Below are 57,671 nucleotides of genomic sequence, written 5' to 3' on the forward strand. Positions count from 1 at the left end.
TGCTTACTACCGTTAGTTACTTACTCCCTCCTACCATCATTAAGTTCAATAAGCTTTATCCAAATATTGAACTTGCTGTACATGGCTTACGCACTGGTGATATTCGTAAAGGACTCCTAGAAAACACGCTCGATTTAGGGGTTATGTTTTTGCCTGTAAAGGATGAAGAGCTTGAATCAGTTCCTTTGTTCAACGAAGAACTTTCTCTTGCTGTCCCCGTCGATTTACAAGTCGGAAATAATGATTCTATTAATTTAGCTGAATTATTAAACATGCGCACGATTTTACTTCCTAAAAACTATTACTTGAGAACATTGATTGATCATTATTGTAAAAATCTAGGTTTTTCTCTAAAGCCTGTTTTGGAATTAACCACAATGGAATCGATTATCCATATGGTATCCGAAGGGATAGGAGTAACGATTTTGCCAAGGCCATATTTAGAAGGCCTATATCATCATAAAATTAAAATAATCTCGATTAAAAATCCAACTCCTAATAGGGAAATCGGGATTATCTATAGAAAAGATAAATATATGTGTGCCTCAACAAGACAATTTATTGCTCAACTAACAGAAATTAGTACCATGATTAAAAGTAGTTAATATGCATTAATGCGTAAAATTCTTGCTGAATTCAATATTAAAAGCTCCGGAAGTATTTTTTTACTTTTTGAAGGACTTGAATAAAAACATCGATTTCCTCTTCAGTGTTATAAAGATAGAAACTAGCTCTTGCAGTAGCACTAACATTAAATCGTCTCATTAAAGGTTGACAACAATGATGTCCAGCCCTAATTGCTATGCCATCAACATCTAGAACAGTTGCTAAATCATGTGGATGGACATCTTGTAGGTTAAATGTAATCATCCCAACTCTGTCTTCGGTTGGCCCATAAATCGCTAATTCTTCTATTTCTTTCATTCGTGAAAGTGCATAATTTGTTAACTGCTTATCGTGTTTGGCGATTACTTCTACATCCATCTCATTTAAAAAATCGATTGCAGCACCTAAGCCAATTACACCCGCTATATTCGGTGTACCGGCTTCGAACTTCCATGGTGCTTCTTTCCACGTAGAATTATTTATGCCAACATAATTATTCATTTCGCCACCGAATTCAGTCGGCTCCATTTCTTCTAATAAATCCAGCTTCCCATATAAAAAACCAATTCCTGTAGGACCTAACATCTTGTGGCCAGAGCATACGAAAAAATCACAATTTAACTCTTGAACATCTATTTTCAAATGTGCTGCACTTTGAGCTCCATCTACTAATATTTTTGCTCCATATTGATGAGCGTGTTCGGAAATTTCCTTTATTGGATTTATTTTACCTAATACATTTGAAATATGAGATATGGCTAAAAGTTTTGTTTTAGACGAAATTGTTTGTTTTATATCATTAATCTCCATTGTTCCATCACTTTGAAGAGGGATATATTTAATGACAGCACCTGTGCTTTTAGCTACTTGTTGCCAAGGGATAAAATTGCTGTGATGCTCTGCTTCTGAAATAACAATCTCATCTCCTTCTTGACAAACTTTCATAGCATAGCTTTGAGCAACAAGATTGATACCTGAAGTAGTCCCTCTCGTAAAAATAATTTCTCGCTCTGAATTAGCATGAATAAAGTTGGCAATTTTTATCCGAGATCGCTCATACGCTTCAGTCGCTCTAACTCCCAAAGTATGAACGCCTCTATGAACATTAGCATTATAATTTGTATAGAAGTTTTGGATGGCTTCAATGACTGTAACGGGTTTTTGAGATGTGGCGGCACTATCAAAATAAATTAAAGGCTTACCATTTATTTGTTGTTCTAGTATTGGAAAATAGGATCTAACCTCTTTCATGATCATAACCACCTTTTTTATTTATCTTCATATTCAATTGCTCCTTAAATTTATGAATTAGCATCAAAATTAAGTGTAAGAGATCTTACAATTTTATCAATTCCAAATATCAAATGATAACAATAACTAATTACTATCGTTTTTACTGTGAAAGCACACTATTTAGTCATAGGAAAAACCTATCATTTACATAGTAAATATTAAATTGATCAATTCATTATTGTAGGTAAACTGACAATGTATGCTTTGTTCATTAAGGTTATAAAATGTTCTAGCTAACTAGGGGGTTAAAATGTTGCGTCAGAATAATTCAAAATATGCCTATCAAAAAGCAAAAGCGCTTCTCCCAGGCGGTGTTAATAGTCCAGTAAGATCTTTTAACGCAATTGGTATTTCACCTATTTTTATTGAAAGAGGAAAAGGTTCTAAAATTTATGATATAGATGGAAATGAATATATTGACTATATCCTTTCTTGGGGACCACTAATTCATGGACATTCAGATAACGATGTCAACCATGGATTGAAGGAAATGATTGAATGTGGAACAAGCTTTGGTCTATCTACTTTACAGGAGATCCAATTAGCAGAATTAGTTATGGAGCGAATCCCTTCAATTGAAAAAGTAAGAATGGTAAACTCGGGCACAGAGGCAACAATGAGTGCACTTCGTTTAGCACGTGGCTATACCGGTCGAAAATTAATCGTTAAATTTGAAGGCTGTTATCATGGACATAGTGATCACTTACTCGTCAAAGCTGGTTCTGGCGTCGCTACTTTAGGTCTTCCTGATAGTCCTGGAGTTCCAAAAGAAATCACACAAAACACAATATCTATCCCATACAATGATTTTGAGCTGCTTCGAGAAACATTCCATATCCATGGACAATCCATCGCAGCGGTCATTATTGAGCCATTTGCAGGAAATATGGCAGGCATTCCTGCCGAACGAGATTTTTTATTAGAATTACGATTATTAACAAATCAATATGGCGCTTTGCTCATATTTGATGAAGTAATGACAGGATTTAGACTAGACTACCATTCTGCTCAAGGCTATTATGGAATTTTGCCTGATTTAACATGTCTTGGGAAAATTATAGGTGGTGGACTTCCTGTAGGAGGATATGGTGGAAAGAAAGAAATCATGAATTTGATTGCCCCAGAAGGGCCAATATATCAAGCAGGTACATTATCTGGTAATCCATTAGCTATGTTAGCTGGGTATATTACAATTAATAAACTAAACAGTTCAAGCTATGAATATTTAAAGGTCATTGCTAGTAAATTGCTGTTAGGTTTATCGAAAGCAGCAAATAAATATCATATTCCTCACACCATTAATCAAGTAGGCACAATGATTGGTTTTTCATTTACTAACAATCCTTTGAAAAATTTCAATGATGCTAAAAACATTCATATAGACCTATTTAAAAGGTTTTATATTGAAATGCTAAATCAAGGCATTCTTCTTCCCCCATCACAGTATGAATGTTTTTTTGTTAGTACAGCCCACACAAATGAAGATATTGATCAAACGATTCATGCTGCTGAAAAAGCATTTGAAATAATTTCAAATGCTATGAACTAGTAAGAATAAGGCACAATAATAAAAAAAATGTATACAACTTTAGTTTACTTTCCTAAAGTTGTATACATAAAATAACTAATCTTGCTTGTACAGGCAAACATTATGTTACTTTTTTAATTAGTTTACATAATATTATTATCTTAAACTGAATTTAAATATTCTTCTCTTCATTTTCCATACGATTAAATTTTTTATTATTTAAGGAAACTACACATATTCTTATTCAGCAGCCTTTACTCCATTGCTTCTATGTTCCAACCGTTTCACTCATTCTATTTAAAAATTGTCGTGGTGTTCCATAGTAAATCATTTTATTGTATTCTTCATAATCTGATTGAAAATGAATATATATGGGTGAATCTAGCAGCCACGGATAGTGGGAAAAAAATGCTCGATCACCAAGCATCATGGCTACTAAAGCATTCTTAACTTCACGCTGAAAAATTAAAAAGCGTAATCTTGCATGTTGCTCATCGTATTCCCCATCACTAATATGCATTTTCCCACTTAAAACATATTGACCCATTTGTGGAATCCATTCAGCTAGTACTTCATCACGAACATTATTTTGAACCCCACTTTTGTCAAACTTGTAGCCGATAGATAATAGCATTTCTCCCGAGCTATTTGATTGTGAAAAAGTATATTTTCGATGATCAACTGGTCTAAATTCAGTTGTAGGAGGAATGTAAATTACATTTAGCTTCGAAGGATTAAATTTGTCCATTCAGAATAACCCCCTTCTCTAAAAGATATCAGTATTCCGATACCCTATTTTATGACTAGAACGAAAAAACGTGACAAACGTCTATTTTTTCTTTTTTTGCTTTTTTGACTTCATTTCTAATATTTTTGTATTCTTAAGGTTCCATTTCCCTTTTTCATATAACCATGTAGATTCAACTAATGCTATTCTATCTGCATGATATGCCCCGCTAATTGCTTGAATCCCCATTAATCCGAACTGTTTATTTGCATTTACTTGTATAGGTTTTAATATTGAATATGGATCAATCATTAATTCAGTTGGTTCACTTAACATCCCATCTTGATATAATCCTAACTTTTCATAGTCTGCCGCTCTATTTCTTAAATCAAACGTATATGATTGACCCGTATCCTCAATCGTTATACTTGCTTTATAATCATTTTGGAGCTGCCCATTAATGACTAGTGGATCTGGTACACCTAATTGTAATAACGTAAAATCTTTTAATGTATAAAGATGATGATTTGTAATCCCCCCACTACCACCAGTTTCGATTGAGATAAACATATCTACTACTCCATCATGATTTAAATCGATAAATTGAATTTTAGGGCTGTATCCATCATCTAACTCTACTTTATATAATTGACCGTTTGAAGCTTTTATTTCTAAATAAATTTCTTCTAGAAATTGTGTTCCTTCCTCATAAGGTACTCCTTTTATTGTAATAATATCTTCCTTTCCATCTCCTGTAACATCAAATTTATCTTCTGAAATTGTAATTAATTTCTTACTTTCCTCAACTGCATAAACATAAGTAATAGCTGATAAAGTTATAAAAATAAAGGTTGCTATCGCAAAAGGAATTTCTTTTTTCATTCATTATTGCCTCCTTAGATTTAACTACCGTTTTTTAGTTTACTACTTCAATTATGTCCAATTAAAAGGGAATTAATGTATATACAGAGCAATAATGGATATTAGAAAGTAAGCCCGAATTATAAAAAACAAGCGTACCGGAAATGTACGCATCACGAATAGCCGTGTTTGTAATGTAACGGAGACGATGGTTAATTATTGTTCCGGCATAGAAAAACACCTCCATTTATTTGGTACCAAAGAGGTGCTGTTAATTTATATGCGTTGTTTGAATGGGGGCTTACTACTAAAGTAACAAAACGCGACAACTGTATTGACAAACACCGTCCATATTACCTTTCCAAATGAACCAAACGGTGGACAATCGAATATATATATTAATAGAGTTAAGACAATATCTGTTTTGACAGTCGACGATGTATAAAATAGATCTGTATTTAACTCTAATACTTCTATTTAAATCGGAAACGCGATTACGAGAGGAGCGGGTTTGATTACAATCAATAGATTATATGCAGTTATTTAACCGAGTTTTATCATCAGAAGAAATTGCAAAGAACTACACAGTTGGTTCTGGATTTGTTTAGTCTCAATGAGTTTAGGAAGATAGAATAAGAAGAGAAAAAATAATCTTCTTATATCATGTAAATGGAGGACTCAAATGAATAATGTAGTTTCATTAAAGGACTATAATGTTATCCCTAATTCACAGGCAGAAGCCTCAAATAATCAAAAAAAAATTAATACAGCTATTGTAAACCTTGACGCAAAAGGTGGCGGAGTGTTAGTTGTCCCCGAAGGAACGTATTTTGTAAGCATCCCTAATCGTAGTGAAGCCATTATCATTATGCACAATATTACGTTAAGAGGGGAATCTAAACAAAAGTCAGTTATTCAATTTTTAGGACGAAACAGTCGATATTGGGCGGCTATTGTAATGGGAAATGATTCAAGGTTGGAAAATTTGACCCTTAAAGATGATAAAACAAATAATCAACAACCTTCTACGACTGGTACCACACATCAAGATAATCCTCAAGCTTTGATTGAAATTGCTGGTCTTCATAGTACAGTGGATGGGTGTGACTTATATAATAGTTCAACATGGTGCATCTATTCAGACGATAGTGCAAAAAATCCAAAGTCACGTCGTGATGATGTAACCATTCGGAATTGTAGGAACTATTGGGAAAAACGCTCCTATTATTCCACTCCATTTGATATTTCACAATTTTATATTAAAGTGGATGTCATGACGCTTGAAAAGAATGAGTTCTATACAGATGAACCTCTTTTAAGCCATACAGTATTTGACGTTAACGGTACTGTAATTACCATCCAAAACAACAAAGTATACAACTATGTACAAGCTGTTCTAATCGGTAGCTCGGATTGGGTGAACGACAAACCAACGCTTGAAAAAAACATTATTATCCGTGATAACATATTTGAAAAAATTAAAACAGGGATTATGATGTATCCTGATCTGAATGTCTCTTTGGAAAATATTTTAATCAATAACAACAAAATCATCCTAGACATCAACAAAAATAACGATGTGTGGGATAGTGCCGCAACCCTTACAGCAGGGATTACCGTATATCCAGAAAGTCATGGGAAAATTAATAATTTACGTATCGAAGGAAATCACATTGAATGGATAAGCAAGCCTGTGATACTAACGGAAATGGGTTTAATCGGAGGTATCAGCTTCTTTAATGGGATTGCGGGCGGTTTTGATTTAGAAGATTGCACTATTAGTAACAATACTATTAAAAACTTTCCATCCATGGGTATTTCAATTGGATCATATACAGTAGCAGTGGGCGTTTATAATACGAAAAATGTTAAAATCCTGAATAACACTTTGGTGGATAATGGTATTCATAAAGATATGAAAAACGGTAAAAATCCGGTAGACATGAAATATACTAATTACTATTTTACACATATTTTCGTGTTGCCATTGAATTTATCTAATATAGAAATTGCAAAAAACACATTTACAGACACAGGAAAGAACAATTTAAATGGAGTGCACTGGCTAACTCTTATGAATGACATACCACTTTATACGGTTAAAAAGTTACTCATTCAAGACAATATTTTAAAATCCTTTTCTAAAGAATTAGCATCAAATATATGGAATAAGATTAATTCTGAAATAGTCTTAAAAAACACAGAAAGTATAATAGGCGTTCCATCCATAGATCCTTTAGAATATGAGATGGTTTTTAAAAACTTTGAGGTAAGAACCGATGACCCAACAAGTCCACCTGTAGGAAAAGTGTGGTTAAGGAGCGACCTTGAGGATACAAAATACCCACTTAGGCTGATGACATCAAAAGGAATACGAGGAATTGAATATAAAATATTATAATTCAAGAATGCTTTGAGTCCATTTGCCCTGTTCAATGTGCTGGACCTTCTTCATTTTTGCCGGAATAAATGCTGTTTCTTCACGTACGATTGTACTGCCAATTTCAATCATTTGTCCTCGGCCACAATCACATTGTGTATTTTTCGGATGATAGTGAAATGCTTCCCTTCGATATCAACTCGTAAAGAATCATTTCGCTTTTTCTTTTGAATAATTCGAACAACAGTATAAGATATAGTCTGTTGGCTTTGTTCTTCTGTATGCTCAGATTCGTTAAAAGACGGGTCATCTTCAAATAATGAACCTTGCCCGTCTGGTACGTTATATTTCGTCTTTTCAGTTTTTGAACCGAATAATTTCTTAGTTAAATGACGCACTTGTTCGGTTAACGCTTCAACCTGCTTTAATAATTTTTTGTTTTGTTGGTTCGAATGAGCAAGTTGTTCTTCAATAATTTTAAACTTTCCTACTAGCCAAAAAAAGGCTCCCATTATAAAAATGAGAAACCTTTTAATCGTTATTCTTCAGACAAGCTATCCTCTTGTTTTTCTTCAATTTTCCAAACAGATGTTACTTTTCCACTTTCAGACTCATCAATGACAAAGGAACCATTTGAATAACGATCATTAAACCTAATGGTTGCCACGTTTGTTGAACTGATAACACCTTTTTCCGTCTCATAGTAAATGGTATCACTTTCACTAACAACAATTGTACCGACAACACGATGAGGATTAGCCTTCAATTCTCTTAACAATACGACTCCTCGTTTTGCACGCGTTGCTTTCTCAAATTCACTAAATTTCATTTTTTTAATCGCTCCACGCTGAGTCAAAATGACGACAGATTGTTCAAACTGATTTTCAATTACTTGTCCACCTGTAACAAAATCGCCATCTTTTAAATTTATTCCTTTAACACCAGCTGCCCTAATACCGACTATGCTTACTTCCTCTTCATGAAACCATAAAGCATAACCATAGTAGGTTGCTAAAAACAGCTCCTTTGACCCATTCGTTTCATGCACATCAATAACGTCATCGCCATCTTTAAGATTTACCGCAACAAGTGGCTTTGAGTAACGCTGTGCCTGATAATGTTTTAACTCTGTTTTCTTAACCATTCCAAACTTAGTGACAAACAATAAAAAGGACTCTTGTTCAAAATTTTTAACTGGAAGTGCTTTAATGATTGTTTCGTCTCCGTCAATTGGAATGATATTTGCAACATGCTGTCCAAGATCTTTCCAACGAATGTCTGGAAGCGTATGCACAGGACAATATAAATAGTTCCCTTTGTTTGTGAACAAGAGGAGAATATCTGTTGTATTCATATGTAACAATGAAAGGATACGATCAGAATCCTTCATACCGAAATCTTGACCGTTCGAGGCAGCATACGAACGAGGGCTTGTCCGCTTCACATAGCCTTCTTTCGTTACAGTTACGATTACATCTTCGCTAGCAACAAGTACTTCCAGATTAATTTTTATCTCTTCAATCTCATCTTCTATCTTTGTTCGACGTTCATCTAAGTATCTCTTCTTAACATCTTTCAATTCTTTTTGAATGACACTACGAAGCTTTTTCTCACTTGCTAGAATAGCCGTTAGGTCGGCAATTTTAGCTGCCAACTCCTCAGCCTCAGCGCGTAGTGCAGTAATATCTGTATTCGTTAAACGGTATAGCTGTAAAGATACAATTGCTTCAGCCTGGGGCTCAGTGAAGGAAAATTTCTTTATTAAATTATCCTTCGCATCTCGTTTATCTTTCGAAGCTCGAATCGCAGCAATCACTTCATCTAGAATCGAGAGGGCTTTCATTAATCCTTCAACAATATGTTGGCGGGCCTCTGCCTTTTCTAACTCGAAAGTAGATCTTTTTGTCACAACCTCTTTGCGATGATGGATATAAGCATCTAATAATTCGCGTAAGCCCATCAGCATGGGGTGTCGATTATGAATGGCCACCATATTAAAATTATATGTAACTTGTAAGTCGCTATTTTTATATAAATAATTGAGGACTCCATCCGGATCCGCGTCTTTTTTTAATTCAATAACAATTCGTAAACCTGTCCGATCTGTTTCATCTCTTACCTCTGAAATCCCTTCAAGTTTTCGATCTAAGCGAAATTCATCCATTTTTTTCACAAGATTTGCCTTATTTACTTCATAAGGAATTTCGGTGATGACAATTTGCTTTTTACCGCCGCGAACGGTTTCTACTTCAGCCTTCCCGCGAACGATGATTCTTCCTTTTCCTGTTTCATATGCTTTTTTAATCCCTTCGATCCCTTGAATAATCCCACCTGTTGGGAAATCAGGTCCCTTCACATAAGCCATTAAATCATCTACAGTACAAGTAGGGTTATCCATTCGGTGAATCACACCGTCAATCACTTCTCCTAGATGATGAGGCGGGATTTCAGTCGCATAACCTGCAGAAATTCCTGTTGAACCATTCACAAGCAAATTTGGGTACATAGCTGGAAGGACTGTCGGTTCATTTGATGTATCATCAAAGTTCGGAACGAAATCTACCGTTCTTTTCTCAATATCCTTTAAAAGCTCAGAAGATATTGCCGAAAGCCTTGCTTCAGTATAACGCATGGCAGCCGGAGGGTCACCATCAACACTACCGTTATTCCCATGCATTTCAACAAGAAGTTTACGAACCTTCCAATCCTGACTCATCCGTACCATCGCATCATAAACCGACGTATCTCCATGAGGATGATAGTTACCAATAACATTCCCGACTGTTTTCGCAGATTTTCTAAAGCCTTTATCATGGGTATTTCCTTCGACATGCATAGCGTATAGAATTCTGCGTTGAACTGGTTTCAATCCATCACGAGCATCAGGCAAGGCACGCTCTTGAATAATATATTTACTATAACGGCCAAATCGATCACCAAGAACATCTTCAAGAGGAAGATCGCGAAATTTTTCTGTTGGAGCCATCAATCAATCTCCTCCTCTAATACGGATAAATTTTCGTTTTCAAGTATACTGCTGTCTTCTTCTAGTCCGAATGCGACATTTGCCTCTATCCATTTTCTTCGTGGTTCAACCTTGTCACCCATCAAAGTAGTCACTCGGCGCTCTGCTCTTGCAGCATCATCAATTCGAACACGAATCAACGTTCGTGTTTCTGGGTCCATCGTTGTTTCCCAGAGCTGATCAGCATTCATTTCACCAAGACCTTTATATCGTTGAAGCATATACCCTTTACCTACTTTTTTCATCGCATCTTGTAGATCATCATCACTCCATGCATATTCAATAACTTCTTTTTTGCCAGAACCTCTGCTCACTTTGTATAGAGGTGGTAGTGCGATGAATACTTTTCCAGCATCAAGGAGTGGCTTCATATATCGATAGAAAAACGTAAGAAGGAGTACTTGAATATGTGCTCCATCAGTATCTGCATCTGTCATAATAATGACTTTATCATAATTAACGTCATCAAGATTAAAGTCTGAGCCTACACCAGCTCCGACAGCATGTATAATCGTATTTATCTCTTCATTCTTAAAAATATCTGCAAGCTTGGCTTTTTCAGTATTAATGACTTTACCTCGTAGTGGAAGTACAGCCTGGAAGCGGCGATCTCTTCCTTGCTTAGCAGAACCGCCGGCAGAGTCACCCTCGACAAGATATAATTCATTTTTCTGAGGATTTCTAGATTGAGCAGGTGTCAGCTTACCTGAAAGAACTGCTTCAGAGCGCTTTCTTTTCTTTCCGCTCCTCGCATCTTCACGTGCTTTTCGAGCAGCCTCTCTCGCTTGATAGGCTTTTATGGCCTTTTTTATTAAGAGCGAACTTGTATTCGGATTCTCTTCAAGAAAATAAGATAAATGCTCCGATACTACAGCATCAACTGCTGAGCGTGCTTCACTTGTACCTAGCTTTCCTTTTGTTTGTCCTTCAAACTGAAGAAGGTCCTCAGGAACACGTACAGACACGATGGCTGTAAAGCCTTCACGAATATCAGCTCCATCTAAATTTTTTTCTTTTTCTTTAAGAAGATTCACTTTACGAGCGTATTCATTAAAAACACGAGTAACCGCCGTCTTAGAACCGGCTTCATGTGTACCTCCGTCTTTTGTCCGAACATTATTTACAAATGAGAGCACATTTTCTGAATAACCATCATTAAATTGGAAGGCAAAATCAACTTCAATTTCATTGTTCTTTCCTTCAAAGCTAACGACAGGATGAAGGACATCTTTTTCCTCATTTAAATATTCAACAAATGCTTCTATTCCATTTTCATAATGAAAAATTTCTTGATTTCCACTTCGCTCATCAATGATTTCAATTTTCATTCCTTTTAAGAGGAATGCAGACTCCCGTAAACGTTCACAAAGAGTATCATAGTTATATGTAATCGTCGAAAAAATTGTTGTATCCGGCTTAAAATGAATCGTCGTGCCAGTCTGATTTGTTTTTCCGACTTTTTCTAAAGTTGTAACAGGTTTTCCACCTTTTTCAAATCGTTGTTCGAATATGATACCATCACGTTTAATTTTGACAACAAGCCATTCAGATAATGCATTAACAACTGAAGCACCAACACCATGGAGACCTCCACTCGTTTTGTATCCACCTTGACCAAACTTTCCACCTGCGTGTAGGACTGTAAAAATGACTTCAGGGGTTGGTTTGCCAATGCGGTGCATTCCTGTTGGCATGCCACGTCCTTTATCGATCACACTTATTGAATTATCTTTATGTATTTTGACAATGATATGTTCTCCGTAACCTGCTAATGCTTCATCAACAGCATTATCAACAATTTCATAAACAAGATGGTGGAGACCTCTTGCATCCGTACTGCCAATGTACATTCCCGGGCGTTTTCTAACTGCGTCTAACCCTTCAAGTACTTGTATGGCATCATCATTATAATCAAAAGCTTCTTGATTTCTTGCCACGAAAATTCCCCTTTCAATTACTACAGAAGACATTGCATTTATGTATAAGACACAAACATTCGTTCGTTATTCAATTAAAGAGAACGAGTGTTCTGTATAAATAGTTTACCATAACTTTCAATAACTTCTATGCTTTATTGTATCTATTTATTTCATTTTGGCAAATGAGTTTTTTAAGAAAAAAACATGAGACCCTATGTAGATCTCATGTCACATACTTATTTAGTTAAAGCATGCTCTACTTTTATACAACGATCCATTACGACAGTATAGCCCTTATCCTTTAAGTATTGATAGGCTTCCTCATTACTTAGTCCAAGCTGGGCCCAAAAAATATCCGCATCAATTTCAGCAAACTCTTTTGCTACTGCCAGTAGATGCTCTGAACGGCGAAATACATTAACGATATCGACATGACCTTCTATATCCTTTAAAGTGGCAACTGCTTTAACCCCTAGCACTTCATCTACAGTAGGATTGACGGGAATGATCTCATATCCTGCATCTTGCATAGCTTTCGATACCATATAAGAAGTTTTCTCAGGGTTGCCACTGAGTCCGACTACTGCTATTCGTTTTGCATTTTTTAAGATGATGCCTAATTCCTCTCTGCTTGGAATTTCAATTGACACATTTGCTCCTCCTTATATTCATGTTTTAGATAACGATATCCTTCATGTTCATATTACCGAAAATCTACTTTCATTTCTAATCATAAAGGATAAATAATTATCTACTGTTACTTAATTCTAATTACTAATTCATTTGAAATAAAAGTAGTGTACTTATATCTTGAAGCAAGTATTTAAGTTCGATTCATTTTTTTACTCTACTAAAGCTCCATACTGGAATAAGAGACCAAATTCATTGGATTATGTATATAATTAGTGTAGCATATTTTTATAGATTTTTAATGGAAGGGCAAAAAAATACCATTTATTAGAGAAATAAGATTTGTTATGACTATTTCGATAACTGATTTTTAATGAAAGCGAGGAAACATTTTTGAAACATGCTAAAGAACGATTAATAAAGAGGATAGATGTCGCTGCGAAAAGAATCCCTGCTGACCTTGTTATAAAAAATGGAAAGATTGTAAACGTTTTTACGAGAGAATTATTAACAGACAATATCGCAATTGTTGATGGTTATATTGCAGGAATTGGAGATTATGATGGATTAGAAACGGTTGACGCAGCAGGAAAATATATCGTTCCCGGTTTCATCGATGGTCATGTTCATATTGAGTCAGCAATGGTCACACCAGCGGAATTCTCTAATGTCGTTCTCCCACATGGCGTCACAACCATTATCGCTGATCCACATGAAATAGCTAATGTAAGTGGTGTGGATGGCATTGAATTTATGTTGAACGGTTCAGATGGAATCCCGCTAGATGTTCATTTAATGCTCCCATCATGTGTTCCTGCGACACCATTTGAGAACGCTGGAGCTCATTTAACTTATGAGCAGCTTGAACCTTTTTACGATCATCCACGAGTGCGCGGTTTAGGAGAAGTAATGGATTATCCCTCCGTTTTTCAATGTGAGGAGACTATGATAAATAAGCTGGTAAGTGCGAGTATGAAAGAAAAGCGGATTGACGGACATGCTTCAGGTTTAGATGAAGATGGGATTAACGTATATATGGCTGCTGGCATTCGGACTGACCATGAATGTGTGACTGCCAAAGAAGCACTTGAGCGAATGCGTAAAGGGATGTATGTCATGCTGCGTGAAGGTTCAGCTGCAAAAGATTTAGTTGAACTTTTACAGGCAATCAATGAAAACAATGCAAGACGCTGCCTTTTCGTAACAGATGATAAGCATCTTGATGAGCTAATAAATGAAGGAAGCATTGATTTCAATGTGAGAGTGGCCATCGAACAAGGCTTAGATCCACTTCTTGCTATCCAAATTGCCACATTAAATGCTGCGGAGTGCTTTGGGTTAAAGGAAAAGGGAGCGATTGCTCCTGGATATGAAGCAGATCTATTAATTTTAAATGATCTTCACACCGTCGACATTGCAAAAGTATATAAAAAAGGGATGTTAGTTGCAAATAACGGAAAAATTTTGCATTCATCTCATTCTGCTTACGCACCCGATCCAAAAATTGTTGATAGTGTTTCCCTAAAACCTGTTTCTCTGGAGCATTTGCAAATCAAAATGAAAGAAAACTGCATGGCTAATATAATCGGGATTAAACCGAATATGATCGTAACGAATCATCTGATCGAAGAAGTAAATATAGTAAATGGCTTTTTTCAACCAAATGTTGAAACAGACCAATTAAAGCTTGTTGTCGCGGAACGACATAAAAATACCGGAAATATTGGACTAGGGATTATTAAAGGGATTGGAATTAATAATGGAGCAATTGCCTCAACCGTTGCTCATGATTCTCATAATATTGTCGCAACTGGTACATCAGACGAAGATATTGTTGAAGCTATTCGTATTATTGCTGAAATGAAAGGCGGACTCGTAGTCGTGCAAGATGGTGCTATGGTTGCCTCCCTTCCACTACCAATTGCAGGGCTTATTTCTGATAGGCCAGCAGAAAGCGTGAATGAAAGGATTGAGCTACTCAATAAAGCGTTAAAAATGATTGGTTGTACGATGAAGTTTAATCCCTTTGTTACGCTTTCATTTTTAGCTCTTCCCGTTATTCCTGAGCTTAAATTAACAGATATTGGCCTATTTAATGTGAAACAATTTAAGCATATCGGAATCGAAGTGTAAAGCGTATCATTACATCGAAAAAAACCTGTGGGTAATGAAAGGATTCATTCTCCCACAGGTTCTTTTATCGAGATTAGTTCACTTTATTTTTGGGTTAATTGACCTTCTCCTAAAGAAAGTGCCGCCCATGCAGATTCATCGGCAAAATATCTTGACCAGCTTGCTACACCAGCTAAATTATATTTTTTTGCTAAATCTGCTCGTTTTGCTAATGACAGCTCATCCTCCAGCCATATTTTATACGTTGCTTGTTCTTTTTCTAAATATAGTTCAGCATAGTTTTGACCACTTGCTTCGTCGTATATTGGTGTTAACTTATTTTCAGTTAACCAATCCGTTACTTTCCCCATCGAAAGTGCCTTTGATGAGACTTCTCCTGAGTCTTTAACCTCCCAAAGCCTTGCATACAAAGGAACACCCAAAATTAATCGCTCGTTCGGAACTACCTCTAATAAGCGTTTTAAATTCCCTTCAACCCAAGGAAGACTTGCTACACTTCCCGCTTTCGGTGAACTCCCCCAATGTTCGTCATAAGCCATGACAACTAAATAATCGACTAGTTCTGCCAATTTTTCTCGCTCATAAAAAACAGACCAATAGCCACTGTCTGATATAAACGTGATATCCATTGATACGATGAGACCTGCTTCATGAAAATACGGAACAGCTTCACGAACAAATTGTGTAATTAGCGGACCATCAGCTGGATTAACGTTTTCAATATCTAGATTAATACCATTTAAATGATAGATTTGACTAAAATGAAGGAGCTGACGAATCATCTTTTGGCGAGTTTCAAAGTTCTTAAATGCTTCATGAGTTAAATCTGGATCAAAAGCATTTGAGAATAACCCCCAAACTTGGTAACCTTGTCTTTTTGCCCAGTTAATAAAATCAAGGGAACCTAAGTTTTTAATTCCACCATTTACGTCTGCTAGTTCGAACCATGTTGGTGAAATGACGTTCACACCGGGCATATTCGGGAGCTTTGACGTATCAGGATTTTTTGTATAGACAGCCTCCCATGTTAGCTGAATGGGTCCATCTATTTTCGGAACGTTAACTACTTCAGGTTCTTGATTAATGACGATTTGTTCATTGGTTCCTTTCATAATATAATCCTTTTTTAAATACCCTGCTGAACCATTCTCCTTTCTCACATAATAGTAATCTTCCTTTTCTCCTTCGATAATAAGCTTTTCATCTTGATTAACTTGATCAGTATATGGTGAGCGCAAATTCGTATCTGTTCGCAATCTTAGCTTTTCTTCGTGAATTTTCTTTTTTACAACTGTTGCATGTTGGATTTCTTCCCCATTCTGCTTAATTTGGATCGCTTTTGAACCAGGCAAAATAGAGTACTCAATCGGATAATAAGCTAAAAGTGGCTCGATTGCTAAATACATTTCATTATCCTTCACCTTAAAAATTGAAAAATGTAATTGAACAGGCTCTTCATTTACAAAGTAAGTGAGAGACTCAGACGGCATTTGCACAACTTTGTTTTTCGTTGTCAAAATAATTGAATTTGATTTCTCATCAAATGTAAGAGAATCATCAATATGCTCTTTCATGAAGGAAATTGGTAAGTAGATGCTATCTCCTTCAACAATCGCATTTCCTTCCTGCTTCCCTCCAAATAAAATTGGATTATCTCCATGAAAATAAACTACTTTTTCAGAAGAGGCAAAAGGATATAAAAATAGTATAATACTAGAAAAAATCAATAAAAACGCAAGGACCAATCCAGAAACGATCCATACCTTCCCAGATGATTTTGATTTATGATATTCAACACGTGCCATTTTTCATTCCTCCCTTGACTATCGTACAGAAAAAAAACTGAATTGGGAAGGTATATTATGAATATCATTCATTCGCATTTAGCGGCCTTTCCCAATCATATTAACGAAAAATAAAACAAAAAGTTTCAAAATCACTGGGTATTTGAATTTCTATTTTGTGAAATCATTAAGCCATTTCCGTTTCCTTTATCGCATGGTACAATATAGACACTGTAGACATAGTTTGAAGGAGAATTTTTATGGTAATATACGGAGTTATTATTGTTTTAGCGTATTTACTCGGATCAATCCCCTCAGGTTTAATTGTCGGGAAGGTATTTTATGGTGTGGATATTCGTGAACATGGAAGTGGAAATCTAGGAGGAACGAATACGTTTCGAACATTAGGGAAGAAAGCTGGTTTAATTGTTACAATCGCTGATATTTTAAAAGGTACAGTTGCTGTATCCCTTCCGTTGTTTTTTAGCTCAGATATGCATCAATTAATTGCCGGCATTATTGCTGTTGTTGGCCACATGTATCCAATTTTTGCAGGTTTTAAAGGTGGAAAAGCTGTTGCAACATCTGGTGGTGTTCTATTAGGCTATGCCTATCCAATGTTTATGATTATGTTTCTCATTTTTTTTATTTGCCTGTACATAACGAAATACGTTTCTTTATCATCTATCATTGCCGCAATTGTTTCAGTAATTTATGCACTTATTATATGGGATATTCCCCTTATAATCGTAGTATCACTGATGGCAGCATTTGTCATTTATCGACATCGTTCGAACATTAAAAGGATTATAAATAAAACTGAACCAAAAATTAAATGGCTTTAATAGGAAAAGGCAGCAGATCATTCAAGATTTCTGCTGCTTTTTCTGTTAAATTTGCAATCAACTTTACAACAATTGTTCTATTAAAGAAATTTTATGTTCGTTATTGATAACCAACTATTTTCTGTTATGATAGATAGTAAATAAATGTAGTAATAAAGACTCATCATTATATAGGTTCAATTTTCAACAATAGCTTTACATAACTTAACATAATCCGCTTTTTTTCATCATAGATTAATATCAACACTATGTTTTTATTAATTGCCAAAAAAGAATAAATAATAAGGATGGTTTCGTTATGCAGTTAATTGAAAAAGTATTATCCAATTTACCTTTTCCCTATTTTTGCATTGATAAGCAATTTCAAATAGTATCGACTTCAGTTCAGCAAGAGAATGTTCAATGCCTTTCATTTATCGAATTATTAGATAAGCAAAGCATCGATAAATTTATGGGCAACTTTTTAAAGAGTAGTATGCTAGATATAAATTTAACGATAAAAGGAAAGCAAGCACTTCATCGAATTTATAAAATGAATGATGAAAATAATGAGCACTATCATCTTTTTTGTTACCCCGCCATTGAAGCTGAATGTAAAAAAAGTGATGGTGATACCGATCATATTTTGAGCTTATCGAACGTAAGCAAGCTCGCAGCCGGAATTGCACATGAAATTAGAAACCCCCTAACGACGGTAAAAGGCTTTATTCAATTATTAAAACCATATTTAAATGAAATTGGGAAAGGTCAATATGCTGATATTGCTCTTGATGAGCTTAATCGGGCAAATGATCTAATCTATGAATTTCTTGATGCAACAAAGCCACATGTAAAGAAAAAAGAGATCGTATCGTTAAACAAAATAGTAAAAGACATCGTTATCCTATATGAAGGGGAAACATCATTAAAAAATGTGCAATTAATCTTTGAGCCGGCAGATGAAAACCCTACTGTTTTTGGTGATGTTAAGCAGTTAAAACAAGTGCTTATGAATATGATAAAAAATGCAATTGAAGCAACTACTCTCAATAAATTAGAATATGGAAAGATTCATATTTCAATTGAAGCAAAAGAGAGAATGGCTAATCTCATCGTAAAAGATAATGGCTGTGGCATGACGAAGGAAACACTAGAAAAAATCTTTATTCCGTTTTATTCCACAAAGCAAGCAGGAACAGGCATCGGATTGTCAATCTGCAAAAAAATTATCGAAGACCATAACGGCTTTTTAAATATATGTAGCATCCCTGAGAAAGGCACGATCATAACGATCAGCCTCCCACTTCTTGACAATAGGTAGAACGTGAAAAAAGCGACAGATATTGTCGCTTTTTTGTTGTAAAACCGTTAATTGCTTTTATAACATCTATAAATACAGATTACCATTAGAGCCCATTTTTTTGACACATTAGTAATCAATGATGAAAATGTTAGTTTATATTTTCAACAGCTGAAAGTTTCCAATCCCGAAAATATTTTTGACATAATCAAGTTTTGTATGATCAAAGTAAACATACTCTCTATCACTTACTAGCAATGGAATACCCTCGATTTCAAATGTTCTATCTCCATTTAATGGCTGCTCTTCCAGAGACAGCTTCAATTGCGGACCACCTCAGCCAATTCCCATCGACAAACGAATGTAAAGCTTCTCTGTCTCATCTTTCTTTTCCTTTTGAATAGCTTCTGCAAGCACTTTTGCAGCACTCTCTGTTAGTTTAAACAATGATAACACCCCTTCAAATTTTCTTTAAGCATAATGAGAATAGCCATTTCACTTCTGCTTTTTTATTATACCCCTATACCTATATAGATGACGAGTAAAACAACTTATAATTATTATTTTATAAAGCAAATTTCCAGCATTTTACGATATAGTAGATTAAAAACATTTGTTAAGGAGAACATTATGAATAAAAAAGTATCATTGTATTTCTCTATTTTTTTCTGTTTAGCTCTAATTATACTTTCATCCTTCTTATTAATTCGTATGTATAATGAAAACCAAGCAAAAGAAATACGAACAATGGCTGTTGATACGCATGTTACAAAAACAGCTTCTTTTAATTCGAAAACACTATCTACCTCAATCACACTTGGTGCTATTGGCGATATTCTCATTCACGACTGGGTTTATAATGATGCAAAAACAGAAACTGGCTACGATTTTACACCAATGTTCCAACATGTTGCCTCGATCCTACATGAGCCAGATCTTCTAATTGCCAATCAAGAAACTATTTTGGGTGGGACGGAAATTGGAATCTCAAGCTACCCATTATTCAATAGTCCTCAAGAAGTCGGTGATGCCTTAATTGCTTCTGGAGTTGATATTGTGTCGACTGCTAACAACCATTCTCTCGATAAAGGTGAACGAGGCTTAATTGCTTCCTTGAATTATATGGATAAAATCAAGCTTTCCCATGTTGGGACATATCGCAGCTCTAACGAACAACAAACCGTTAAAATCTTAACTAAAAATGGAATTAAGGTTGCCTATTTATCTTACACATATGGCACAAATGGAATTCCAATTCCTAAAGGAAAAAACTACCTTGTCAATTTAATTGATAAGAATCAAATGCAGAATGAAATTCAGCAAGCTAAGCTTATAGCTGATGTGATTGTCATGAGCATTCATTGGGGAAATGAATATGAGCGATTTCCAACAGCTACTCAAAAGGAATTAGCACAGTTTTTAGCGGATGAAGGAGTCGATATTATTTTTGGACACCATCCACATGTTTTACAGCCGATGGAATGGATTAAATCCGAGAACAAGCGTCAATGTTTAGTTGTCTATTCTTTAGGAAACTTCTTATCTGGGCAAAATAAAGATTATAAAGACATTGGCGGGATGGCGACAATCAAAGTGACAAAAAACGTTGACAATAATGGGGTGAGAATAAGTTTAACCAACCCTAACTTTTATCCTACATTCGTTTCTAAACGAAATTGGGTAAAAAATTATCGCATTGTCCCCTTGCAAGATGCTGATAACTACGGACTTTCCAATGCAAAAGAAAAATTCGAAGAAATTCAAAATCATATGCTAGGAAGTCTTTAACAAGTTTAAGAAAATGATATAATAATAGAGTGAGTAGGAAAAATGTAACATATTCTTCATACTTTATACTCAGCACTTATTACTCGCAAGATATGATTAAGAGAAGAATAAGGAGTTGAATGGTTTTCCAGCTTAGAAATTGTTTTTCATAACAGGGGGTTTAAGGGGGCTTTTTCATGTCATTAAAGACCAAACTAATCGTAGGCGTGCTGTCAACGATGATTTTGATCATTGTTGTTAGCGGTGGATTTACTTTTATCTCGTTTAATCTTTTTTCTAAAAACAGCAAAGATTTAACAAATGGTCTCTCTTCTGATGTACAAAGAGATGTAAGCGGTTTTTCGGAGCATTATGCAGGAACGCTTACTTATCATGAAACCGTAAATGTGAAACAAACAATTCAAGACATTCTTAATCGTGCTAAAAGTGATTTAACAACAATTGCCAGTTTTGATGAAATATATAGCGCTCAACCTGCTGAACTTCCGGTATTGTTAAAAAAAATCGCTGAACAAAATGATCTAATTACAAATATTTATTTAGGAAAAGAAAATAAAGACTTTATTATTTATCCAACTGACTACTCTTTACCGCAAGGCTATGATCCTACATCAAGACCTTGGTACACACCAGCAAAAAGTGGAGGAAATAATCAATACTTTGTTACAGGTGCTTATTTGGATGCAGGAACGGATAATTACATGATTACAATAAGCTTGCCAATTTACCGTAATAATGAATTATTCGGTGTGCTCGGAGCAGATTTAACACTTGAAAATATGACCTCCGCTATTGCGAATACGAAGGTCGGAAATACAGGGTACATTATTTTAACTGATAAAGAGGGCTCCCTTCTTGCTTATAAAGATAAAGAGCTTGTATTAAAAAATGAAAACATTTCTTCACTGCCCATTTTTAAAGAGAAAAATGACGGAAATATATATTTAGACATTGATCAAGTTACATATGTAAGTGATAAAGTAGCGGAAACAGGCTGGCAAATCTTCGCTGTCATGTCACAGGAGGAGGTTAAGTCATTTTCCGAGCAAATTTCTCAAAACATGAACAAGCGCATTAAAGACGCTGATAGTGAATTAAGTGCGATTTTCAATAAAATGCTCACTACTCAAATCATTATTGCAAGCGCTTTACTTTTTATCTCGATAGTCATAAGCTTCTTTTTTGCCAAATATTTCATTGGTCCAATTAAGAAGTTAGCACACTTTTTAAAAGATGTTGCTCATGGTAATTTAACAAGAAAAATGGATATTAGGTCAAAAGATGAAATCGGAATTTTATTTACAGCTGTCAATGATATGGTTGATAGTTTAAGAGGTATGGCAAATAAAATGGATCATTTAATTCATGAAGCCGAAATAGATTCAAAAATATTAAATGACCAAGCCAACATCTCCTCTCATGTTAGCGAAACAGTAAGCTCTGCTATGAGTGAGGTTGCAAGTGGTTCAGAACAGCTTGCCGCAAACATGGTTAATATTTCAACTCATGTTGAAAGCAATAATAGTGCAGTTATTTCCATGTCAGAACGAATAAATACAATTGTTAAGCACGCACAAGAAACGAGATCCATCACTTCTGAAGGTCAAATCGCAATGACTAATATGAACAACAAAATGACTCGCATTGTTTCGCAATCAATTGAATCTACTTCAATTATGAAAGAATTGGATCGCAAGCTCCAAGCGATAAATGATATTACAACACTAATTCATGATATTTCTGAGCAAACGAATCTCCTTTCTCTCAATGCCTCCATTGAAGCAGCTCGTGCAGGAGAACAAGGTAGAGGTTTTGCTGTTGTCGCACAAGAAGTGAAGAAGCTTGCGGAACAAAGCAGTGCTTCAGTTGATAAAATAGCGAGCTTAATTTCAGAAATTCAGGATGACTCTACGAGAGCATTAAAAAACATTGATCTTGGTAGACTATCAGCTGAAGAAGGTGCGGAAATGGTTAATCATACAGCCATGAGCTATAAAAACATGTTTGGTTTTATTAAAAATCTTGCTAAAGATATTGATGAAATTGCTGCGGCAAGCGATACTTTATCAGATAGCAGCCAATCCATTTCCCATTCTGTTGATAGTGTCGTCGCCATTTCGCAACAAACATCAGCAGGCGTTGAGGAAGTAACAAGTATTACGGAAGAACAACAACAATCTGTTCAGCAAGTTAAGCAGATTTCTACTAATATAAGAAGGCTTACAGAAAACTTACGAGAAATAATTAAACATTTTAAGGTTTAAATTCCTTACGAAAATGAGAAAGAGCTTGGCAGTGACCATGCTCTTTTTTTGATACATACGTTGCAGACCAAGGAGCTTGCTCATTTCTTATAAGGGCAAGATTAAATTCGCCACATGAGAATAACTATGTGATATAGTGTATCTACAGACTTTAGTAAAGTATGGACTGTTTAATCTAGGGGTGGGATTTATTGGACTTTGCAAGAAAACAGACACAAAGTCTGTCATATTTTCAACTCGTTTTATTCATTAGCATGTTAATTTTAGCGCAATATAAATTTTTTATGTTTGCTTTTACCATTCTTATTTGTTTTATTTTGTATATGGCTATTTTCACAACGAAAAATCGTTTGTTTTCGTGGGTGATGCTTGCCTATTTAGTTGGAAATTTATTGTTTTTATATGGAGACCGTTTCATTGATGAATTACCTTTTCATACAAGCACGCTCATGATCTTGAGCCGAGGTTTACTTCTGATTCCGATCGGATTTATCATGTATATCACACGAAAGTTTAATGGGGAAGTAATGAACTACAGGTTCCAAAGTGATTGGAATGCCAAAATTTATTTTCCATTTGTTTGGAGCGGATTTCATCCTCTCTCAATAAAAGCATTTTTACTAGTGGCAGTCAGCATTAATTTAGTCGTTTTCTCCCCTTTTATATTTAAAGCAAATATCAGTTTAAACCTATCTTTTTTAAATTTCCTTATCTTATTTTCTCTAATAAATGCGGTATTAGAGGAAATTCTATGGAGAGGGATTTTATTAACTAGAATGGTCGAATTAGCTGGTGAAAAAGCTGCCGTTCTTTTTTCGGGAATTGCCTTTGGATTATCCCACTTAGCATTCGGTTATTCATGGCTCATTTGTTTAGGATTTGCTTTTGGAGGATTTTTTTATGCAGCAATCGTCGTGCGATCTGGCAGCATCATTCCGGCAATTATTTGGCATGTAGTGTTTAATATATTGATGATCTTAAGTGGTGTAATTCCGTATTACGGGTAAGGAGGATTTTGATGAAAATACATATTAGTGATGAAGCAGCTGAATGGTATATGGAAGAAATGGATTTGCATGAAGGAGATTTCCTTCGCTTTTTCGTCCGCTATGGTGGCCACAGTACAGTCCAGCAAGGTTTTTCACTAGGACTTTCCATTGAAGAGCCAACACATATTGGCGTAGAAACTATAAAAAATGGTATTACGTATTATATTGAGGAAAAAGATTTATGGTATTTTGATGGACATGATTTTCATATTGCATTCAATGAAAAGTTTCATGAGCCTGAATATCAATTTCCAAATTAAATAGAGCAAGTAGACAATTCCTGTCTGCTTGCTCTTATTTCTTTTATCTTTAAACGTTTATTTATTTTTTCTTAGCTTTCTCATATACTTCATGCCATTCAGGATAGTGCTTTTTAAAAGAAATGGGGCGGAAACTTTCTTTTCTCACACAAACATGTTTCGATATGCCAGTTACAGCAAGCTCCCCATCTTCATTTAAGATTTCATAGCCATAGCTAACTCGAAAACCATCATATTCTTCAATCCATGTTTTAACTAATGCATGCTGTCCGTAACGAAGTGGTTTCTTATAAGAGACTTGAATATCAAGAACGGGTGATAGCACACCTTCTTTTTCCAATTCCGCATAATTGAAGCCTAAATCTTTTACTAAATGAGTTCTCCCTAACTCCATCCATACTAAATAATTGGCGTGATAAACGACGCCCATTTGATCAGTCTCTGCGTATCTTACTTCAATTTCATTTGTAGATATTAACATTCTAATTCTCCTCTAATGTTATTTTAATATTTTATGTAGGCGGCGGCTTAATGAATTTTTAATTCTATTCATTCTTTATTTTACCATACAGCAACCATTTTTCATGTAAAAAGGACCTGTCGCATAGCGAATCAGATCCTTTTGGATTTATCCTAAAAAAGTATTTACAAAAGTTACATTTGAGCTATTATTCTACATAAGCAGTCAAAATCATTGCTATTTATATCCATTTTGCCGTGCTTCTGTTTCATCTTCAATTTCCGCACGCATCGCTTTTATACTTTCCTGACGGCGCTCGTTTTTTGTAGCAATTCTTTCCCGCTCTTCCTTGTTTTCGGTGAAATTCATTGTTTCTTCAGCTTCATTCATATTTTCGATTGTATTCCCAATCATTGTTTGTAGTCTTTCTACATTATTGCTACGGTCATCTGGCTTTGGTTTGTTATGAAAATCCATATTCCATTCCTCCTTTGGTGCAATGATAAATGACTCTTATTCACCTTTTGTTTGGATTACTTGTGGAGTTGGACTCGTTTGGTCTTGCATTTTCTTTCCTTTATTTCCGCCAAAGCTTCGTGATTTTGTTCCAATATGATTCGGGTTATATTTTCCGACATGTCCTTTTGGATTACTCATAAAAAATCCCTCCTCAATATAAGTATGTACATTTGAGGAGGGAATCATTTATGGAAATAATCGTTATTCTGCACGATTAAGTCGATTTTTTTCTAAGCGTTCTTCAATTTTATTCATAGCATCTTGATCCTTTAAAATTTGACGCTTATTTTCTAATACAAGTTCAGCGAATGAGCGTTTTCTAGGTTTTCTCATTGTGATTTCACTTCCTTTAATATGATAGTAACAATTATTATCACCAAAATCCGGATAAATTATTACAACTTTTTGAAAATTTATAGAATCATTAATATTAAATCTTCAACATACTTTCGTAAAAATCACGATGAACAAAAAAGCATCAGCCATCTCGGCTGATGCGAAAATTTTATATGTCCATATTTTTTTTCATCGTTTCAATATCCATAGCCCCAATATGTTTATTCCGAATAATCCCCTTTTCATCAATAAAATAGCTAGTAGGAATCGAAATAATTTGGTATATTTTATTCACACGATTATTAGTATCAAGCAGAATAGGAAATGTAACCCCCATTTTCTTAACAAATCCTGCAACATCATTATTTGTATCAATATTTACAGCAAGAATGACAATATCATCCCCTGAATCATGATAAAACTCTTCCATATCTGGCATTTCCGCTTTGCAAGGCGGACACCAAGTAGCCCAGAAATTTAACATTACCTTTTTGCCTTCATAATCTGACAGCTTTACTGATTCACCTGCAAGATTTTTCAATTCAAAATCAGGTGCTTTTAAACCTATGCCTAAGCCAGGATGCTTTTCTGTGTTTTTCACTTTCTGCTCTTCTTTCCCCATAGCTTGTACGATCATGACTGTCATCAAAACCATAATGAATACTGACACAGCGATTTTCTTAATCATGCTGTCATCCTTCCTTTTTCTTTATACCGTATTTTAACCTAAAAAATGAGAAAAAATAAGGTTCTCAAAAGCCAAAAAATGATCATAAATGTGACAATCCCGTAAACAAGCGTACTCAACCAACTTTTAAGTGACCAAGTTCCTTTTTTATAATGCCATAATAAATAAACGATGGCGAATATAAGTCCTAAAACAGAGCCTTTCAAGCCACCAGTAAAATATAAAATTGAGGTAGGATTGTTCATAATGTTAGTGGGCTGAAATATGATAGAACTAAATTTAAAAATGATAAACCAAATAAAAACTGCATTGACAAACACATTTAAAAATACTTTTTGAAAAGCAGGTTCTTCTCTTGTTTTCCATTTCATCATTAAGTACGCAGTTATGGCTGCTAAAAGAATAATTATGTAAATATGTTTAATCATAAATGGACCTAATAAAAATGCGCCCATAGCTTCCCCCTGTTATACAAAAAATTTCAAGTCGTTTAATGATAAAATTCACTCAATATTAACTATACATGGATTGTGCTAGCTAGAGAAAGAATCTGCTTACAAATTTAAAAAGCGTTTAACTTCATAAATGAAATTAAACGCTTTTGCTTTAATGCTTAAAACATGCAAAACAAACATATAAAAAGCATAGTAATCACATACTGTTCTTCTTATGCTAATTTTTCACGAAGAACCATTTGAAGAATTCCACCATGACGGTAGTAGTCAATTTCTACTTCTGAATCGAAACGAACAATTACTTCAAATTCTTTCTTATTGCCGTCTTCATCTGTTGCAGTAACTTTTACAAGGTCATGTGGTCTTACATCTTCACCAATTTGAACATCAATTGTTTCTTTACCAGTCAAACCAAGGGACTCTGCACCTTCACCATCTTTAAATTGAAGTGGTAGCACACCCATTAACACGAGGTTTGAACGGTGAATACGTTCATAGCTTTGAGCAATGACCGTTTTAATTCCTAAAAGATTTGTACCTTTTGCCGCCCAGTCACGAGAAGAGCCCATACCATAATCATTGCCTGCTAGTACAACAAGACCTGTTCCATCCTCTTTATACTTCATGCAAGCATCATAAATGGACATGACTTCACCTGTTGGCCAATAAGTTGTGTAACCACCTTCAGTACCAGGTGCAACTTGATTACGGATGCGAATATTAGCAAATGTACCGCGCATCATAACTTCGTGATTTCCTCGGCGTGAACCATAAGAGTTAAAGTCACGAACCTCAACACCATTATCAAGGAGATATTTTCCAGCAGGTGTATTCTTACCAATTGCACCAGCAGGAGAAATATGGTCAGTTGTAACAGAATCACCGAACTTCCCAACAACACGTAAGCCATTCAATGGTTTTACTTCGTCCGGATCAGGAGATAAACCTTCAAAGAATGGTGGATTTTGAATGTATGTTGATTTTTCATCAAATGAATATAATGGTTCATCACTTGTTTCAATTTTATTCCATAGTGCATTATCACCAAATACATTTTCATATTCTTTACGGAATAGCTCAGGTGTAACAGTTTTCTTGACAACTTCTTTTATTTCAGCTGATGATGGCCAAATATCATTAAAGAAAACATTATTGCCATCTTTATCTTTTCCAATTGCCTCGTTTTTAAGGTCGATATCAACAGTTCCAGCTAGAGCATATGCAACAACTAGCGGTGGAGAAGCTAAATAGTTTGCTTTCACTAACGGATGAATACGTCCTTCAAAGTTACGGTTTCCTGAAAGAACAGATGTCACAAGAAGATCGTTTTCCGCAATTGTTTTTTCAATTTCTGGAAGCAATGGTCCTGAGTTACCAATACATGTCGTACAACCATAACCAACAATATTAAAACCAAGTTGATCTAGGTATGGTTGAAGACCAGAATCACGTAAATAACCAGTAACAACCTTTGAGCCTGGTGCTAATGAAGTTTTTACGAACTCAGGCACTTTCATGCCAAGCTCAACTGCTTTTTTCGCAACTAAACCTGCACCAACTAATACATATGGATTAGAAGTATTTGTACAGCTCGTAATCGCAGCTATTGCTACAGCACCTGTCTTCATTTTTGCTGTGTCGCCGTTTGTAAACTGAACTTCAGCTTCTTTATCCATTTCCTTCTCATCTAAGCCAAAACCTTGGTTGCCTTGAGGAGCAGAAATCGCTTTATTGAATTCCTTTTTCATTTCTGAAAGTGGAATTAAATCTTGTGGACGCTTCGGACCTGAAAGATTTGCCTCAATTTCAGTAAGATTAATTTCAACAATATTTGTATAAACAGGCTCTAAATCTGGATTAAAAAACAACCCATTTTCTTTGCAGTATGTTTCAACAATTTTGATTTGTTCTTCAGAGCGGCCTGTTAAACGCATATACTCAAGAGATTCATCATCTACTGGGAAAAATCCGCAAGTTGCACCATATTCAGGAGCCATATTCGCAATTGTTGCACGATCTGCAAGCGGTAATGCTGTAACGCCAGGACCGAAGAATTCAACGAATTTACCAACAACACCTTGAGCACGGAGCACTTGTGTAACTTTTAGTGCAAGATCTGTTGCTGTCGCACCATCAGGAAACTCACCAGTTAATTTTACACCGACAACTTCTGGTACAGGGAAGTATGAAGGCTGTCCAAGCATCCCAGCTTCCGCTTCAATTCCACCTACACCCCAACCTAGAACACCGATGCCGTTAATCATTGTAGTATGAGAGTCTGTGCCAACTAATGTATCAGGGAATGCTTCGAATTCTCCTTCTTCATTTTCAAGTGCATGAACTACATTAGCAAGATACTCTAAGTTAACTTGGTGAACAATACCTGTTGCTGGTGGAACAGCACGGTAATTATCAAATGCTTTTTGCGCCCAGCTTAAAAATTGGTAACGCTCCGCATTTCTTTCGAACTCAAGTTCCATGTTTAATCCTAGCGCCTCAGCTGTACCGAATTTATCAACTTGAACAGAATGGTCAATTACAAGATCTACAGGCTTAAGTGGATTGATTTTGTCAGGATCTCCCCCCATATCAGCCATCGCTTTGCGAAGAGAAGCTAAATCAACAACAGCTGGAACTCCTGTAAAGTCTTGCAAAATGACACGTGAAGGCTTGAATGGTACATCAATATCCTTCACCTCATCTGTACCCCATTTTGCTAAGTTTTCAACATGATCCTTCGTAATTACGCGGCCATCATATTGACGAAGAACTGATTCTAATAAAACTTTAATCGAATAAGGTAAGTTCGCTACCTTTCCAACGCCAGCCTTTTCAAGAGCCTCTAATTGATAATAATGATAACGCTTCCCGTTTAATTCAAAAGACTTACGGGCATTAAAAACATCATTTTTTGTCATTTGTACATCCCCCTTTTTCGAAATCTTCAAGTACAATCGTTCAAAAAATTGTCGAAAAGCTGGAATTATTGTCCAACATACTTTTCCCACAATTTTAATCTTAATACAACCTACTATATAAGTAAATAACAAGAAAGTTATTGTTTCTGATAAGTATTTCTTATGTTAAAAAAGATATTTAACCTTTTTTAATTAAAAAGGTATGGTTAATTTGCTTCTTACTCTCTAAAAATTTTATTGATTATTTATTTAAACTATTGTAAGAAAGTTTTTTCGATCATAAAAAGGAAAATGAACTACATAATTTAACAAGAGGTGAAAATAATAATTTTGGAGGTGATTAAAATTGGCAAAAAGAAAAGCAAATCACGTAATTGAAGGAATGAACGCAGCAAAAAGCCAAGGAATGGGAGCTGGCTTTAACGAGGAGTTTTCTAATGAAGCCTTAACAGAGACACAAAAACAAAATAATAAAAAGCGTAAAAAGAATCAATAATAGATTTGGAAGCGAAAACGGTTATTCGCTTCCTTTTTTCTTAAAGCGTCTTTATTCAAGATTGATTTACTATTTCCACCATTTTACTTAAATCCTGTCGGAATTTTTCTAATTGTGCTCTTTGCGTTTCAGAAGCAACCCCAAGTGCATTTTCAATTTGTTCGTATGCCTCGTTTACTTCTTGTTTCAAATGTTTTAGCTGATGACCATAATTGGCAGAATCGTTAACAATTTCATAATAAAGTTCCTGTGCATCCTCTACCCCCTGTTGAGCAGCTTGGAATGCTTGTTGCTTATTTTTATGATATGGCATGTTTAGATTTACACTCCTTTTAATCTGTCGCGAATTGACGAGCTATAGTTCAACTAACATTTCTATTTATTAGTGAAACACTCACACTGATGAGGCTCACTTTGTAAAGTTAAATTGTGCAGTTTGAAAAAAAATATTCAGTATAATTTTTATCGTGGTTTTCCACACTAATTAGTAGGAGGAGTGATTGTCATGAATAAAAACGACAGTAAGGATATGCGAAAAAATGCTCCAAAAGGAGATAATCCTGGCCAGCCTGAACCTCTTAGCGGATCAAAAAAAGTAAAAAACCGCAATCATACGAGACAAAAACATAATTCTAGTCATGATATGTAAGGAAAAAAAAGAAATCGGCATTTACGCCGATTTCTCTTTTTTTTATCTCATTATAGGCTTTTCATAGTCGGTTCATAGCAAGTAAACAATCATTTTCATTAAAGTTTTGATAATGCTTCTATTATATTGGCTTCCTCCTCGATCGTCACAGTCCTTAAATCAATGAGCACTTCTTCTTTTTGAATTCTTACGATAATGCTAGGATCGGATTCCGTTCTTAATTTTTGTGCAAGTACTTCTGCTGACCATTTTTGATGTGTAACGACCGCAGCGATTGAAGGAAGTTCAACTTCTGGCATCGTACCACCACCGACTTGACTCGTACTTTCTCGCAAAGAAAAGATATATTGATCTGATATGCTTTGCATTTTATTGATAAACGCTTCTGTTCTCAGCTTTAGTTCTTCCTTCGTCACTAGTAGATCTCTTACGACAGGAATATTTTTAATGCCATCTTCACCTTTTACATAATCAAGCAAAGTTGCTTCTAAAGCGGCAAGTGTCATTTTATCGACCCGCAAAACTCGGGCAAGCTGGTGCTTCTTTAATTTTTCTATCAAATCTTTTCTACCAGCAATAATCCCTGCCTGTGGACCGCCTAAAAGCTTATCACCACTAAATGAGACCATATCAGCTCCGAGCTTTAGCACATCACTCACCGCTGGTTCATCCCCTATTCCATGACGGCTGTAATTATAAAGTGCTCCACTCCCTAAATCTTCGTAAAAGATAATTTCGTTATTTCGAGCCAGTTTTGATAATTCATCCGATTCTACTGATTTTGTAAAGCCTATTACTTTAAAATTGCTCGTATGAACTTTTAGTATCATTGCCGTCTTGTCAGAAATTGCTCTCTCATAATCTGATATATGGGTTTTATTTGTTGTACCAACTTCAATTAGCTTAGCTCCACTTTCCTCCATAATTGAAGAAATCCGAAACGATCCGCCAATTTCAACAAGCTGGCCTCTCGATACAATAACTTCCCTTTCTTTAGCTAAGGCTTTCAAAATGAAATAGACTGCTGCCGCATTATTATTTACAACCATCGCTGCTTCAGCACCTGTTAATTTTTTCACAAGTGTTTCAACATGACTATGTCTAGATCCTCTTTCTCCATCCTCTATCTTATACTCTAAGTTTGAATAATGAAGTGCTGTCTTAGCCATATGCCTTGCTGCATTTTCACTTAAACGCGCTCTTCCCAGATTTGTATGTAAAATAGTACCAGTCGCATTAATGACCCTTTTTATCGTGTAGCTAAAATGTTTGCTTACTGACATTTCGAACCTCTGAAACAATAAATCATTAAAAGCTTTACTGCCTGGCTCAGGCCCTCTCCATTGATCATTTAAGATCTCATGGCGAATTTGCTCTAATACCATTTTTAGTTCATTTGTAATATGTAAGGAATCTATCCCGTTACGGTTCATTAAAAGTGAGAAACGCTCATCCCTTTGAAGCTCATGTACGGGAGGAATAAATTTAAGTAAATGTTTCAATGAATACCCTCCTATCTTGTCAGTCTATTATAACATTATGGTTAAACAAAAATCGTAGTTTGAAAATTAAAAAACCTTCCCCTGAAAATAGGAAAAGGAAGATATGAAAAGGATTTACCCCTGCAAAGTTTCAATAATATTTTCGGCTTTTGGGAATAGACCTGTTTCTTCTTTTGAATAAATTTTCTTATCGTTAACCGTTATTTCAAATATTCCTCCTGTACTAGGAATCAACTCTAGGCTCTCAACCTCATGCCGAAAGTGAGAAAAAAGTTCTTGTGCGAGACTCGCAGCTTTTGGAGAATAGTTTCACATCATACAAAATTCAATTTTCACATTAAATTTCCTCATCCGGTTACCTCCTCTTGGATAAGTTCACAAAATATTTAAATATTTATTCATTGTCATTTTAGTATAAACTAATCACTTCCGCAAATAAATCCGCACGAATTATGTGATATTATCGATAAATAATTGTATACTGAAATTTGGAGGTGGTCCTTTTGAGCGAACATGAGAAAATTCGTTTGACTTCCATGTCAACAAAAGCTGGCTGAGGCTGCAAAATTGGTCCTGAGGACTTGACGCAAGTTTTGTGTCAATTACCAAAGCAAGAGCCTGTGCCCGAATTACTCGTCGGAAATGAAACTGCCGATGACGCAGGTGTTTATCAATTAACAGATGAAATTGCCTTAATTCAAACAGTAGATTATTTCACACCGATTGTTGATGACCCATATATGTTTGGTCAAATTGCGGCGGCAAATGCGCTCAGTGATGTTTACGCAATGGGTGGTCATCCAAAAACGGTGCTTAATATTGTCGGATACCCTATTAAAAAGCTAGGTGCCGATATCCTTGCAGATATCCTTCGTGGTGCAGCCGATAAAGTAAAGGAAGCTGGCGCAATTACGATCGGTGGACACTCTGTCGATGATCAAGAGCCAAAATTCGGTCTATCTGTTACAGGAATTGTACACCCGAACAAATTTTGGAAAAATGTTGGTGCGAAACCCGGTGATGTCCTTGTCTTAACAAAGCCAATTGGAGTAGGCATCTTAACGACAGGCATTAAACGTGGAGCGGTAACAAAAGAACAAGAAGCAGCTGTAACTGAGACGATGGCCATGTTAAATAAAACAGCAGCTGAAATCTTATCTTCCTACTCTCCACATGCTGTTACAGATGTCACTGGATTTGGACTACTAGGACATGGTTCAGAGATGGCACGTGGTAGTGAAGTTAGTTTTGAAATACATATGGAAAAAGTACCACTGCTTGATGGGACATATGAGCTCTCCAAAAATGGAGTAGTTCCAGGAGGTTCTAAATCCAACCATAAATGGGTCGCAAATGATGTTCAATACGACAATATTTCACAAGAAAACCAAATAATCTTATGTGATGCGATTACGTCTGGTGGTTTATTAGTTTCTATGTCGATTGAGGAAGCAAATGAATATGTAGAAAAACTACATGAGGCAGGCCTTTCTTTTGCCTCCATTATCGGCAAAGTACTTCCAAAACAAGAAAAATTAATTTATGTGAAATAGCTGGATTTCCAAATTATTAGACGGATGCGCTAAATCTATCTACTAACAAGGATTTTCCACTAAAAACCAACAGGGAATGATAGCCACAATGGCTTTCATTCCTTTATAAAATCATTCACACTTTTAATTAGAAAAGGAGGATCTTTATGGATATGCAAGCTTATTTAAAACGGATTTCAGTTAATGAGCAAAGTGAAACAGCACTAGATTTTTTAACAAAACTGCAAAGGCATCATATGGAAAGCATTCCGTTTGAAAATCTTGATGTGACAAGAAAAGTTGAAATTAAACTGAATGTAAGCAGTTTCTATCATAAAATTATCGAAAAGCAACGCGGCGGTTTTTGTTATGAGCTAAACGGCTTATTCCAGCAATTATTAACAAACTTAGGGTTCCAATCTCATTTAATTTCCTGTACAGTCAAAAAACAGAATGGCTGGGCTAAGTCTAACAGCCATGCAGCCATTATTGTTACTCTAGACAAGCCCTATTTAGTAGATGTTGGTTTTGGAGACTCAGTGAGACAACCTCTTCCGCTATCAGGTAATGAACGAACAGATGTTAGTGGCACTTATCGGATATTGAAAAATGAAGATGGGTTATTCGACCTTCAAAAGCTTGATCATGGAGAATGGAAAATTCTTTATCGTTTTTCTGATGAAATGAGGCAACTAGAGGATTTTTCCGAAGGCTGTCTATACAATCAAACCTCTCCTGACTCGACCTTTACCCATGGTGATATTGTGACCATTGCAACAGAATTTGGCCGCATTACCCTTTCAGATTTAACTGTCACCGTCACAAAAAACGGTGAAAAAGAAAAATGGGACATAACGGAAGGAGAAAAAATTAAATTTATTGAAAAGCATTTTCAAATTAAACTATGAAAATAGGATTAAATCGGATAGTTGAATTGGAACCCACTCCACCTCAACTATCTTATCTTTATTTCACAGCAGCCTGCAAATAATGAAAGTCTTAAGGATAATATTATCCTTTAAATGAATAAGATGGGCTTCCTTTCACACCTGTTTTAATCTTAAACACCCCACCAGAAAATGGGTATTGTCTTAGGTTTTTAGCCGCCACGCCTGTTCTTGCTGTTGTGATGTATAATTCACTTAAATCTTCCCCGCCGAATGTACATGAAGTAACATTTACTGCTGGAATAATAATTTCCATTAACTGATTTCCCTTTTTCGGATCCCATCTAGAAACCTTTGAGCCGCCCCAATGTGCAATCCAAAGCATACCTTCTTCATCAATCGTCATCCCATCAGGTAATCCTTCAACTCCTGAAAAACTTATAACCTCTGTTGGTGGCGCTTCTCCAAGTGTTGCCTTTGCATCTAGAACTAATTCTAAATCTCCTAACAAGTAAATACACCTCTTCAAATTGAAACTACATTCTTCTATTTCTCCTTTGCAAAATCGTCATGCTTTTTGTGCTTCAATTCCTTTCGATCTGATCTAAGTGCTTTTTAATAGATTACCAAATTTCACCTTTACTTTACCGATAAACTATCGAAAAATCTAAAAATCGCATGAAGGTCTTTTAGCCTTCATGCGATTTTGTTGGATTTTTTTTTTACAAAAACATATCGTTTGTTAACTATTCTTTTTCTCGCTAATTTTTTCAAGCATATCCAGCGTCATTTTCGCTAAATCATACTCTGCTTTAAAGCCCCATTCTTCTTTCGCAGCGGTTGCATTAAGAGAGTTTGGCCAGCTGTCTGCAATTTTTTGACGAATCGGATCGACATCATATGCTAGTTCAAAGCTCGGGATTGACTTCCGGATTTCTGCAGCAATTCCCTCAGGATCGAAGCTCATCGCTGTCACATTAAATGAATTACGATGTTTTAATTTCGCTGCATCTGCCTCCATTAAATCGATAATCGCGTTTAAGGCATCAGGCATATACATCATATCCATGAATGTTCCTTTATCAATATATGATGTGTAACGACCATTTTTAACTGCTTCATAGTAAATTTCTACAGCATAGTCTGTCGTTCCTCCACCTGGAGGTGTTACATAAGAAATCAAACCAGGGAAACGTAAGCCGCGCGTGTCCACTTCAAATTTATGATAGTAATAATCAGCTAATAATTCCCCAGCTACTTTATTTACACCATACATTGTAGTTGGCCGCATAATCGTATCCTGTGGGGTATTATCCTTCGGTGTTGAAGGACCAAAAGCACCAATAGAGCTCGGTGTAAAAAATTGACATTTCAATTCTCTTGCTGTTTCAAGTGCATTTACAAGTCCACCCATATTTAAATTCCAAGCAAACACTGGATTCGCTTCTGCAGTTGCTGATAAAAGTGCAGCCATATGAATAACAGTATCAACATTATATTTGCGGGCAGTTTCAATCATCGTTTTCGTATCTGTTACATCCACAACCTCGAATGGACCAGAATTGGCAGCTTCAGAATCGTTTTTGCGGATATCTGTCGCAATCACATTGTCCACTCCATAAATGCTTCTAAGCTTAACGGTTAATTCAGAGCCAATTTGCCCAAGAGCACCAGTAATAAAAATCTTCTTCATATTTCTCCAAACCTTCCCTCGTTGCAGGATTTATCTTATTTTTAGAAAAGCTTTGCATTCGCCAAGTCCTTTCGGCGAATGCCTTAGCTTTTCTTCTGCGGTACTATTAGCAGATTTATTTGAATGTAATATTTCTTTAGCACGTTAATAAACTTAAACTTTCCTACTAGCCTAGAAAAATGCGATTGTTTGATATCAAAATTAGATGATATCCATTTCCTTCCCAACTTTCTCATAGATAGCAATTGCTTGATCAAGCATTTCCTTCGTGTGTGCAGCTGAAGGCATATTTCTCACTCTGCCAGTCCCTTTTGCTACTGTTGGAAATACAATTGATTTCGCGTAGACGCCTTCTTCGTTTAACCTTTTACTAAATTCCTGTGTCTTCACTTCATCCCCAATAATACAAGGAGTAATTGGTGTTTCACTATTTCCGATATCAAATCCAAGCTTTTTCAAGCCAGCTTTTAAATAATTTGCATTTTCCCAAAGCTTTCTGTTTAATTCTGTGCTTTCCATCAGCAACTCAATTGCCTTTTTGCTTGCTGCTGCATCAGCAGGTGTTAATGATGTTGAGAATAAAAAAGGTCTGCTTCGTACTTTTAGCCAATCAATTAACTCTTGCTTTCCAGCTACATAGCCGCCAACAACACCAATTGCTTTTGAAAGTGTACCAATTTGAAAATCAATTTTATCTGAAAGCCCAAAGTGCTTAACCGTTCCTGCACCATCCCCTAGTACACCAGAGCCATGCGCATCATCGACATATGTAATGAGGTCAAATTCTTCTGCAATTTCCACAATTTCAGGAAGCTTTGCAATATCTCCATCCATTGAAAAAACACCATCTGTAATGACCATTAGCTTATTATATTGGCCAGATTGCTTTGCTTCCTTCGCTTTCTTCCGTAAATCGTCCATATCTGAATGGTTATAGCGTATTATTTTCGCTTTTGATAAACGACATCCATCAATAATTGAAGCATGGTTCAATTCGTCAGAAAGTATAGCATCATTTTTATCCATTACGGCTGAAATTGCAGCCATATTACAGTTGAAACCAGACTGATAAGCAATTGCTGCTTCTGTCGCTTTAAATTCTGCCAATTTTTCTTCAAGTTTGATGTGTATATCTAACGTTCCATTTATTGTTCTTACAGCTCCTGCCCCAACACCATAATGATTTATTGCTTGAATAGCAGCTGTTTTCATACGTTCATCCGTTGCTAAACCTAAATAGTTATTTGAAGATAAGTTAATTAGTTCTCTTCCATTAATTTTGATGATCGGACCATTTGGACCTTCAACTGGATCGATCACATTGTATAAACCTTTCCCTTTTAAATCCTCTAAGTTTTCCACTAAAAAATGAGCTAATGTTTTACTAGACATCATTCCATCCCCCAGTTCAATAATTGTTAAGTTTGTTCTTACAATAAACACAGTTGTGTTTTTGACGTGGACATAATCACTATTCAAAAATGAGCCCTATAAAGGATTCCTGCCTATTACTTTATCATATTTTTCATCCATGTACATACATAGAGGACATTTCAAAAAATATTTTTATACTGTTTACCTTTAGTTTACCCATTACCATAGAAAGAATAGTTTTTTTCATTATCTTTTATACGATAATGGTTCTTTTCCACTTCTTTTTAAAATATACATTTATTAATGCAGTTTTCTTGGACAGGTTATACAGTCTATTAAAATTATTACTTTTTTAAAATTACTATTATTAAGCATTGATTTTATTTTGAAAACTGTTATCATTTAAATTGTAAGTTTAAAATAATTCATATGAGGTGAATGTTAATGGCAAAAAACAATAATCTCACAACAAGTTGGGGTGCTCCTGTTGGAGACAATCAAAACTCCATGACAGCAGGATCTAGTGGTCCTACTCTCATTCAAGATGTATATCTATTGGAAAAGCTCGCGCATTTTAATCGAGAGCGTGTTCCTGAGCGAGTTGTTCATGCAAAAGGTGCAGGTGCACACGGTTATTTTGAAGTGACAAATGATATGTCTAAATATACGAAAGCAAAACTATTTAATGAAGTAGGAAAACGTACCGATATGTTTATTCGTTTCTCGACTGTTGCTGGAGAGCTTGGTTCTGCAGATACAGTTCGAGACCCACGCGGCTTTGCTGTAAAATTTTACACAGAAGAGGGTAACTATGACCTCGTAGGTAACAATACACCGATTTTCTTTATTCGTGATGCCATTAAATTCCCTGACTTTATCCATACACAAAAAAGAGACCCACAAACACATTTAAAAAATCCTACTGCTGTTTGGGATTTCTGGTCACATTCTCCAGAGTCTTTACATCAAGTAACGATATTAATGTCAGATAGAGGGGTTCCAGCAACATTCCGCCATATGCATGGGTATGGAAGTCATACATTCAAATGGGTAAATGCAGAAGGAGAAGCTGTATGGGTAAAATATCATTTTAGAACAAATCAAGGTGTTAAAAATCTTGATGTAAAGCTAGCTGCAGAACTTGCAGGCACGAATCCTGACTATCATACAGAAGATTTATTTAATGCTATTGAAGAAGGTAACTTCCCTTCCTGGACATTGTTTGTGCAAATAATGCCATTGGAAGATGCGAACACATACCGTTTCGATCCTTTTGATGTGACAAAGGTATGGTCACAAAAAGATTATCCACTCATTGAAGTTGGAAAAATGACATTAAACAGAAATCCTGAAAATTATTTTGCTGAAGTGGAACAAGCTACTTTCTCACCAGGAGCATTCGTCCCTGGCATTGAGCCGTCTCCAGATAAAATGCTTCAAGGCCGTTTGTTTGCCTATGCGGACGCACATCGTTATCGTGTCGGAGGAAATCATAACCTTCTTCCAATTAACCGCCCAAAAGTGGAAGCACAAAATTATTTCCGCGATGGTGCAATGCGTTCTGACAACAATGGTGGAGGTTCCGTATATTACGAGCCTAATAGTTTCGGTGGCCCTACTGAAGTACCTGAAGCTAAGACAACTCCGTACGCAGTTTCTGGATTAGCAGAGCAAGTAGCGTACGATCACCATGACCATTACACACAAGCCGGTGACTTGTATCGTCTATTATCTGAGGAGGAACGAGCACGACTTGTTGAAAATATCGTAACTGCGATGAAGCCTGTTAAGCTTGAGGAAATCAAACTTCGTCAAATCGGGCATTTTTATAAGGCTGATCCTGAATACGGATTGAAAGTCGCAGAAGGACTAGGTTTAGCTATCCCACATGAAGTAAAATAACATACAATCTTTTTTAACCTTTGTTCTTCCTTCTATTCTCACTCTATATAATAGTCTGATTTAAATGGGCGTCCGTTATTGACAAATATCGGGCGCTTTTTTTTTGTTCACTAATTTAAGTAATAACTTTTAAACGAAAAATTATGTATAATAATCTAGTCTAATTGAAGAAAATCAAGTATGATGTGAAAATAAAAGCTACTTTTAGGAGAAAATTATTAAATAGACTAGCTTAAATTTTATGATTTGGATGATAAAATACAAATATGCTGCAAAACTGAATTTGAAATTGTAAAGTGAGGATTTAGATTCATGAGTTTATTAAATGTAGAAAAATTAAGTCATACTTTCGGTGATCGAACATTATTTAAAGATGTTTCCTTTCGCCTTTTAGCCGAGGACCATATTGGTCTTGTCGGGGCAAATGGAGTTGGTAAATCAACATTAATGAATATTATTACAAACCAACTTATCCATGATACTGGACGTGTTGAATGGACATCAGGTGTTCATTATGGTTATCTTGATCAGCATACCGTTTTGACACCTGGAAAAACAATGCGGGATGTTTTAAAAGATGCTTTTCTCCCTCTTTTTGAACAGGAGCAAGCATTAAATGAAGTAACCTCAAAAATGGCAGATGCAACCCCTGAGGAGCTTGAGCAATTATTGGATGACATGGGCAAAATCCAAGATCGACTCGATGCTGGAGATTTCTATTCGCTTGATATAAAAATAGAGGAAGCCGCACGGGGACTAGGATTAGATGCAATCGGATTAGACCGTGATGTTTCTGCATTAAGTGGTGGGCAAAGAACGAAAGTATTATTAGCAAAATTACTGTTAGAAAAACCTGAAGTGTTACTATTAGACGAGCCAACAAACTACTTAGATGTTGAGCATATACAATGGTTAACGAATTACTTAAAAGAATATCCATATGCTTTTATGCTAATTTCACATGATACTGAATTTATGAATCAAGTTTCAAACACTATTTTTCATCTTGAATTTTCGAAGCTTACTCGCTATACCGCAAGCTATGAAAAATTTCTTGAATTAGCAGAAATCAATAAAAATCAACATATTAATGCCTATGAGAAGCAAAAGGAGTTCATCAAGAAGCAAGAAGACTTTATTGCCAAGAATAAAGCTCGTTACTCAACGACTGGCCGTGCGAAGAGCCGGCAAAAGCAGCTAGACAGAATGGAAAGAATCGATCGTCCTGAAACGGCAATAAAACCGACGTTTGAATTTAAAGAAGCTCGTGGCAGCAGCCGCTACGTTTTCGAAGGGAAAGATTTTGAAATCGGCTATACACATGCTCTTTTACCAAAAATGTCGATTACCATTGAACGAGGTGAAAAAATTGCCATTGTTGGCTGTAATGGTGTCGGAAAATCTACTCTCTTAAAAACAATGCTAGGAAAGATAGAACCGATTAGCGGTACATTAGAACGTGGCGACTTCCTCTTCCCTTCTTATTTTGAACAAGAGGTTAAAGCAATGAATATGACTCCGATTGATGACGTATGGAGCGAGTTTCCATCAATGGATCAGCATCAAGTTCGTGCTGCACTTGCAAGATGTGGCTTAAAAAATGAGCATATTTCTCGTCCTTTAAATCAATTAAGCGGTGGAGAGCAAGCTAAAGTTCGCTTATGTAAGCTGCAAATGAACGAAAGTAACTGGCTCCTTTTTGACGAGCCAACAAATCACCTAGACGTGTCAGCAAAAGCAGAATTAAAACGTGCCTTAAAGGCATATAAAGGAACAGTCGTATTAGTTTGCCACGAGCCTGATTTTTATGAGGATTGGGTAACGAAAGTATGGAATGTCGAGGAATGGTCACAAAATCAATCGTAGTTTATTTTATTACTCTTACAATCAGATTTAATTAGTGTATAATGAAATGAGCCCGATTTCGACATAATACTCCATAGTTCTTCACCTCTTGTATAGAAAAAACATTGCTATATTCATAGTGTTTTACTTTAGTAGCAAACATCTTTATTGGGTAAATATGATATAAAGGACAAACGAATATATGACTGATAAGAAAATTGCTTGGATAACTGACAGTACTGCCTTTCTTACAGAGGAGCTGAGGAACCATCCTGATGTTTACGTTATCCCACTCTCTATTTCATTTGGTAATGAAACATTTGAAGATGGAATAGATTTAAATACCCATGAGCTTTACGAACGGATTCGTTCACATAAGGAAGTTCCTAAAACATCTCAGCCTTCAGCTGGAAGATTTGCTGAGCTTTTTGAAAAATTAAAAGAAAATTATGAATCAGCGATTGCCGTCCATATTTCTAGTAAATTAAGTGGCACGATAAATAGTTGTCTATCAGGGGCGGCACTTGCTGATTTTCCAGTTGAAGCAGTTGATTCCAAGTCGATGTCTTATGCAATCACAACGTTAATTAATAAAGGGTTAGTTATGGCTAATAATCTTGTTCCATTTAAACAGATTGCTCATAATCTTCAACTTGAAGCGGTAAAATCAGAAAACTATATTTTACTTGGAAGCCTTGATCAATTTTATAAAGGCGGAAGAATGTCTGGTACAGCGTATTTACTAGGGAGTATTTTGAAAATTAAACCGATTATTCAAATTAATAATGACGGTGAGTTTATCCTTTTTGATAAGGTTCGCTCAGAGAAGAAGGCGATTAAAAGAATGCTGGAACTTCTCGGAGAATCTTATAAAAAACACTCGATCGCACAAGTTCAAATTATGCATGGAAATGTATATGAAAAAGCAAAGGAGCTGGCAAACGAGATTAAAGCCCTTTTTCCGAAGCTAGATATTTTTATCGGTGAAATCAGCTCAACAATTGCTGCTCATGCTGGAGAAGGTACACTTGCAACCATTTGGCATAACGAAAAAAGGAGCTTAGGATGAACCTAAGCTCCTTTTTCCATTCGCGTAACCCCACTTTCTATACCCATGTAAACATATATTTCTCATCCTCAATGAAAGTGGCAGGCTTTGTGACTTTCAACGGTTTAAACGTATCGATCATCACTGCAAGCTCGAGTGTTTCTTTTTTGCCGATGCTTGCTTCGGTCGTTCCTGGATGCGGCCCATGTGGAATTCCAGATGGATGTAGAGTAATTGACTCTTTATTTATTCCTTTCCTGCTCATGAAATTTCCTTCTACATAATAAAGAAGCTCATCACTATTTACGTTGCTATGGTAATAAGGTGCTGGAATAGCGCTAGGATGATAATCAAACAAACGTGGTACGAAAGAGCAAACGACAAAATTATGACCTTCGAATGTTTGATGCACTGGTGGTGGCTGATGGACTCTCCCAGTTATCGGTTCAAAATCCTCAATATTAAATACCCATGGATATAAATAGCCATCCCATCCTTCTACATCAAGAGGATGGTGATTCAAAATATGTGAATGAAGATATCCTCTCGTTTTTGTTACTACCTCGTATTCACCTTGTTCATTATACGTTTCCAATTTTTCTGGTCCGCGAATATCTCGTTCACAAAACGGACTATGTTCTAGCAATTGTCCATATTCATTCCGGTATCTTCTCGGTGTTGTGATTTGACTAAAGGACTCGATAAACAATATTTTAGTTTTTTCCTGTTCATTTGGAATAACCCGATAAATCGTCCCAATCGGGATAATGACATAATCTCCTGGCCGATACGAAACTGAGCCAAACATTGTTTCTATTTTGCCGGTTCCGTAATGGATAAAGAGCATTTCATCCCCATCACCGTTTCGATAATAGCTTTTCATTGGACCATCAAGATTCGCGGTGCCTATAAGTAAATCGTCATTCCCTAACAAATATTCCCTTGCATTTAAACCATTGCCTGCCTTTAAACTTTTGTCGGTCATAAAATGACGATGCTTCAATGACTGCTGGCTTTCATATTCAGGCAAATACATGCCTATTAGTTCTGATCTCACTACTTCGGTTGGCATATAATGATGGTATAAAATTGATTGGGTCCCAGAAAAACCCTTTGTTCCCATTACTTGCTCACGAAAAAGACTTCCATCTTCTTTTTTAAACATCGTGTGGCGTTTGTGCGGAATTCTACCCATTTGCCTGTAATGCATGGTCCCAACTCACTCTCGTAATATGGTATTTTTTAATGATCCGAGTGTTGTTATTTCTAACTCCACTTCATCCCCAGGCTCAAGAAAGCGATGAACATTTGTCCCAAGCTCTAAAATACAACCGCTTCCTACAGTCCCTGACCCGATAATTTCTCCAGCATACAACGTCGTATCATTTGAAGCACGTTCAATCATTTCACCGAAGGAATAATAAATATCAATCATATTTCCTATTGAAAGCAGCTTGCCATTCACCTTTGCAGTCATGTTTAAGTCATAACCTTTTTTGGAACGAAACGGTTCGAGTTCATCCTTTGTCACTATATAAGGTCCAATTGAAGTTGCAAAATCCTTACCTTTAGCCGGTCCGAGCCCAACTTTCATTTCTTTTTTTTGAATATCTCTTGCACTCCAGTCATTCAAAATACAATAGCCAAAAATATATTCTTCTGCGTCTTCTGCTTTAATGTTTCTACCGCTTTTTCCAATGACACAGGCAATTTCCAGTTCATAGTCTAGCTGCTCGCAATATTTAGGACGAGCAAGCACTTCATCTGGACCAAGCATTCCAAGATGATTGGAATAATAAAACACAGGAATGTCATACCAATCTGGGATCATTTCAAGTCCACGATGTTTTCTCGCCGTCTTCACATGTTTTTCAAATGCGTAAAAATCACGAAAGCTTTTCGGGTTTGGTATTGGAGCAAGCAACTGTACATCTTGTAGAGGATAAAAGCCTTTAAGATCAGAGAAAAGATTAGAGCGAATATAATGAGTAAAAACGAAATGGTCTTCAAGAAAAGAAAGCATGTCTTTCGGTAATTGGCCATTCGAAGCTTCATACATATCGACAACATATTGTTTCTTTTCAAGCCAGCCAGCTCTTATATCCCCGTTCCTCTTTCGAAAAGTTACGAATTTCATTGCATCACCTCGGCTCTATTTTTCTCACTAATTCAAATGTATCAGCAATTGGCTTCGTATACATTTGTCCAGCTAAACGGCCAACAGGTTTTAATTTTAATGTATTAATTTTGCCATTTTCATAAAGTTCATCAGCCACTTGGACATGTACAACTTTCCCAATGACAAGACTGCCAGCTCCAGCATGCTCTCCAAAATGGAGAATTTGTTCAAGCTTGCATTCTAAATGTACTTTCGATTCTTTTATTCTCGGCACTTTAACCGTCTTACTCTCAGCTTTATTTAAACCTGATACTTCAAGCTCATCAATTTCTGCAGGAAAATCCGCTGCACAATGATTCATTTGCTCTACAATATCCTCACTAACAACATTTATAACAAATTCCTTTGTCGCCTCGATATTGGAGAGTGTATCCTTTTTATGATGATCTGTCCCTCTTCTCATCGGCGAAAAACAAATGAGAAGTGGATCAGCACAAATAGCTGTAAAGAAGCTGAAAGGAGCTGCATTAATGATGCCATTATTATTAATTGTAGTGACAAAAGCGATTGGCCGAGGCAAAATAGCACCTACGAGCAGCTTATATGACTCCTTCCATGCAAGGTTTTCTGGATTTATCTCCATAGACTACACCGCCTCTTCACTTATTAACTCCTTTAATACAGCTAGAAAGGCTTCATTATCCTCACGTGTCCCAAGTGTTATTCGCAATGCATCTTTATATCCAGCAGCTTTCATTTGCCTTACTAAAAAACCATGCTCAATCAATTTATGAAAAACTGGATAATGACTCATTACATATATAAAGTTCGTTTCGGATGAATAAAAGGCTAGCCCGAGTTCTTGCAAATGTTCACACATATATTCTCGTTCAATTGTGTTTTTTCGGGCACAGTCCATCACAAAATCCTGGTCTGCAAGCGCCGCCACTGCAGCAGTCTGTGCAATTTCATTCACATTGAAAACTTCCTTCACTTTCTGTAAATCCAAGACTATAGAAGGAGACATCATTCCATAACCAATTCGTAAACCAGCAAGCCCGTAAATTTTTGAAAAAGTTCGTAAAATTATTAAATTAGGATGCTTATCTAATAAAGAAATTGACGGTAAATATTCGGTTGAAGTAACATATTCGTAATAAGCTTCATCCAAAATAATCAGTATATTTGGTGGAACTTTTTCAATAAAGTGAAGTAGCTCTTGCTTTCCAACAATCGTGCCAGTCGGGTTATTTGGATTACAAATAAAGATTAATTTCGTTTTCGATGTAACCCCTTTATACATCGCTTCAAGGTCATGAACACCTCTGATTAGTGGGATGACGATGGGAATTCCTCCCTCAATGGTGACATTTGATTCATATCGGGGAAAAGTCACATCCGCTATTATTGCTTCATCCCCTTGATTTAAAAATGCACGACAAATTAGCCGAATAATTTCATCAGAGCCATTTCCAAGCAAAATCTTTTCCTCATTTATCCCGTAAGTAGTAGCTAACATTTTGCGAACAGCTAATGCTCTCCCATCGGGATATAAAGAAATGTGAGCAAGCTTTTGGAAGATGGCTTCTTGAACATGTTTGGAACAGCCATAAACATTTTCATTCTCAGACATCTTTCTAACTGTTTGAAGTTTGTAGATTTTTTTAATTTCGTCAAGTGAATATCCTAAAGGGTAAGAATAAATCTTCTCAACAATCTTTCTTCGTTCAATTTTCATCATTTGCTTATAAATTTCCCCGTCTTTCTTGCTCGCGTTCAATGGATTCAAATAGAGCTTTAAAGTTTCCTTCACCAAAACCTCTAGCGCCTTTTCGCTGGATGACTTCAATAAATAATGTCGGGCGATCAACAATTGGTTTCGTAAAAATTTGCAATAAATAGCCCTCATCATCTCTGTCTACTAAAATACTTAATTCTTTTAGTTTGTCAATCTCTTCATCTATTTTGCCTACACGCTCAGATAATGCTTCATAATAGGTTGCAGGAGTGCTTAAAAACTCTACACCATTTTTCCGCAAAATACTCACTGTCTGTACGATGTCTTCTGTTAAAATCGCAAGATGCTGAACTCCAGGCCCATTGTAAAATTCAAGGAATTCAGCAATTTGAGATTTCCGCTTTCCTTCTGCTGGTTCATTGATAGGAAATTTAATTCTTCCACCATTATGCATAACTTTCGACATAAGGGCTGAATACTCTGTGCTAATATCTTTATCTGTAAAGTGGGTCATCTCTTTAAAGCCCATCACATTCGCATAATAACTTACCCATTCTTCCATCCTTTCAACATTTCCGACAACATGGTCGATAGCAATAAAACCAGCGTCTTCAAAAGGAATCGTCATCGCAATAGATTCATAGCCAGGCATAAAGATTCCTTTATAGTCCTTCCGTTCAATTAACGTATGGATTGTATCCCCATAAGTGCCGATGATCGCTTTTTTTACTATTCCAAATTCATCTTTTACTTCAAACGGAGGTAATATTTCGATCGCACCTCTTGAAACAGCTGCTTCATAAGCCTTCTCAACATCTTCAACTGTCAGTGCAATATCCTTCACACCATCTCCATGTTTTCTTACGAATTGTGCTACACGGCTGCTCTCCGTTAAAGATCCAGTAATAACAAGTCGAATTTTTTGCTGTTGAAGGACGTAAGAGACCGTCTCCCTATTTCCAGTTTCTAACCCTGAGTAAGCTACCAGTTTAAATCCAAAAGTTGAACAAAAGAAATGAGAAGATTGCTTCGCATTACCGGTGTAAATCTCTAGATAATCAACCTCTTTAACCGGAAAAAAATCATCTTGCTGAATTTGTTTTGATCCCTGTTTTTCTTGCATTATAATTCCTCCAATTCAATAAAATAATGAATATTCTGAATTGATGATATATTATTAATGGAAATATTATCAAGAGTACGAGTTAAAGCTATAATACATATATGCGGTAAAGCGAAAAAAACGTCATATAAATAAAGGGTACTTTTTAGAAAGATGTTATAACTGAACTGTAATTTTTTATTGCTTCGACTGCTTCCAATAAGCTTTCATTGACGCTCGGATGTGGATATAAAGGGAAATGTAAATCCTCATCTCGGGCTATCATTTCTAATGAAATAATCCCACTCGAAATTAATTCAATGGCACCATTCCCAATCATATGCATTCCAAGTAGACGATTGCTTTCTCTTTCAAAAACAACTTTAATGAAACCATCTTTTTTGCGATTAATTGCTGAATAACCATTGCTTGAAAGTGGGATTTGGCTTACGATAACAGAATGCCCCTTTTGAACTGCTTCTTGTTCACTCATTCCTACAGCGGCAATTGGAGGAGATGTATGGGCAACTAGTGGTAAAAATCGTAAATCAAACTCAGTTAATATGCCAGCGATTGCTTCAGCAGCCGTTTTTCCTTGTTTTATCGCTTTTACAGCTAAGCTTTGCCCTTCTGTTACATCCCCGACTGCATAAATATTTTGCCTTGTTGTTTGGCATTTTTCATTAATCTTTATATAGCCTCCGTCTGTCGTTTCAACCCCAATTCGCTCAATACCCAAATTTTTTATATTCGGGGTTTGTTTTGTACTAACAAATAAATGTGAAAAAAATTGTTTTTCCGTTGCTTCACGCTCTTCCAGTGTAACCAAAACTCCATTTTCCTCTATTGCGGCTTCAATTAATCTCGCTTTTCTCATTACAGAAATATTTTTCTTTTTCAAAATTCGTCTAAGCTCTTTATTAATTGAAAGATCAAATTCAAAGTCTTCCTGTTCGAAAATAATACTTACCTTTGAGCCAAACGCTTGAAATGCAAACGCCATTTCAAGGGCAATATAATCATTGCCATAAATGAGGAGTTTTTCAGGAATTTCATTCAACTTTGTTATGGACCATGAATCGAGAATTCTTACATGATCCATATGATATCCCTTTCGTGCTTCTAGTAAGCTTCCAGTTGCGATAACAGCATGTTTAAAGCGATAAACTTCATATTGGTCACCATTCTCAAATCCTATTTTTTCATCAGAAAGAAAATAGGCTGTACCTTTAAGCAACTCAACATTATGTTTCTTGCACTTAGTCTTCATTCCCTCCTGTAGCTGATTTATAAGATTTCGTTTATTGCTTTGCAGCGTGTTTATATTAAATAGGATTGGGCTTGTTTCAATCCCCAAATGACTGTATTCATTTATTTCAGCCAATTTCTCTCCACTATAAGTGAACAATTTTGAAGGAATACAGCCTTTGTTTAAACAACCCCCTCCGATGTCTTCTTTTTCAATTAGTGTAACGGCTAGGCCTAGCTGTGCAGCCCGAAGCGCTGCATGATAACCCCCTGGTCCACCTCCAACAATAATGACATCTCGTTCATGAGCGAGTTCACCTACAACCATTTAGACCAACTCCAGTAAAAGCATTCTCGGTTCCTTAATTAAATGTGAGAATTGATTCGTAAAGCGTACAGCCGTCGCACCATCTGCAACACGATGATCGAATGACATTGATACATTCATGATTTGGCGAATAATAATTTGATCATCCTCGGTAACAATTGGCATTTTCTTCGTTTTATGAAAAGAAATAAGTGCGACTTCAGGATACCGAATAATTGGGGTTGCTCCTAAACTACCACCTAGTGGACCAACATTTGAAACTGTAAATGTCCCACCCGATAAATCATTGGTCGTTAAACGACTGTTTAATGCTTTATTCGTCATATCCTTTAATTCTGTGTGGATTTTTTTGATCGATTTTTTCTCGATATGCTGGATAACAGGAACAATTAAACCTTCATCCGTATCAACAGCAATACCAAAATGGTGTTCATGCTGAAGTTTTATGACTTCATTTTCTTCATCCAACCGAGCATTAAAAATCGGGAACTGTTTTAAACAGATGGAAATGGCTTTAAGAAAAAATGCAGTGGCCGAAATATTTTCATTTATTTTCTTTAAGTAATTGCGAAATTCAATTAAATCTGTCACATCCACTTCCTCAAAATGAGTACAATGTGGAATTGTGTACATGGATTGAACCATTTTCTTTGCAATTTGTTTTCTGCGTCCCCTAAATAGGAGCACATCTTTATCTGTTGAGGTATTTTCAAGATTGCTTATAGGCTTGTTGATTTCTTGGGGATTTTTAGGCTTTTGTTTAGTGGCAATGACTTCATAAATATCTGTATCTATTATTCTACCGGACGGGCCTGAACCTTTAATGCTTTCAATATTTATCCCATTATCACGAGCAATTTTTCTCGTAAAAGGAGATGCTAATATACTTTTCGCGTCTTTTTCTACATATTCAGTTTCTATAATTAATAATGTTGTCCCAACCGCTACCGTTTCCCCTGGGGCCACTTTAAGCTCACGTATAATACCAGCCTTTGGAGCTGGAATTTCAGCCGTCATTTTATCTGTTTGCACCTCAACTAATGGTTCATCTACTTTAACGATATCACCTGGCTTTACTAGGAAGAAGTTAATTTCTGCTTCAGTCATTCCTTCACCGATATCATGAAGCTTGATCTCCATTGCATCCCTCCTCAAAACGAGATTGATTTTCTTATCGCATGCTTTATCCTTTCAACTGTAGGCAAATAGTGATCCTCAAAACCGAAATAGGGTACAGGTGCATCAAAGCCTGTCACTCGTTCAGTTGGCGCTTTTTGATATAAAAAGGATGTATCATTTATTATGGCTAACACATCATTCCCAACACCACCTGTTGCATGTGCTTCTTGAACGATTACAGTGCGTCCTGTTTTTTGTACTGACTCGGAAATTAAATCTTTATCAAGTGGGTAAAGCGTTCTTAGATCAAGGACATCACAATCGATATTACTTTCTTTCAGTTCCTTTGCCGCCTCTATGGCAATTGGGACCATCGCTCCCCACGCAATCACAGTAACGTCATCACCTTGAAGAAGCTTCTTCCCTTTTCCGAGTTCAATTGTATATTTTTCTTCTGGAATGGCTTCTCGATGAGAACGGTAGGAGCGCATTGGTTCTAGAAACAAAACGGGGTCAGGATCTTCAATCGCTGCAATTAGTAATCCTTTCGCATCATACGGATTTGATGGACAAACAACTTTCATGCCAGGCATATGTGTAAAAAGCGCTTCCGTGCTATCACAATGGATTTCCGGCGCTCTGACTCCTGCACCATATGGGGCACGAATCACGATCGGAACGGTGTAATGCCCCATCGTCCTCATTCGTAATCTAGTTGCGTGTGTCATGATTTGCTCATATGCTGGATATATAAATCCTAAAAACTGTATTTCAATAATAGGAATAAAGCCGTTAACCGCTAGTCCAATCGCAGCTCCCACAAATCCAGCTTCACTTAAAGGTGTATCAATAACCCGAGCTTCCCCATATTTAGCATGAAGTTTGTCTGTTGCTCTGAATACACCGCCATTTTTTCCCACATCCTCTCCAAGGATAAGCACTTCTTTTCGCTCCATTAACATCGTATCAAGCGCGTCGTTTATCGCTTGAATGAGTGTCATTGTCTTTGTTTTTAAAGCAGTACTCATCCAAACGCACCCCCAATTAATTTAAGATACTCTTCTTTTTGCTGTTTAATTTGCCATGTAGGTTCGGCAAAAACATGGTCAAAAATGTCGGAAGGGTTGGCCGGTGGAAATGCTTCCATTTCTACAACCGCCTTTTCAATTGCTGCGTTGGCATCCGCTTCGATTTCTCGAACCCAATCTGCATCATAATAACCATTATGCTTTAACCATTTTTCCAACCGAACGATCGGATCGGCTGCTAATTTTCGTTTCATGCTTTCAGCTTGATCACGATATTTAGTCGGATCATCTGCTGTTGTATGGGCGCCATATCTCCAAGTTACTGCCTCAATCAATGTTGGACCTTCTCCATTTCTTGCCCTTTCTAATGCTTTTAATGTCTCAAAATAGACGATAAATACATCATTGCCATCGATTCTTACTCCTGGCATATCATAAGCTACCGACTTTTGTGCGATCGTTTTTGAATTCATTTGTTTTTCGATCGGCACCGAAATAGCATAATGATTATTTTGGTTAAAGAAAACGACAGGCGCTTTGAATACAGAGGCAAAATTTAGTCCTTCATGGAAATCGCCTTCTGAAGTGGCTCCATCACCAAAGTAGGCAATAGCAGCGTTTTTAGACCCTTTTAGTTTTTCTGCAAGTGCAGCTCCTGCGGCATGGGGAATTTGCGTAGCAATTGGAATACTTGGTGGGAATATTTTTTTGCCGACAGGTGGAACACAGCCTTCATTTCTCCCGTTCCAAAACAGAAGAATATTCTTTAAACAATGTCCAAAAATAAAGGCTGCTCCATGATCTCGATAAGTCGGAAACATCCAATCATCTTCTTTTAATGCGCGGGCACTCCCAACTTGTGCAGCCTCCTGTCCTTCAAAAGGGGCATACGTGCCGATTCTTCCTTGTCTTTGCAAACTTACAGCTTTACGATCAAATAGGCGAATTTTCACTAGATCTTGATAAAATTGCTTTGCCAACTCTTCAGTAATTTTCTCTTCATACTCAAGTAAGACAATTTCCCCGTTCGAACTCATGATTTGCTGGAGCGGAAATAGATGATCCATTTTCTCACCCTTTATTCATTTTTTAAAACTTTACCACGTTAAAAATGTTGTTTTTTGGCAATAAGTTAACTTCTAACAACCCATTTAGGTCTTGTTTGATGAGTGAAAAAGCTATTTCGATGTTTGCGTGCCTCGATTCTCTGTTCACAAAAATCATTTGCTGCTTCCATTGTCGTCATTCTGTTCATACTTGCAAACTCATAAATATGGAGGAGTGAGTTATAAATGGCCTTCGTTTTTTGAAGTACACGCTCTTTATTCGGTGTATACAGTTCATCAGCGACTTGAATTAGCCCACCAGCATTCACGATGTAATCGGGGGCATATATTATTTCCTTTTCCTGCAATATTTTCGCATGTCGCAATTCTAAAAGCTGGTTATTCGCTGAACCAACAATTGCCTTTACTTTTAATTGTGCAATTGTTTCGTCGTTTATGATTCCTCCCATTGCACACGGGACGAATACATCAGCAGTTGTTCCGTAGATTTCATGATTACTTACGACTTTCACCATCCCACCTATCTTCTTTGCTTTTGTCAAGAGACCATCAATTGCGGATTGGTTTATATCCGCAACAAACAAGTCAGCACCAACTTCCAAAAGGCTTTCCGCAACCTTTGTGCCAACCTTGCCAAGTCCTTGAATGGCATATGATTTTCCAGTTAAATGATTCGAACCTGTCAGCGTTCTTATCGTTGCCTGGAGACCATAAATGACTCCCTCAGATGTAGGGATAGAGGAATCACCACTCCCTCCATACACCTCATCAACACCAACGATGCAGTTCGTTTCCTTTAACGAGTGCACAAAATCTTCTGATGTTGTCCCCATGTCTGTACCAGTATAAAAACGACCATTTAATGTTTGAACAAATTGACCGAAAGCTCGAAATAATTCTGGTGATTTATCTTTATGTGGGTCCCCGATAATGACTGCCTTTCCTCCACCGAAATCTACATCAGCAGCTGCACATTTATACGTCATTCCTTTCGATAATCGCAGTACATCTTTTAGAGCAGCCTCTTCATTTTCATAAGGCAACATTCTACAACCTCCTAATGCAGGCCCGAGTGTTGTATTATGAATGGCAATAATCGCTTTCAATCCTGTTGTTTCATCATTGCAAAAAACAACTTGCTCATGCTCTCGAATTTCCGAAAAAATGTTCATCCACATTTCCCCCTTCATATATGTATAAGAAACTGATTGTCAAATTCTTTAAAAAAGCCAATTGCGAATCACTCACTTATGTACTTTCTTATAAAAACCACCCTATTGACAACGCTTACATATTAAACTGTAACTATATGGCATTAATTGTTTAAATCACTTTCTAATAAACGAGCAATCTTGTTCTTTAAAAGAATTACTTGCTTTACCTCTCCAATACCAACCAGTTTTTCACCATTTTTCACAGTAACGTTCGTTTTAACATTATTTCCTTTTAACTCTGAAAGAATCGCTGTAATCGTTAATTTAGAACCAACAGAAGATGGTGACAAATGCTTTACACGAACAGCACTACCCATTCCCTCCTCATCGTCCTCTAAAAAAGGGAGAATGATAAGACGTGATGCCCATTCCATATGATAAATCATTGATACTGTAGAATAAGCTCGGTGAACAACGCTCCCATCAAACTGTGCAAACATATCTGAAGTGACAGTCACCTCAATCGAGGCTGATTGCCCCTCCTTTAGGCCAGGCTTCATTCAATCCCTCCTTTATGATATGACGTTTATTTAACGTAATAATATCATCACGTCTAATGAATAGTCAATAAATTATGAAAATTCCAATAAAAAAGGATTAACTAGCTGCATCGGCATAATTAATCCTTTTCGTATTTAAGATAATAATGCTCGATCACTTGCCATTTTTGAACCTCTAATTCTTTGAAACTCATTTAAAAGCTGCTCAATCGTTAAATTCTCCTTTTCCTTCTCGTCAACTTGGAAAATAATTTGTCCTTTATCCATCATTATTAATCGATTTCCTAGATCTAGCGCCTGCTGCATATTATGTGTAACCATCAATGTCGTTAAGTTATATTTAGAGACAATTTCCTTCGTTAAATTCGTAATTAACTCTGCTCTAGCAGGATCAAGTGCAGCAGTATGTTCATCAAGTAATAGGATTGATGGTTCTGTAAATGTAGCCATTAATAATGATAAAGCCTGCCTTTCTCCTCCTGATAAAAGTCCAACCCTAGCTGTCAAACGATTTTCCAATCCAAGGTGAAGGGCTGCTAGCACCTCTCGAAAATATTCCTTCCGTTTCTTTGTGACTCCTTTTTTTAATGTTCTATTTTTATTTCTTGAATAAGCCAACGCTAAATTTTCTTCAATAGTCATACTTGGAGCAGTTCCTGCCATTGGATCTTGAAAAACACGTCCGATTAATCTTGCTCTTTTATATTCTGACAGCATTGTCACTTTTTGATTATCAATTGTAACCGTTCCAACATCGGGAATCATTACGCCTGAAATAACATTCATTAGTGTGGATTTTCCCGCACCATTACTACCAATTACTGTAACAAAATCACCTTCATGTAATGTTAAATTGATGCGATCTAGCGCGATTTTTTCATCAGGACTTCCCTCATTAAAAACTTTATGAATTTGTGTTAGCTCAAGCATCAACCTCACCCTTTCTTTCTGAAGGCAATGTTTTCATAGAAAGAAATTCTGATTGTTTCTTCGCTTTCCGCCTCTTTTCTCGATAAGAATCAATTACCTTCGGCATAACAAGGGCTAAAATGACGATCGTTGCCGTTATAAGCTTCATATCTCCTGGCTTTAGAAAATCGACGCGCAATGCGAGCGTAACAACAATTCGGTAAATAATCGCTCCCCCAATGACCGCTACTGTTGTTCTCGCAATTGTTTTCGTGCCGAATAATGCTTCACCGATAATAACAGATGCAAGACCGATGATAATCATTCCGATCCCCATTCCCACATCAGCAAAGCCACCTTGTTGTGCAATAAGTGAACCGGAAAAGGCAACCATCGCATTGGAAATCCCTAGTCCCAAAATAACGGTTAGATTCGTATTGGCTGAGAGACTGCGGATCATTCGTTTATTGTCACCTGTTGCGCGAATGGCTAAACCGATCTCAGTCTGAAGAAACTTATCAGTCAAAAATTTTATTGTAAAAGTAACGATAAACATAAAGATTAAGATTCCCCATGTTTTCGGCAAACTATCATCTAAACTAATTCTTGTTAGAATATGATTAAAAAACACATCCATTCCTAATTGAGCCGAAGCATCACTTACATGTGTCATGACTGTATCTGTATTTAAGAGCGGTACATTCGATTTTCCCATTATTCGAAGATTAATTGAATATAAGGCTATCATCATCAAGATTCCCGATAGTAGCGCATTAATTTTCCCAAAAGTATGAAGGATGCCTGTAAGACAGCCTGCGAAAAATCCTGCAATTAGCGCTACCATTGTTGCAACAAACGGATTCACTCCGCTAACAATGAGTGTTGCTGAGACTGCTGCTCCTGTTACAAAACTACCATCGACCGTTAAATCTGGAAAATCGAGCACACGAAAGCTCAAATACACTCCTAGCGCCATAATGGCGTAAATAATTCCAGATTCAAACGCCCCAAAAATAGAAGTGAACATTAATCATCACATCCTTGATTACTCGCCATCATAAAATTCTGCCAGTTTCGCCCATTCTTCATCCACTTCAAGTCCTTGCTCTTCTGCGGCCTTTTTATTAATCATTAATGTTAAACTGCTTGGAAGCTCGACTGGAATGTCAGATGGCTTTTTATTTCCTTTCAAAATTTCTGCAGCCATTTTACCAGTTTGATAACCAAGATCATAGTAGCTGAACCCACTAGCTGCAATGGCACCGCGCTTCATTGAATCTAATTCACCAACGAAAAGTGGCAGTTTCTTACTAATGGCTACTGATATAACTGATTCTAATGCAGATACGACCGTATTATCTGTTGGTACATAGATGGCGTCTACACGTCCGACTAAAGATTCAGCAGCCTGTTTTACTTCAGCAGATGTAGAAACAGACGCTTCTGTTATCGTTGCACCTTTTGCTTCAGCAAGCTTTTTTACTTCCGCAACTTGCACTTCAGAGTTTTGTTCACCCGTATTATAAATAACACCGATTTTCTTTGCCCCTGCTTCTTCAACGATAAAATTAATCGTTCTAGCTGTTCCCTCAGGATGATTATCTGTAGTACCTGTAATATTGTTACCCGGCTTATCAAAAGCTTCGACTAAACCAGCACCAACAGGATCGGTAACAGACGTAAATAATATGGGAATTTCTTTTGTCGCATTTAATGCACTTACTGCACTTGGTGTCGCATTTGCGAATATTAAATCAACCTTATCCCCGACAAAGTTATTCGCAATGGTTTGTGTATTGTTCATATCTGCCTGAGCATTTTGGAAATTGTACTCAATAGTCTCGCCTTCTTTAAATCCCTCATCCTCTAATGCTTTTTTGAATCCTTCTGTTGCTTGATCAAGAGATGGATGAGCAACAAATTGTGAAATCCCAACATGAAATGTTTGCTGTTCATCTCCATTTGTTTTTGATGACTCAGGTGTTGAACCATTACTCTTTTCATCCCTTCCACAACCAGACATAACTAATAAGCTTGTTGCAAGCAAGAAAAAAAATAACTTTAATGTCTTTTTCATTTTTGCAAAACCCCCTTATTTTTGTTATTATTGCCCTTTTAATAGTTCCATAGCATTTTATATGATATCTACTATGAATATCGTAATTATAACGTTATATTAGCACTTGCAGTCAACGATAGTCAATAATATTCTAAAAATTAAATATATTTAGAATAATCATTTTGTACAAGTCTTTTTTAATTGATAGACACAATATTTTCATAAACAATTTGAAAAAGGTGAAAATTAGTTTCCAATTTAAAAACCTTTTGTTATCCTAAAATTATATGATACAATTGATAATTTTTAGACGTGAAATCGGTAGATTGAAAGTGGTGTGAAGAATGGAAAATATTTATTGGATTTTATTCCTTGTTTTTGCTATGTTCATTTCTTTTTTATTTACGAGGAATGATCGTGATGAAAACAACTCTTTTACAAAAAAAGGGTTTATTAAATTAATGATTATTATTTCTATTTTATTTATTTCTGTTGTTATTTTTTACTCCATGGACTTTATTATGTAGCATAAATACGGAAACTAAAACAGGTGCGAGCGATGAAT

51 protein-coding genes and 3 pseudogenes (1 of these 54 only partly in view) are annotated in these 57,671 nt (G+C 36.2%); 18 read left to right on the forward strand and 36 right to left on the reverse strand.

Annotated features, from left to right (window positions below):
• Window positions 1–605: the 3' portion of a LysR family transcriptional regulator gene (locus KDN24_RS12945; RefSeq protein WP_409973907.1), read on the forward strand. It extends 265 nt beyond the left edge of the window; 605 of the gene's 870 nt are visible here — the last part of the coding sequence; its start codon lies beyond the left edge, outside the window; its stop codon occupies window positions 603–605.
• A gap of 37 nt (window positions 606–642) precedes the next feature.
• Here the strand turns inward: KDN24_RS12945 and KDN24_RS12950 are convergent, their stop codons facing one another.
• Window positions 643–1,863 carry a cysteine desulfurase gene (locus KDN24_RS12950; RefSeq protein WP_409973845.1) on the reverse strand — a complete coding sequence of 407 codons (1,221 nt, stop codon included), beginning with the start codon at window positions 1,861–1,863 and terminating at the stop codon, window positions 643–645.
• Between the two features lie 286 nt (window positions 1,864–2,149).
• On the opposite strand from KDN24_RS12950, the gene hemL reads away from it, so the two are divergent.
• On the forward strand, window positions 2,150–3,448 hold the full coding sequence (gene hemL / locus KDN24_RS12955; protein WP_409973844.1) for a glutamate-1-semialdehyde 2,1-aminomutase: 1,299 nt from the start codon (window positions 2,150–2,152) through the stop codon (window positions 3,446–3,448).
• A gap of 247 nt (window positions 3,449–3,695) precedes the next feature.
• Here hemL and KDN24_RS12960 read toward each other — a convergent pair whose 3' ends face one another.
• Both KDN24_RS12960 and KDN24_RS12965 read right to left on the reverse strand, forming a co-directional pair.
• Window positions 3,696–4,175 (reverse strand): staygreen family protein, encoded by a 480-nt coding sequence (locus tag KDN24_RS12960; protein WP_409973843.1) that lies wholly within the window; start codon window positions 4,173–4,175, stop codon window positions 3,696–3,698.
• Window positions 4,176–4,256: 81 nt separating this feature from the next.
• Window positions 4,257–5,036 (reverse strand): YybI family spore inner coat protein, encoded by a 780-nt coding sequence (locus tag KDN24_RS12965; RefSeq protein ID WP_409973842.1) that lies wholly within the window; start codon window positions 5,034–5,036, stop codon window positions 4,257–4,259.
• A 661-nt stretch (window positions 5,037–5,697) separates the two neighbouring features.
• Between KDN24_RS12965 and KDN24_RS12970 the strand changes: the two genes are divergently transcribed.
• Window positions 5,698–7,416, forward strand: coding sequence for a glycoside hydrolase family protein (locus KDN24_RS12970; RefSeq protein WP_491348037.1), 1,719 nt, complete (start codon window positions 5,698–5,700; stop codon window positions 7,414–7,416).
• Between the two features lie 30 nt (window positions 7,417–7,446).
• On the opposite strand, the pseudogene KDN24_RS12975 reads toward KDN24_RS12970, so the two are convergent.
• From KDN24_RS12975 to KDN24_RS12990, 4 genes and pseudogenes are all read right to left on the reverse strand, one after another.
• Window positions 7,447–7,907: pseudogene (locus tag KDN24_RS12975) on the reverse strand (IS66 family transposase); the annotation flags it as partial.
• A gap of 26 nt (window positions 7,908–7,933) precedes the next feature.
• Window positions 7,934–10,381 (reverse strand): DNA topoisomerase IV subunit A, encoded by a 2,448-nt coding sequence (gene parC, locus KDN24_RS12980; protein ID WP_409973839.1) that lies wholly within the window; start codon window positions 10,379–10,381, stop codon window positions 7,934–7,936.
• Window positions 10,381–12,357: a DNA topoisomerase IV subunit B gene (gene parE, locus KDN24_RS12985; RefSeq protein ID WP_409973838.1), complete on the reverse strand. Its 1,977-nt coding sequence runs from the start codon at window positions 12,355–12,357 to the stop codon at window positions 10,381–10,383. The genes parC and parE overlap by 1 nt, the downstream gene beginning before the upstream one ends.
• A 218-nt stretch (window positions 12,358–12,575) precedes the next feature.
• Window positions 12,576–12,989: a CoA-binding protein gene (locus KDN24_RS12990; protein ID WP_409973837.1), complete on the reverse strand. Its 414-nt coding sequence runs from the start codon at window positions 12,987–12,989 to the stop codon at window positions 12,576–12,578.
• Between the two features lie 373 nt (window positions 12,990–13,362).
• Between KDN24_RS12990 and ade the strand changes: the two genes are divergently transcribed.
• Window positions 13,363–15,102 (forward strand): adenine deaminase, encoded by a 1,740-nt coding sequence (gene ade / locus KDN24_RS12995; RefSeq protein WP_409973836.1) that lies wholly within the window; start codon window positions 13,363–13,365, stop codon window positions 15,100–15,102.
• Between the two features lie 83 nt (window positions 15,103–15,185).
• On the opposite strand, the gene KDN24_RS13000 is transcribed toward ade, so the two are convergent.
• On the reverse strand, window positions 15,186–16,907 hold the full coding sequence (locus KDN24_RS13000) for a glycosyl hydrolase family 18 protein (protein WP_409973835.1): 1,722 nt from the start codon (window positions 16,905–16,907) through the stop codon (window positions 15,186–15,188).
• A gap of 239 nt (window positions 16,908–17,146) precedes the next feature.
• Here KDN24_RS13000 and plsY point away from each other — a divergent pair, with 239 nt between their 5' ends.
• Together plsY and KDN24_RS13010 are read left to right on the forward strand one after the other, a co-directional pair.
• Window positions 17,147–17,731 (forward strand): glycerol-3-phosphate 1-O-acyltransferase PlsY, encoded by a 585-nt coding sequence (plsY, locus tag KDN24_RS13005; protein WP_409973834.1) that lies wholly within the window; start codon window positions 17,147–17,149, stop codon window positions 17,729–17,731.
• A gap of 298 nt (window positions 17,732–18,029) precedes the next feature.
• Window positions 18,030–19,031, forward strand: coding sequence for a sensor histidine kinase (locus tag KDN24_RS13010; RefSeq protein ID WP_409973833.1), 1,002 nt, complete (start codon window positions 18,030–18,032; stop codon window positions 19,029–19,031).
• A 135-nt stretch (window positions 19,032–19,166) separates the two neighbouring features.
• On the opposite strand, the gene KDN24_RS13015 is transcribed toward KDN24_RS13010, so the two are convergent.
• A complete protein-coding gene (locus tag KDN24_RS13015; protein ID WP_409973832.1) occupies window positions 19,167–19,334 on the reverse strand; it encodes a hypothetical protein in 168 nt (55 codons plus the stop codon).
• A gap of 306 nt (window positions 19,335–19,640) precedes the next feature.
• On the opposite strand from KDN24_RS13015, the gene KDN24_RS13020 reads away from it, so the two are divergent.
• The 4 genes from KDN24_RS13020 (at window position 19,641) to KDN24_RS13040 (ending at window position 24,371) form a co-directional block, all read left to right on the forward strand.
• On the forward strand, window positions 19,641–20,798 hold the full coding sequence (locus KDN24_RS13020) for a CapA family protein (protein WP_409973831.1): 1,158 nt from the start codon (window positions 19,641–19,643) through the stop codon (window positions 20,796–20,798).
• A 176-nt stretch (window positions 20,799–20,974) separates the two neighbouring features.
• On the forward strand, window positions 20,975–23,062 hold the full coding sequence (locus KDN24_RS26360) for a methyl-accepting chemotaxis protein (RefSeq protein ID WP_525931245.1): 2,088 nt from the start codon (window positions 20,975–20,977) through the stop codon (window positions 23,060–23,062).
• Between the two features lie 191 nt (window positions 23,063–23,253).
• Window positions 23,254–24,069 (forward strand): CPBP family intramembrane glutamic endopeptidase, encoded by an 816-nt coding sequence (locus tag KDN24_RS13035; protein ID WP_409973830.1) that lies wholly within the window; start codon window positions 23,254–23,256, stop codon window positions 24,067–24,069.
• A gap of 11 nt (window positions 24,070–24,080) precedes the next feature.
• Window positions 24,081–24,371, forward strand: coding sequence for a HesB/YadR/YfhF family protein (locus KDN24_RS13040; RefSeq protein ID WP_409973829.1), 291 nt, complete (start codon window positions 24,081–24,083; stop codon window positions 24,369–24,371).
• Window positions 24,372–24,432: 61 nt separating this feature from the next.
• Here KDN24_RS13040 and KDN24_RS13045 read toward each other — a convergent pair whose 3' ends face one another.
• From KDN24_RS13045 to acnA, 7 genes are all read right to left on the reverse strand, one after another.
• On the reverse strand, window positions 24,433–24,852 hold the full coding sequence (locus KDN24_RS13045) for an acyl-CoA thioesterase (protein ID WP_409973828.1): 420 nt from the start codon (window positions 24,850–24,852) through the stop codon (window positions 24,433–24,435).
• Between the two features lie 216 nt (window positions 24,853–25,068).
• Window positions 25,069–25,308, reverse strand: coding sequence for a small acid-soluble spore protein Tlp (tlp, locus tag KDN24_RS13050; protein WP_409973827.1), 240 nt, complete (start codon window positions 25,306–25,308; stop codon window positions 25,069–25,071).
• 36 nt (window positions 25,309–25,344) lie between these two features.
• Window positions 25,345–25,488 carry an acid-soluble spore protein N gene (locus KDN24_RS13055; RefSeq protein ID WP_409973826.1) on the reverse strand — a complete coding sequence of 48 codons (144 nt, stop codon included), beginning with the start codon at window positions 25,486–25,488 and terminating at the stop codon, window positions 25,345–25,347.
• A 63-nt stretch (window positions 25,489–25,551) separates the two neighbouring features.
• A complete protein-coding gene (locus tag KDN24_RS13060; RefSeq protein WP_409973825.1) occupies window positions 25,552–25,683 on the reverse strand; it encodes an FbpB family small basic protein in 132 nt (43 codons plus the stop codon).
• Window positions 25,684–25,855: 172 nt separating this feature from the next.
• Complete coding sequence (locus KDN24_RS13065; protein ID WP_409973824.1) at window positions 25,856–26,374, reverse strand: TlpA disulfide reductase family protein; 519 nt, start codon at window positions 26,372–26,374, stop codon at window positions 25,856–25,858.
• A gap of 38 nt (window positions 26,375–26,412) precedes the next feature.
• Window positions 26,413–26,829 carry a hypothetical protein gene (locus tag KDN24_RS13070; protein WP_409973823.1) on the reverse strand — a complete coding sequence of 139 codons (417 nt, stop codon included), beginning with the start codon at window positions 26,827–26,829 and terminating at the stop codon, window positions 26,413–26,415.
• Window positions 26,830–27,041: 212 nt separating this feature from the next.
• On the reverse strand, window positions 27,042–29,747 hold the full coding sequence (gene acnA, locus KDN24_RS13075; protein WP_409973822.1) for an aconitate hydratase AcnA: 2,706 nt from the start codon (window positions 29,745–29,747) through the stop codon (window positions 27,042–27,044).
• Between the two features lie 346 nt (window positions 29,748–30,093).
• Between acnA and sspO the strand changes: the two genes are divergently transcribed.
• Window positions 30,094–30,243 carry a small acid-soluble spore protein SspO gene (sspO, locus tag KDN24_RS13080; protein ID WP_491348038.1) on the forward strand — a complete coding sequence of 50 codons (150 nt, stop codon included), beginning with the start codon at window positions 30,094–30,096 and terminating at the stop codon, window positions 30,241–30,243.
• A 55-nt stretch (window positions 30,244–30,298) separates the two neighbouring features.
• On the opposite strand, the gene KDN24_RS13085 is transcribed toward sspO, so the two are convergent.
• Window positions 30,299–30,556 (reverse strand): hypothetical protein, encoded by a 258-nt coding sequence (locus KDN24_RS13085; protein WP_409973820.1) that lies wholly within the window; start codon window positions 30,554–30,556, stop codon window positions 30,299–30,301.
• Window positions 30,557–30,748: 192 nt separating this feature from the next.
• Here KDN24_RS13085 and KDN24_RS13090 point away from each other — a divergent pair, with 192 nt between their 5' ends.
• Window positions 30,749–30,892 (forward strand): small acid-soluble spore protein P, encoded by a 144-nt coding sequence (locus KDN24_RS13090; RefSeq protein ID WP_409973819.1) that lies wholly within the window; start codon window positions 30,749–30,751, stop codon window positions 30,890–30,892.
• A 98-nt stretch (window positions 30,893–30,990) separates the two neighbouring features.
• Here the strand turns inward: KDN24_RS13090 and selA are convergent, their stop codons facing one another.
• Window positions 30,991–32,394 carry an L-seryl-tRNA(Sec) selenium transferase gene (gene selA, locus KDN24_RS13095; protein WP_409973818.1) on the reverse strand — a complete coding sequence of 468 codons (1,404 nt, stop codon included), beginning with the start codon at window positions 32,392–32,394 and terminating at the stop codon, window positions 30,991–30,993.
• A gap of 114 nt (window positions 32,395–32,508) precedes the next feature.
• Window positions 32,509–32,643 (reverse strand): annotated as a pseudogene (locus tag KDN24_RS13100) (SelT/SelW/SelH family protein); the annotation flags it as partial.
• Window positions 32,644–32,930: 287 nt separating this feature from the next.
• On the opposite strand from KDN24_RS13100, the gene selD reads away from it, so the two are divergent.
• Entirely contained in the window at window positions 32,931–33,947 is a 1,017-nt protein-coding gene (gene selD, locus KDN24_RS13105; protein ID WP_409973905.1) for a selenide, water dikinase SelD, read from the forward strand.
• A gap of 146 nt (window positions 33,948–34,093) precedes the next feature.
• Complete coding sequence (locus tag KDN24_RS13110; protein WP_409973817.1) at window positions 34,094–34,834, forward strand: arylamine N-acetyltransferase family protein; 741 nt, start codon at window positions 34,094–34,096, stop codon at window positions 34,832–34,834.
• A gap of 103 nt (window positions 34,835–34,937) precedes the next feature.
• Here the strand turns inward: KDN24_RS13110 and KDN24_RS13115 are convergent.
• The 3 genes and pseudogenes from KDN24_RS13115 to kbl form a co-directional block, all read right to left on the reverse strand.
• A pseudogene (locus tag KDN24_RS13115) lies at window positions 34,938–35,267 on the reverse strand (SMP-30/gluconolactonase/LRE family protein); the annotation flags it as partial.
• Between the two features lie 288 nt (window positions 35,268–35,555).
• Window positions 35,556–36,506 carry an L-threonine 3-dehydrogenase, SDR-type gene (locus KDN24_RS13120; RefSeq protein ID WP_409973816.1) on the reverse strand — a complete coding sequence of 317 codons (951 nt, stop codon included), beginning with the start codon at window positions 36,504–36,506 and terminating at the stop codon, window positions 35,556–35,558.
• A gap of 201 nt (window positions 36,507–36,707) precedes the next feature.
• A complete protein-coding gene (gene kbl / locus KDN24_RS13125) occupies window positions 36,708–37,898 on the reverse strand; it encodes a glycine C-acetyltransferase (protein ID WP_409973815.1) in 1,191 nt (396 codons plus the stop codon).
• Between the two features lie 426 nt (window positions 37,899–38,324).
• Here kbl and katA point away from each other — a divergent pair, with 426 nt between their 5' ends.
• From katA to fakB, 3 genes are all read left to right on the forward strand, one after another.
• Window positions 38,325–39,782, forward strand: coding sequence for a catalase KatA (gene katA / locus KDN24_RS13130; RefSeq protein ID WP_409973814.1), 1,458 nt, complete (start codon window positions 38,325–38,327; stop codon window positions 39,780–39,782).
• A 312-nt stretch (window positions 39,783–40,094) separates the two neighbouring features.
• Window positions 40,095–41,648: an ABC-F family ATP-binding cassette domain-containing protein gene (locus KDN24_RS13135; RefSeq protein ID WP_409973813.1), complete on the forward strand. Its 1,554-nt coding sequence runs from the start codon at window positions 40,095–40,097 to the stop codon at window positions 41,646–41,648.
• Between the two features lie 181 nt (window positions 41,649–41,829).
• On the forward strand, window positions 41,830–42,696 hold the full coding sequence (fakB, locus tag KDN24_RS13140) for a fatty acid kinase binding subunit FakB (protein WP_409973812.1): 867 nt from the start codon (window positions 41,830–41,832) through the stop codon (window positions 42,694–42,696).
• Between the two features lie 37 nt (window positions 42,697–42,733).
• Here the strand turns inward: fakB and KDN24_RS13145 are convergent, their stop codons facing one another.
• The 14 genes from KDN24_RS13145 to KDN24_RS13210 all read right to left on the reverse strand — a co-directional run bounded on the left by KDN24_RS13145 (window position 42,734) and on the right by KDN24_RS13210 (window position 57,124).
• Window positions 42,734–43,885: a homogentisate 1,2-dioxygenase gene (locus KDN24_RS13145; protein ID WP_409973811.1), complete on the reverse strand. Its 1,152-nt coding sequence runs from the start codon at window positions 43,883–43,885 to the stop codon at window positions 42,734–42,736.
• Between the two features lie 9 nt (window positions 43,886–43,894).
• A complete protein-coding gene (locus KDN24_RS13150) occupies window positions 43,895–44,812 on the reverse strand; it encodes a fumarylacetoacetate hydrolase family protein (protein ID WP_409973810.1) in 918 nt (305 codons plus the stop codon).
• A 4-nt stretch (window positions 44,813–44,816) separates the two neighbouring features.
• Complete coding sequence (locus KDN24_RS13155) at window positions 44,817–45,437, reverse strand: flavin reductase family protein (RefSeq protein ID WP_409973809.1); 621 nt, start codon at window positions 45,435–45,437, stop codon at window positions 44,817–44,819.
• Window positions 45,438–45,440: 3 nt separating this feature from the next.
• Window positions 45,441–46,607 carry a histidinol-phosphate transaminase gene (hisC, locus tag KDN24_RS13160; protein WP_409973808.1) on the reverse strand — a complete coding sequence of 389 codons (1,167 nt, stop codon included), beginning with the start codon at window positions 46,605–46,607 and terminating at the stop codon, window positions 45,441–45,443.
• Window positions 46,540–47,655, reverse strand: coding sequence for a 4-hydroxyphenylpyruvate dioxygenase (gene hppD, locus KDN24_RS13165; RefSeq protein WP_409973807.1), 1,116 nt, complete (start codon window positions 47,653–47,655; stop codon window positions 46,540–46,542). The genes hisC and hppD overlap by 68 nt, the downstream gene beginning before the upstream one ends.
• A 145-nt stretch (window positions 47,656–47,800) precedes the next feature.
• The gene (locus KDN24_RS13170) at window positions 47,801–49,210 is read right to left on the reverse strand and encodes a dihydrolipoyl dehydrogenase family protein (RefSeq protein WP_409973806.1); all 1,410 of its coding nucleotides are present in this window, start codon (window positions 49,208–49,210) and stop codon (window positions 47,801–47,803) included.
• Entirely contained in the window at window positions 49,211–50,350 is a 1,140-nt protein-coding gene (locus KDN24_RS13175) for a dihydrolipoamide acetyltransferase family protein (RefSeq protein WP_409973805.1), read from the reverse strand.
• A gap of 11 nt (window positions 50,351–50,361) precedes the next feature.
• Complete coding sequence (locus tag KDN24_RS13180; RefSeq protein WP_409973804.1) at window positions 50,362–51,357, reverse strand: alpha-ketoacid dehydrogenase subunit beta; 996 nt, start codon at window positions 51,355–51,357, stop codon at window positions 50,362–50,364.
• Window positions 51,354–52,424: a pyruvate dehydrogenase (acetyl-transferring) E1 component subunit alpha gene (pdhA, locus tag KDN24_RS13185; RefSeq protein WP_409973803.1), complete on the reverse strand. Its 1,071-nt coding sequence runs from the start codon at window positions 52,422–52,424 to the stop codon at window positions 51,354–51,356. Before pdhA ends, KDN24_RS13180 begins: the two co-directional genes overlap by 4 nt.
• A 65-nt stretch (window positions 52,425–52,489) precedes the next feature.
• Window positions 52,490–53,596, reverse strand: coding sequence for a Leu/Phe/Val dehydrogenase (locus KDN24_RS13190; RefSeq protein ID WP_409973802.1), 1,107 nt, complete (start codon window positions 53,594–53,596; stop codon window positions 52,490–52,492).
• A 143-nt stretch (window positions 53,597–53,739) separates the two neighbouring features.
• Window positions 53,740–54,138, reverse strand: a complete 399-nt coding sequence (locus KDN24_RS13195; RefSeq protein WP_409973801.1) for a thioesterase family protein — start codon at window positions 54,136–54,138, stop codon at window positions 53,740–53,742.
• 135 nt (window positions 54,139–54,273) lie between these two features.
• On the reverse strand, window positions 54,274–55,068 hold the full coding sequence (locus KDN24_RS13200; protein WP_409973800.1) for an ABC transporter ATP-binding protein: 795 nt from the start codon (window positions 55,066–55,068) through the stop codon (window positions 54,274–54,276).
• On the reverse strand, window positions 55,061–56,074 hold the full coding sequence (locus KDN24_RS13205) for an ABC transporter permease (RefSeq protein WP_409973799.1): 1,014 nt from the start codon (window positions 56,072–56,074) through the stop codon (window positions 55,061–55,063). Before KDN24_RS13205 ends, KDN24_RS13200 begins: the two co-directional genes overlap by 8 nt.
• A gap of 18 nt (window positions 56,075–56,092) precedes the next feature.
• Window positions 56,093–57,124 (reverse strand): ABC transporter substrate-binding protein, encoded by a 1,032-nt coding sequence (locus tag KDN24_RS13210; protein ID WP_409973798.1) that lies wholly within the window; start codon window positions 57,122–57,124, stop codon window positions 56,093–56,095.
• Between the two features lie 326 nt (window positions 57,125–57,450).
• Here KDN24_RS13210 and KDN24_RS13215 point away from each other — a divergent pair, with 326 nt between their 5' ends.
• Window positions 57,451–57,633, forward strand: coding sequence for a hypothetical protein (locus KDN24_RS13215; RefSeq protein ID WP_409973797.1), 183 nt, complete (start codon window positions 57,451–57,453; stop codon window positions 57,631–57,633).
• The last annotated feature ends 38 nt before the right edge of the window (window positions 57,634–57,671 follow it).

This window comes from Cytobacillus sp. Bva_UNVM-123 (assembly GCF_046351715.2).
Taxonomy (GTDB): Bacteria; Bacillota; Bacilli; order Bacillales; family Cytobacillaceae; genus Cytobacillus.

Excerpts from the sequence above, each read along its gene's own strand:
- KDN24_RS26360 (WP_525931245.1), top strand. The coding sequence starts at position 20,975 with ATGTCATTAAAGACCAAACTAATCGTAGGCGTGCTGTCAACGATGATT.
- pdhA (WP_409973803.1), bottom strand. The coding sequence starts at position 52,424 with ATGGATCATCTATTTCCGCTCCAGCAAATCATGAGTTCGAACGGGGAA.
- KDN24_RS13045 (WP_409973828.1), bottom strand. The coding sequence starts at position 24,852 with ATGTTAATATCTACAAATGAAATTGAAGTAAGATACGCAGAGACTGAT.
- KDN24_RS13145 (WP_409973811.1), bottom strand. The coding sequence starts at position 43,885 with ATGCATTACAGGCAAATGGGTAGAATTCCGCACAAACGCCACACGATG.
- KDN24_RS13110 (WP_409973817.1), top strand. The coding sequence starts at position 34,094 with ATGGATATGCAAGCTTATTTAAAACGGATTTCAGTTAATGAGCAAAGT.
- KDN24_RS13190 (WP_409973802.1), bottom strand. The coding sequence starts at position 53,596 with ATGAACATTTTTTCGGAAATTCGAGAGCATGAGCAAGTTGTTTTTTGC.
- KDN24_RS13055 (WP_409973826.1), bottom strand. The coding sequence starts at position 25,488 with ATGAGTAATCCAAAAGGACATGTCGGAAAATATAACCCGAATCATATT.
- parC (WP_409973839.1), bottom strand. The coding sequence starts at position 10,381 with ATGGCTCCAACAGAAAAATTTCGCGATCTTCCTCTTGAAGATGTTCTT.
- KDN24_RS13070 (WP_409973823.1), bottom strand. The coding sequence starts at position 26,829 with ATGGGCGCATTTTTATTAGGTCCATTTATGATTAAACATATTTACATA.
- hppD (WP_409973807.1), bottom strand. The coding sequence starts at position 47,655 with ATGCAAGAAAAACAGGGATCAAAACAAATTCAGCAAGATGATTTTTTT.
- hemL (WP_409973844.1), top strand. The coding sequence starts at position 2,150 with ATGTTGCGTCAGAATAATTCAAAATATGCCTATCAAAAAGCAAAAGCG.
- KDN24_RS13205 (WP_409973799.1), bottom strand. The coding sequence starts at position 56,074 with ATGTTCACTTCTATTTTTGGGGCGTTTGAATCTGGAATTATTTACGCC.
- KDN24_RS13120 (WP_409973816.1), bottom strand. The coding sequence starts at position 36,506 with ATGAAGAAGATTTTTATTACTGGTGCTCTTGGGCAAATTGGCTCTGAA.
- katA (WP_409973814.1), top strand. The coding sequence starts at position 38,325 with ATGGCAAAAAACAATAATCTCACAACAAGTTGGGGTGCTCCTGTTGGA.
- KDN24_RS12965 (WP_409973842.1), bottom strand. The coding sequence starts at position 5,036 with ATGAAAAAAGAAATTCCTTTTGCGATAGCAACCTTTATTTTTATAACT.
- KDN24_RS13155 (WP_409973809.1), bottom strand. The coding sequence starts at position 45,437 with ATGGAGATAAATCCAGAAAACCTTGCATGGAAGGAGTCATATAAGCTG.
- KDN24_RS13215 (WP_409973797.1), top strand. The coding sequence starts at position 57,451 with ATGGAAAATATTTATTGGATTTTATTCCTTGTTTTTGCTATGTTCATT.
- tlp (WP_409973827.1), bottom strand. The coding sequence starts at position 25,308 with ATGGATTTTCATAACAAACCAAAGCCAGATGACCGTAGCAATAATGTA.
- KDN24_RS13170 (WP_409973806.1), bottom strand. The coding sequence starts at position 49,210 with ATGGTTGTAGGTGAACTCGCTCATGAACGAGATGTCATTATTGTTGGA.
- KDN24_RS13085 (WP_409973820.1), bottom strand. The coding sequence starts at position 30,556 with ATGCCATATCATAAAAATAAGCAACAAGCATTCCAAGCTGCTCAACAG.
- KDN24_RS13060 (WP_409973825.1), bottom strand. The coding sequence starts at position 25,683 with ATGAGAAAACCTAGAAAACGCTCATTCGCTGAACTTGTATTAGAAAAT.
- KDN24_RS13065 (WP_409973824.1), bottom strand. The coding sequence starts at position 26,374 with ATGATTAAGAAAATCGCTGTGTCAGTATTCATTATGGTTTTGATGACA.
- KDN24_RS12970 (WP_491348037.1), top strand. The coding sequence starts at position 5,698 with ATGAATAATGTAGTTTCATTAAAGGACTATAATGTTATCCCTAATTCA.
- KDN24_RS13175 (WP_409973805.1), bottom strand. The coding sequence starts at position 50,350 with ATGGAGATCAAGCTTCATGATATCGGTGAAGGAATGACTGAAGCAGAA.
- KDN24_RS13000 (WP_409973835.1), bottom strand. The coding sequence starts at position 16,907 with ATGGCACGTGTTGAATATCATAAATCAAAATCATCTGGGAAGGTATGG.
- KDN24_RS13090 (WP_409973819.1), top strand. The coding sequence starts at position 30,749 with ATGAATAAAAACGACAGTAAGGATATGCGAAAAAATGCTCCAAAAGGA.
- KDN24_RS13180 (WP_409973804.1), bottom strand. The coding sequence starts at position 51,357 with ATGAGTACTGCTTTAAAAACAAAGACAATGACACTCATTCAAGCGATA.
- fakB (WP_409973812.1), top strand. The coding sequence starts at position 41,830 with ATGACTGATAAGAAAATTGCTTGGATAACTGACAGTACTGCCTTTCTT.
- KDN24_RS13010 (WP_409973833.1), top strand. The coding sequence starts at position 18,030 with ATGCAGTTAATTGAAAAAGTATTATCCAATTTACCTTTTCCCTATTTT.
- KDN24_RS13150 (WP_409973810.1), bottom strand. The coding sequence starts at position 44,812 with ATGAAATTCGTAACTTTTCGAAAGAGGAACGGGGATATAAGAGCTGGC.
- KDN24_RS13020 (WP_409973831.1), top strand. The coding sequence starts at position 19,641 with ATGAATAAAAAAGTATCATTGTATTTCTCTATTTTTTTCTGTTTAGCT.
- plsY (WP_409973834.1), top strand. The coding sequence starts at position 17,147 with ATGGTAATATACGGAGTTATTATTGTTTTAGCGTATTTACTCGGATCA.
- KDN24_RS12950 (WP_409973845.1), bottom strand. The coding sequence starts at position 1,863 with ATGATCATGAAAGAGGTTAGATCCTATTTTCCAATACTAGAACAACAA.
- KDN24_RS13210 (WP_409973798.1), bottom strand. The coding sequence starts at position 57,124 with ATGAAAAAGACATTAAAGTTATTTTTTTTCTTGCTTGCAACAAGCTTA.
- KDN24_RS13135 (WP_409973813.1), top strand. The coding sequence starts at position 40,095 with ATGAGTTTATTAAATGTAGAAAAATTAAGTCATACTTTCGGTGATCGA.
- KDN24_RS13195 (WP_409973801.1), bottom strand. The coding sequence starts at position 54,138 with ATGAAGCCTGGCCTAAAGGAGGGGCAATCAGCCTCGATTGAGGTGACT.
- KDN24_RS13200 (WP_409973800.1), bottom strand. The coding sequence starts at position 55,068 with ATGCTTGAGCTAACACAAATTCATAAAGTTTTTAATGAGGGAAGTCCT.
- kbl (WP_409973815.1), bottom strand. The coding sequence starts at position 37,898 with ATGTCTAGTAAAACATTAGCTCATTTTTTAGTGGAAAACTTAGAGGAT.
- acnA (WP_409973822.1), bottom strand. The coding sequence starts at position 29,747 with ATGACAAAAAATGATGTTTTTAATGCCCGTAAGTCTTTTGAATTAAAC.
- KDN24_RS12960 (WP_409973843.1), bottom strand. The coding sequence starts at position 4,175 with ATGGACAAATTTAATCCTTCGAAGCTAAATGTAATTTACATTCCTCCT.
- KDN24_RS13040 (WP_409973829.1), top strand. The coding sequence starts at position 24,081 with ATGAAAATACATATTAGTGATGAAGCAGCTGAATGGTATATGGAAGAA.